The sequence below is a fragment of the Streptomyces guryensis genome, from assembly GCF_021261325.1.
Classification (GTDB): Bacteria; Actinomycetota; Actinomycetes; order Streptomycetales; family Streptomycetaceae; genus Streptomyces; species Streptomyces guryensis.
The window spans coordinates 1-57,671 of sequence record NZ_JAJSBI010000026.1; the positions used below are offsets into that span (position 1 = coordinate 1).

Sequence of the window (57,671 nt, forward strand, 5' to 3'; positions counted from 1 at the left end):
TCTCGGGCTTTCCTCCGGGCAGTTTCCCTTCGGTCTTGCGTTTCCGACTCTATCAGACCGTTTCCCGATCCGATTTCCTCGGCGCTTTCCAGGTTCCCGCTTTCGCGTTTCCCTTTCCGGCGGTTCCGACTCTATCAGATCCTTTCGGGCCTGACTCCCAGTCAGAGGGGCTGTCCTCCCGGCCGTTGGGCCGTTCCGACGTCTCAAACCTTAGCGGATCCCGTCGGCAGTTCCTAATCGAGCTACCGGGTCCAAATCGAATTGAATTCGGGCACGCCGAAATCAATCCCATTGGGAGATCGTTCTGATGGTTTGAGGTGCCGCTCATGCGGCTGAGGTGCTGCCGCAGAACCGTTACGGCCCCGTGGCAACCCGAAGAACTTTACGGATCCGCGAGAGGGATGTCAAGCACCCTCTGTCAAGATCTTTTACGTCGGCCTCAGTCCAGGTCGGTGAGGCGTCCGCCCGCGTCCGGCTGGGCGTGTTCCACCCTGCGCAGGAGGCGGGTGAGGACCTCGCCGAGGGCGGTGCGCTCGTCCGGGGACAGGTCCTGGAGGAGATCCTCCTCGAAGACCGTCGCGAGCCGCATCGCCTCAAGCCACTTCTCGCGGCCCTCGGCGGTCAGCTCCACGATCACCCGGACCCGGTTGGACTCGTCGCGCTCCCGGGTCACCAGGCCCTCGGCGACCATGCGGTCGATCCGGTGGGTCATCGCGGCCGGCGTCAGTCCGAGGCGCTTGGCGAGGTCGCTCGGGCCCAGGCGGTAGGGGGCGCCGGAGAGCACCAGGGCCTTGAGGACCTCCCACTCGGCGTTGCTGATCCCGAGGGCGGAGGTCTGGCGGCCGTAGGCGACGTTCATACGGCGGTTCAGACGGGACAGGGCCGAGACGATCTTCTCGACCTGTGGGTCCAGGTCCCGGAACTCGCGCTGGTAGGCGGCGATCTGCTCTTCGAGTGTCGGTTCGCCGAGGCTGCCGGGGGTGTCGCCCATGGGCGAAGTATGGCACGGGCGTGCTTGGCGTTGAAGTTCTTCTGGGTGTACTGTTTAGCTTCGAACTTTAGGTTCTAAGTCTTCACTCCTAACTACTGAGAGAGGTGAACGTGACCAGGGCGATGGGCGCAGCGATGCGCCGGATCCATGTGGGTAACGCACTCAGCGCGTTCGGGCTCGGCTTCACCGTCCCCTACCTGTACGTCTACGTGGCGCAGGTGCGGGGGCTGGGGGCCATGACGGCGGGGCTCGTGCTCGCTGTCTTTGCTGTGGCCGCGCTGATCGTGCTGCCGTTCGCCGGACGGGCCATCGTCCGGCGCGGTCCCCGGCCGGTCCTTCTCGCCGCCTTGGTCACTGCCGCCGTGGGGGCGCTGAGCCTGGGGCTGGCGAGCAACAGCACTGCCGTGCTGCTGGCGGCGGCCGCGCTCGGCGCCGGGCAGGCCGTGATGCAGCCGGCGCTCGCGACGATGATCGTGGACTGCTCCACGGCGGACACCCGCTCCCGTGCGTTTGCCATGCAGTTCTTCCTGCAGAACCTGGGGCTCGGTGTCGGCGGGCTCATCGGCGGCCACCTTGTCGACTCTACGCGCGTCGACTCCTTCACCTTGCTGTTCTCGATCGAGGCCGCGGTGTTCCTGCTGCTGGCGGTCGTCATGGCCACCGTGCGGATGCCGCACTCCCCGCGCATCGAGGACGCGCCCGCGCAGTCGGCGAAGGGCAGCTGGAAGCGGCTGCTGGGCAATCGGGCCATGGTGCAGCTGTGCGTACTGGGCTTCGTACTGTTCTTCGCCTGCTACGGGCAGTTCGAGTCGGGGCTGAGTGCGTACGGGGTCGAGGCCGCGGGCATCTCGACGTCCGCGCTGGGGACGGCGCTGGCCGCCAACACCCTGATGATCGTCGTCGCGCAGTTCGCCGTGCTGAGGTTCGTCGAGCGTCGGCGCCGTTCCCGGGTGATCGCCGGTGTCGGGCTGATCTGGGCCGTGGCGTGGGTCATGGCCGGGTACGCCGGGCTCGGGCACGGCAGCCAGGAGATGGCCACGGCTGCCTTCGTATCGACGTACGCCTTGTTCGGGCTGGGTGAGGCGATGCTGTCGCCGACCGTCGCCCCCTTGGTCGCCGATCTTGCGCCGACGGGGATGGCGGGGCAGTACAACTCCGCCTTCGCCCTGGTGAAGCAGCTTGCGCTGGCCGTCGGGCCGGCGGTGGGCGGGCCGCTGGGGGCCTCGCTGCACGCCCCGTACATCGTGACGTTCCTGCTGTTCTCGCTGGGGATCACCTTCCTCGCGCTGCGGCTGGGGCGGCGGCTCACCGCCGTACAGGATCAGCCGTGGCTCGGGCGGAGTCGAGTGGTGGCCCGGGGTGGGGCCGCTGCGGAGCCGGTGGTCGCGGAGGCCTGAGCGGGGTCAGGTGGAGGCCTTGGGGAGGACGAACTCGCACCAGACCGCCTTGCCGCCGCCCGGTGTGCGTCGTGAGCCCCAGTTCGACGCGATCGTCGCGACGATGGCGATGCCCCGGCCCGACTCGTCGCCGGGTTCCGCTCGGCGGCGGCGGGGGAGGTGGTCGTCGCCGTCGGTGACCTCGATGATCAGTCGGCGGTCGGTGCGGCGCAGGCGCAGGCGCATGGGTGGTGTGCCGTGCTGGAGGGAGTTGGCGACCAGTTCGCTCGCCGCCAGGACCCCGAGGTCGTGGAGTTCGGTCGGGAAGCGCCAGCTCGTCAGGACGCCGGAGGCGAAGGCACGCGCGCGTGGGGCCGCTTCGATGCCGCCGAGGAGTTCCAGGGCCGCGTTGCGGAAGAGGTCGCTGTCCGGGCCGGTGCGGGCCGGGTGCTGGAGGACCAGGACGGCGACGTCGTCGTCGTGGTCCGCCGTCACGCCCGCCGAGCGTACGAGGCGGTCGCAGACGACCTGGGGGGTGCCCGTCGCGCCGGACAGGGCGCGCTCAAGGGCTGCGATGCCCTCGTCGAGGTCCTCGTTCCTGCGTTCCACCAGGCCGTCCGTGTAGAGGACGGCTGTGGAGCCGGGGCCCAGGGGGATCGAGCCCGAGGCGTGCATCCAGCCGCCCGTGCCGAGCGGGGGGCCGGTCGGTTCGTCGGCGCGCAGGACGACTCCGCTCTCGTCGCGGACGAGGATCGGGAGGTGGCCGGCGGAGGCGTACACCAGACGGCCCTCGTTCGGGTCATGGATGGCGTAGGCGCAGGTGGCGATCTGGTTGGCGTCGATCTCGGCGGCCAGGCCGTCGAGGAGCTGCAGGACCTCGTGCGGGGGGAGGTCGAGGCGGGCGTATGCGCGGACGGCCGTGCGGAGTTGGCCCATGACCGCCGCCGCTCGTACGCCTCGGCCCATCACGTCGCCGATGACCAGGGCCGTGCGGCCGCCGCCGAGGGTGATGACGTCGTACCAGTCGCCGCCGACCGCCGCCTCCGTGCCGCCGGGCTGGTAGGTGGCCGCGACGCGCAGGTCGTCGGGTTCTTCGAGTTCCTGGGGCAGCAGCGAGTGCTGGAGGGTGACGGCTGTCTCGCGCTGCCGGCGTTCGCTGGCGCGGAGGCGTTCGGCGGCCTCGGCGTGGTCGGTGACGTCGGTGGCGAAGACCAGTACGCCCGCGTTCTCGCCCTCCGTCACCGGGGTGCAGGTGAAAGTGTAGGAGCGGCCGTCGGGGGCCTTGCGGGACTTGAGCGTGCGGGGCTTGCGGCTGCGCAGGACCTGGTCGAGGAGCGGGAGCAGGCCCAGTTCGTCGAGTTCGGGGAGGGATTCGCGGGTGGGCTCGCCGAGCGGGCGTACGCCGAAGGCCGCCACATAGGCGTCGTTGATGTAGGCGACGCGGTGGTCGGGGCCGTGGACGAGGGCGACGAGAGCCGGGACGCGGTCGAGGACCTCGCGGACGGGGAGTTCGTCGACGGCCGGTACGGGTGCGTGCTCGTCGCCGGTGAGTTGTTCGGCGCGGGCCGCGGGCACGGCGCCCGGGGTCTCGGCCTGCCGGTCGGGGGCGACCGTGTGATCGGTCCGCGCTGCGGCGCGGCGCTGCGTTCCGGGGAGCCGGGCGCTCCAGCGCGTGAAGTTCACGAATCCTTGCCTCGTGTCGTCGTCTTCGGCCGGCTCCGGACCCGTCCGGAGGGCTGGGGGGTGACACCCCCGGGGTGCAGCACGGTGGAGAGAGCCTCTTGGGTTCGAAGGGCGAGCAGGTGCACGCCCTGGGGACGGGGATCAGTCTGGCAGTGTGGCCTACCGGGGCAACATCCGTGTGACGCCCGGTCGGTCGGTGGAGTTCCTCGGTCCGGTCAGGACGACCCCTTCGGGTCGTTCATCGGGTCGATAGGAGGCTTTCCACCAGCCGCGAGTTCGAACTCCGCTCGGGGATGTTCGAGCGAACCCAGGGAGACGATCTCCCGCTTGAAGAGGCCCGAAAGGGTCCATTCGGCCAGGACACGGGCCTTGCGGTTGAAGGTGGGCACCCTGCTGAGGTGGTAGACGCGGTGCATGAACCACGCAGGGTAGCCCTTCAGCTTGCGCCCGTAGACGTGCGCGACGCCCTTGTGGAGGCCCAGGGAGGCGACCGAGCCGACGTACCTGTGGGAGTACGTCTCAAGGGGTTCGCCGCGCAGGGAGTGCGCGATGTTGTCGCCGAGGAGCTTGGCCTGGCGGACCGCGTGCTGGGCGTTGGGTGCGGTCTCCGTGCCGGGTTCGGCGGCGGTGACGTCGGGGACGGCGGCGGCGTCGCCTGCTGCCCACGCGTGCGTGGCGCCGTCGATCGTCAGCTGGGGGGTGCATTTCAGCCGACCGCGTTCGGTGCGGGGGAGGTCGGTGGCGGCGAGGAGCGGGCTGGGCTTCACGCCGGCCGTCCAGACGACCGTACGGGTCGGGAAACGGGCACCGTCGCTGAGGACGGCCACGCGGTCCGCGCAGGACTCCAGGCGGGTCCGCAGGCGTACGTCGATGTTGCGGCGGCGCAGTTCGGTGACCGTGTAGCGGCCCATCTCCTCGCCGACCTCGGGGAGGATGCGGTCCGAGGCCTCCACGAGGATCCACTTCATGTCCTCGGGCCGGATGTTGTGGTAGTAGCGGGCGGCGTAGCGGGCCATGTCCTCCAGCTCGCCGAGTGCCTCGACCCCCGCGAAGCCGCCGCCGACGAAGACGAAGGTGAGCGCCGCGTCACGGATCGCGGGGTCGCGGGTCGAGGAGGCGATGTCCATCTGCTCGATGACGTGGTTGCGCAGGCCGATGGCCTCCTCGACCGACTTGAAACCGATGCCGTGGTCGGCGAGGCCGGGGATGGGAAGCGTGCGCGAGATCGAACCGGGTGCGAGGACGAGTTCGTCGTACGTCATCTGCTCGGGGCCGGCGCCCTCCTCCTCCGTGGCGAGGGTGGTGAGGGTGGCGGTGCGCTTGGCGTGGTCGATGGACTGGACCTCGCCGACGACGACATGGCACCGATACAGGACCCGGCGCAGCAGTACGACCACATGCCGGGGCGAAATGGCACCGGCGGCCGCTTCGGGAAGGAATGGCTGATAGGTCATGTAAGGGTCGGGAGTGACCACTGTGATCTCGACCTCGCCCCGCCTGAGTTCCCGTTTCAGCTTCTGCTGGAGGCGCAGGGCCGTGTACATCCCGACGTAGCCGCCGCCGACAACGAGAATGCGCGCACGTTCCTTCACCATCCCATGACGCACCCAGCGCTTGAGTTTGTCCACAGCCCCGACAATTTGTGTGACGCGGGGCCGGGGACGCCCAGGGTTGGCCGAATTGCCCGGCTGCCCAGAAGCATTGCAGGTCAGCGGGTGTGCGCCGGATGACCTTGGGGGGCGCAATCGGGACGTATACGACCCGTACTCCGATCGGGGGGCGCACTGTGCGGAACCTGCCCCTTCTGAATTGACCCCCTCTCAACTATGTTCGTGTCTCGACGGGGTGTAGGGGGATGCACTCATCGGTCGTCGAGTCCGCGACGGGCGGGCCGGCGAACCGGGCTTGTTCCCACGCTCCGGCAACCAATGAATGGCGGGGAGAGTCTCCGGGGGGAGACGTCATTACCGGGGGAACGCTTATGCATGTTCAGGACTCTCATTGGTCGTCCGCGTCAGCACTGACATCGGGCGGCATCGTGAGCGCGGCGACAGGTAACGGACGCGCCGATGGCGCGCGTACGACACCGCTGCGCGTGGATGCACAGCGCAATCTGGAGCACGTACTGCGCGCGGCGCGCGAGGTCTTCGGCGAGCTGGGGTACGGCGCGCCGATGGAGGACGTGGCGCGGCGGGCGCGGGTGGGTGTGGGGACCGTGTACCGGCGGTTCCCGAGCAAGGACGTCCTGGTGCGGCGGATAGCCGAGGAGGAGACCTCCCGGCTGACCGACCAGGCCCGGGCGGCGCTCGGACAGGAGGACGATCCGTGGGCGGCGCTCTCGCGCTTCCTGCGGACGTCGGTGGCCTCGGGTGCCGGGCGGCTGCTGCCGCCGCGGGTGCTGCGGGTCTCGGTCGCCGACGAGGGGTCCGAGCGGGCCGAAGGCACGGTCTTCGACGAGGCCCGGGTGCCGCAGCAGCGGACCCAGCCGGGTTCCGGGGAGCTGCGGCTCGTCTCCGAAGGGGCCCCGAGTGTCTCGGCGGAGGACGACACGGGAGCGGCGGCGCTGCTCGAGGTGGTGGGCCGGCTCGTGGAGCGGGCGCGCGCGGCGGGTGAGCTGCGGGCCGACGTGTCGGTGTCGGACGTACTGCTGGTCATCGCGACGGCGGCACCCTCGCTGCCGGACGCGGCCCAGCAGGCGGCCGCTTCGGCACGGCTGCTCGACATCCTGCTGGAGGGGCTGCGGTCGCGGCCGGCCTGAGAGCCTGTGCCGCGCCCCCGGCCGGATCGGCGCGCGGCGTCCGCGAGTGCTGCGCTCGCGCGAAGCCGGGAGTGGGACGCGTGCGAACCACGGTGCCGGAGCGCCCTCGTAGAGATACCAGGGCGTTCCGGCGACGCCGCCGGGCACCCCACGCCTTGAGGCAGTGGAGGAGTGGGGCCGGGCGTCGCGCGCCCGGCCGGGGATGCGGCAAGGCTGGGCGGCGGTCCGCGGGGCGGGGTGTGTCAGCGTCTCCGGTGGCCCGTAGCTCGAACGGCCCGTAACTCGAAGGGGTGACGGTATGGCGGGGGCGCTGCGCAGCCCGCGCGCCCCGTATGAGCCGGGACCGAGCGGGATATTTCCGGCATGCCACTCAACTGCCGCTCAACTTCCGCCTGTCGGGCGTCAATTGAGCCTTCCCCGAATGGGCGATGGCTAGTACTACAGCACGACAAGTCCCCACGGACGGGTGGATGGCCCTGCCTGAGGGGTCCTGAACAAAAGCCAATATGGCACTCTGACCCGGTGTTCGGGACTGGTTGGGCAGGCGTCGGGGGCTTTCCGCGATGAGCGTTGACGGGCGGGACGAGCCACTGGGTGACGGTGACGCGGAGGCCGGTGGTTCGCCGCAGGTGCCGAGTCAGGGCGGGCCGGGCGGACGGGCGGGTGTCCCGCGGGGCGGTGGCCGCCCGGAGACCGTCATCCCGCCGCAGGGCGGCGAGCCGGTCGAGCCCGTCGAGGGCAGTGTCCCGGCGCAGCGCGACCGGCGGGAGGACGGCGTCCTGCCGCCCCCCAGGGACCTGCCGCCCTCCGACGCCGACCTGATCGGGCGGATGCGCTCGGGCGACGACACCGCGTACGAGGAGCTCTACCGGCGGCACGCGGACGCCGTGCGCCGCTACGCCCGCACCTGCTGCCGCGACGCCCACACCGCGGACGACCTCACCGCTGAGGTCTTCGCCCGCATGCTCCAGGCGGTACGCGGCGGCCACGGCCCCGAGCACGCCGTACGCGCGTATCTGCTCACCACCGTCCGGCGGGTGGCCGCGAGCTGGACGAAGTCCGCGAAGCGGGAGCAACTGGTCGACGACTTCGCGGTGTTCGCGGCGCAGGCAGCGCGCTCCTCCGAGGTGTCCGACGACCCTGCGTCCATCGGCTCCTTCGGAGCGGGCCTGGAGCTGGGCGCCGACGTGCGCGCGATGCACGAGGCCGAGCAGTCCATGGCCATGCAGGCCTTCCGGTCGCTGCCGGAGCGCTGGCAGGCCGTGCTGTGGCACACCGAGGTCGAGGACGAGTCGCCGAGCGAGGTCGCCACGCTCTTCGGGCTGGACGCCAACGGCACGCGCGTGCTCGCCAGCCGCGCCCGTGAGGGCCTCAAGCAGGCCTACCTCCAGGCCCACGTCAGCGCCGCGCTCGCCGGCGACGAGGGGTGCGCCCGCTACGCCGACCGGCTCGGCGCCTACGCCCGTGGCGGCCTGCGCACGCGGGCCGAGCGGGGGCTGCGCAAGCACCTGGAGGAGTGCGCCAAGTGCCGGCTGGCAGCAGGCCAGATCAAGGAAGTCGCCAGCGGAATCCCGGGGGTCGTACCGGTCGCGGTCATCGGCTGGTTCGGAGCCGCCGGGTACGCCAAGGTGGCCGCGCTCATCGCGGGCGGCACCGGAGCCGGTGCGGCGGGCGTCGCGGGTGCGGCCGCCGCTGCGGGCGGAGGCTCTTCCAGCGGGGCGGGCGCCGGTGGCGCGGCGGCCTCCGAAGGGCTCGGCGCGCCCGCGAAGATCGGCATCGCCGCCGGTGTCCTCGCCGTGGCGGGGGTGGCGGTGGCCCTCGCCCTGTCCGGGAGCGACACCCCGGTCAGGAAGCCGGACGCGAAGCCACCCGCGTCCGCTCCGGCCGTGCGGCCGGAATCGCCCCAGCCGACGCCTTCGACGAAGCAGCCCACGCCGAACCCGCGGGTGGTCGTGCCCGCGGCGGCTCCCCTGCCGACTCCGACCCCGACCCCGACTCCCCGGCCGAAGCCCACCCCGACCCCGACCCCTACGCCGAAGCCGACCCCGAAGCCCAGGCCCACCCCCACTCCCCCGCCGGCTCCGGCCGTCTACGAGTGGAGCGGGCTCTCGTACGACTTGGGCGGCGACGGCACCAAGCCCGAGATGCGGATCGGCCAGAGCAGCTGGGTGTGGCAGCGGTACGGCATGTCGATCGCCGGCAAGCAGTACCCCCACGGCGTGACCGTGCACGGCGCGTCCTCCGTCACCGTCGACCTCAACCGCTCCTGCTCCGCCTACGACGCCGTGGTCGGCGTGGACGACATGACCCTCGGGCTCGGCAAGGTCTACTTCTCCGTCTACGCCGACGGCGTCCGGCTCTGGCAGTCGCGGATGATCCAGGCCGGCTACCCGGCGGTCCCGCTCCATGTGAACCTCGCCGGGCACCGGACCGTACAGCTGGTCGTCCAGCCGCAGAGCGGCTTCGACTCCCTGACGCTCGCGGACTGGGCCGAGTCGAAGTTCACCTGCTCGTAGCGCCGCACGGGCTTCACGGCCGCGGTTCGGCTACGGGAGCTGCTCGGCAGGGTGTCTGCGCAGGGCCTCGCCGAGTTCGGCGAGGAGGCCGTCGGCGGTGAGGGCGGCACCTCGGGTGTACTCCGCCTCGTACTCCTCGGCGCACAGCGCGGCGCGGGCGGCGGTCTCGACCCGCTCGGCCTCGGCGCGCTCCGGCATGGGGCGCGGTGCGCCGTCCCGCAGATGCTCGGCGGCGGCTAGCAGGCGGACCGTGCGCGGATGGTCTCCCAGATCGGACAGCAGGACGGCCGAGCTGTCCACGAGGGTCGCCGTGACGACATCGGCGCAGCGCCGCTCCACCGCCTCACGGACGGTGTCGGCCAGCTTCGGCAGTCCGTGCGCCGGGCCGGACTCGGCGACCGTCACCAGGCCGTCGATCGCGTTCAGCATCACCATGAACTGGGGCGGTGGCGTGCCGCGTCCGATCTCCGTGCGCGCCGCCTCGTGCAGGGCGCGGGCGCGGGCGGTGTCCTTCTCGTCCAGCGCGAGCTGGGCGCGCATCAGCAGCACGAACGCCCTTGAGTCGGGTACGCCGTAGTGGTCGGCGGCGGCGGTCGCCTCGTCCAGCCCGCTGAGCGCGGCCGCGCGGTCGCCCCCTCGGTAGGCGATCTCGGCGAGCCGGGCCATGAGGAACGGTGTCTCGGCGTACGCGCCCACCTCGTAGGCGAGCCGCAGCGCCTCCTCGTACTCATCCTTGGCCTCCCCCAGGCGGCTGCGGGCCATCGCCGCCTCGCCGGCCGCGCTGCACACCTGGGCCCGCATCCAGCGGTCGCCGACGCGCCGGCTCAGCGCCCGGAGTTCCGCGAGGTCCTCGTCCACGCCCTTCATGCCGCCCGGTGAGTCGACGGCCAGGTGCGTACGGAACATGAGGGCGACGCCGACCGCCCAGTCGTCGCCGTGGGCACGGCAGTTGGCGACGGAGAGGTCCATGGCGGCGCGGACGTCCTGCGCGCTGTCCAGGATGAACGTGGTGAACGGCCAGACGAGTCCGGGCATTCGGGCCGCCTCCGGACCGCCCCGCTCGAAGAAGTTCCGCAGCCGGCCGACGTACTGACGCAGCCGGTCGTCCAGCAGCGCGTCCATCGGTTGGGTGTCCGACTTCATGAAGAGGTGGAGCATCCGGAGGTTCATGCGGAGGGTGTGGTGGGGGTGGTGTTCTTCGGCGTGAGGGGCGGAGAGGAAGGTGTCTATGAGGTCTATGGCATCGATGGGACCTGTGGCACCTATGGGACCTGTGGCACCTATGACATCCGTGGCACCTGTGGGATTCATGGCGTTGAGGGGGGCGATGCCGGCGGGGTTGTCCAGAGTGGCGCCCAGGCGGAGGACCTGGTCCAGCCAGGACTCGGCCTCATGGCGGTAGTTGCGCAGCCACCAGAACCAGCCCATGGACAGGGCGAGGGCGGCGGCCTCCGGCTCGGTGCCCGAGGTGAGGGCGCGGTGGAGGGCGGCGCGGATGTTGTCCAGCTCGGTCTCCAGGCGGGAGATCCACGGGAGTTGGGCGGCCGAGCGCAGGACGGGGTCGGCCTCCTCCACGAGCGCGCGCACCCACGCGCTGTGCCTGCGCTCGGCCGCGGCGCGCAGTTCGGGGGCCTCGGCGGCGCGCTCCGCCGCGTACTCGTGGATGGTCTCCAGCATGCGGTACCGCATACCGCCGGAGCCGGTCCGGTCGTACGGCGTCTCGCCCGGAGTGGCCACGATCAGGGACTTGTCGACGAGGGCCCCGACGAGATCGGTCGCGGGGCCGGTGCACACGGCATCCGCCGCCGCGAGGTCCCAGCCGCCGGCGAACACGGACACCTCGCGCAGCACCGTGCGCTCCCGCTCGTCGAGGAGCTCCCAGGACCAGTCGACGACCGCGCGCAGGGTCTGCTGGCGGGGCAGGACCGTACGGCTTCCGGAGGTGAGGAGGCGAAAGCGGTCGTCGAGGCGGTCGGCGATCTGGCGTGGTGTGAGCAGCCGTAGCCGGGCCGCGGCCAGTTCGATGGCGAGCGGCAGGCCGTCCAGGCGGCGGCAGATCTCGTCCACCGCCTCCCGGTCGCGGAGCACGACGGCCGCGTCGGGGCGGACGGCGGACGCGCGCTCCTCGAAGAGGCGGTGCGCCTGGTCGAGGACGAGGGGTTCGACCGGGCGCACGGACTCGCCGGGGACGCCCAGGGGTTCACGGCTGGTGGCGAGGATCGTGAGCCAGGGGCAGCGGGTGAGCAGCGTCTCGGCGAGGGCTGCCGCTGCTTCGATGACATGTTCGCAGTTGTCAAGGATCAGGAGTTGGCTGCGAGGGGCGCAGTACTCGACGAGCAGGGCGAGGGGGTCGTCCTGCGGGGCCGTCAGCTCGGTGGTCATCAGCACGGTCTCGCGCAGACCGAGCGCGCTGACCACCGCGCCGGGCACCGCCTCCGGGCGGTCCAGCGGTGCCAGTTCGACCAGCCACGCCTGGGGGAGCCCGGCGGCGGCCTCCTCGGCGAGGCGGGTCTTTCCGGAGCCGCCCGGACCGGTGAGGGTGACGAGCCTTGCCCTGTGCAATTCGGAACGGATGGCGTCGAGTTCTGGTTCCCGGCCCACGAAAGAGGTAAGGCGGGGACGGAGGTTGCCGGTTCGGCTGGAGGGTTCGGGTGGGGCGGGGGTGGGGGTGGGGAGCGGTGTTGTGGCCGTCGTGGTCGCCGGGGTGAGCAGTTCCGTGTGCAGGGCGCGTAGTTGGGGGCCCGGGTCGGTGCCCAGGCCTTCGGCCAGGGCTCGGCGGGCCATCTCGTATGCGGCGAGGGCGTCAGCCGTGCGGCCCGTGTCGCGCAGGGCGCGGATGAGGAGGGCGTGCAGCGGTTCGTCGTACGGGTGCGCCGCGGTCAGTTCCCTCAGGTGCGGTACGGCTGCGTGGGCGCGGCCCAGGCGCAGGTCCGCGTCGATACGGGCCCTGGTCGCCTCGCGGTGCAGTGCGTCGGGGCGGGTGGCGGCGAGGCGGTCCGGTAGGTCGGCGAGGGCGGGGCCGCGGTACAGGGCGAGGGCCTCGGTCAGGGTGTGTGCGGCGGTGTGCGGGTCGCCGTGGGCGAGGGCTGCTGTGCCCTGGCGTACCAGGCGCTCGAAGACGTACAGGTCTATGTCCTCCTGGGTCGCCTCGAGGCGGTAGCCGCCGGGGACGGAGGTGATGCTTTGTCTGCCCAGGGTGCGGCGGAGGCGGGCGATGAGGGCCTGGAGGGCGGCGGGGGCGTCCTGGGGCGGGGTGTCCGACCAGACCTCGTCGATCAGGGTGTCGGGGGTGGTGACCCGGCCTGGGCGCAGGGCCAGGGCGGTGAGGAGGGTGCGGAGGCGTTGGCCGGGGATGGGTATGACGGTGCCGTGGCCGTCCGCTGCCTGGGTGACGCCCAGGATTCTGTACCGCACCGGGTCATTGTCGCTGGGGGGTGGGGGTGGGGCACGTGTTTTGTGGGGGTGGGGGTCGGGGGGCGGGCTGCCCGGGTGGTGGACGCCAGGGTGTTTTTCGCCCCCGCCGCCCCTGCCCGTCCCGTCCCCAGGGGGCTGCGCCCCTTCGACCCCGCCAGGGGCTACGCCCCTGTACCCCCGGGGACTACGGTCCCCGGACCCCGATTCCGGGGCAGGACTCCGGACCCCGCCGGGGCTCTGCCGCGGGCCCCGTTCGGTCTGAACGGCCTCGTCCTCGAACGCCGGACGGGCTGGGAGATGCGTACCGGCGGCCATGATGGGCCGAAGAGGTACAGGCCGGCCTCTGGACGCCGAAGGCCGGCGGAAGGCTCCGTCCTCACGCGACGCCCGCTCGTCCCCCAAGGCCGGCGGAGAGCGCCCTCTCACGCAACGCCCCCTCCTCCCCCAGCGGCCAGTGCGCCTCTTCTTGGGGTGATTCCTGCCGGCACTGCTCTCTGGCGGGCCGGTGTGCCTGTCCAGCAGGTCCCTCGGCGGGAGAGTAGGCGGCGCAGCCAGAGTTCCAGGGAGACCAGGTCTGCCAGGCCGTCGAGGGGGAGGGGTTCGCCCGCTGCCGCCGCGCGGAGGGCCTTGCGGACCACTCGGGCCTCCACCAGGCCCGCCTCCGCCAGCAAGGGGGTGCCGAACAGGGACATCAGGGAGTCGGCGGCCACCCTCAGGCCCGTACGGGCCGCCACCGCTGCCGGGGCGTGGGAGGGGGCGCCCCAGCCGGGTGGGAGGTCGCTCACGCCGGCGCCCTCCAGGACCGTGCGGAGGATCGCGGCACGCGCGCCCGGCTGGACGCGCAACGCCTCGGGGAGCACGCGGCAGGCGCGGACCACCTGGTTGTCGAGGAAGGGTGCGTGCAGGCGTTGGGAGCGGATCTCCGCTGCTTGTTCCAGGATGCGTAGGTCTGCGGCGTGGCGGGCCAGGGCCGCACGCGCGCGGTAGTCGCCGGGGCGTTGGGCCGGGCCCACGGCCGAGCGGCTCGTCGACGCCTGCAGGCGAACCGATACTTCAGCCAGGGCCTCACCGGTCAGCCAGCGTGCCGCCGGGCCCGGTCTGGCCCAGGTGAGGGCGGCGAGGGACGCGCCGACGGCGCCGCCCGGCTCGTCGAAGCGGCGTTGCAGGAGGCGTTCGGCGAGGAGTTCCAGGCCCGCCCGGTACGGGGTCCGCGACAGCTTCCGGGCCGCGCCGTACACGCGCGCGGGGACCATCACCGAGCCGTCGGCCTTCGCGAGTGCCGCGACGGGGCGGACCAGGTGGCGGCGTTTGCGGTCCATCAGGAGGTCGGCCAGCCTGGCCGGGTGCGCGTCCAGGACCTGGCGGGCGCCGTAGCCCGTGAAGTGGTCCGCGCTGCCCGCCGCCAGGCGTGCTCGGTGCCGCGCCGCCGTCACCAGGGACGGGCCCGGCTCGTCCGTCAGCGGGCCGTCGAGTTCGGCGTACGGGAGGGTCTCCTCGCCCCCGGTCACCACTACGTGGTGCAGGCGTGGGTTGGCGGCGAGGGTTCCGGCGCGTTCCAGTTCCGCCTCGCGGCCGCCGACCGCCAGGTCGTTGAAGGTGACCGCCAGCAGGCGTTCGCCCGCGCCCGTGCCGTGGCCCAGGACCGTGCCCGGCATGCCGGGGAGGCCGGCCGCCAGCAGCGCGAGCGTCCCGGACGCCGGGCCGCCGGAGAGGTCCGCGCCGATGCCCGCCACCGGCATCCCGCGCGCGGCGCGGCGCTCCGCCGGGCCCATGCCGGGGACGGGGCCCGGGTCTATGTCGGCTCCCGGGACGTGCCTGGGCGCCGACAAGCGCGTGCGTACCGCCTCCACCAGCGCGTCGCGCACCGCGTCGACCGCACTGTCGGGGTCCGCCGAGGGCGCCGCCACCGCGAGGGACGCGACGGGCTCGTAGCCGGCGATCTCACGCGCCCCCGCGCGCAGGATCAGCGCATGCCCGGGCGGAATGCGCCGTACGCCGTCGTAGGGCGTGGAGTCGTGCAGTGCGGCCGGTACGTCGGGGGCGGCGAGGAGCGCGGCGAGGTGGCCGAAGTCGAGGTTGGCCTCGATGAGGTCGGCGAGCGGGAGCGCGGCGGTGGCGTAGGCGGTGCCGCCCGCCCACGGGGTGTAGAAGACGGGTCGGGCGCCCGCCAGATCGCCGCAGACGGTGACCCGGCGGCCGACCTGGACGATCGCCGTGTAGCTGCCCGGCCAAGCCGTCAGGTGGCGGAGTGCGCCTCCGCGCGCGGCGAACAGACCGACCCGCAGCTCCTCGTCGGACGCCCCGCACGTCCCCAGGACCGCGATCCGGGTCTGGGCGTCCGCCTTCACCACCCGCACCTCGTCGGGGCGCCAGTCGCCGACCGCCCAGAGCGGATCGGGGTCGCCCCACAGGAGTTGGGAGCCCACCGGGTGCACGGTCTCGCCGTCCTGTCCGGTGGCCCCCGCGGAACCGGTCCGCAATGCCCCCGCGGCGGTGCTGCTCCACCCCACCAACCACCGCATGGACGCCTCCACAGGCTGTGGACAACCAGTGCACCGTACGAACTGGTTCACCATGCTGCCATGAAGGGCGCACGCCGGAGGCGTGGTGGAGCCGCTTACGATCCCTGGAAGGCACCTCGGCGCTCAACTGCCCGAGGGGACGGACACCCGTACCCGGCAAGGCTTCTGCGACGCGAATGCGCCCCCGGAATGCCCCCCGAAAACGCCCTTCGCGCCCTCAAGTTCCGTGGTGGGAGCGGCAATTACCCGGGGAGAGCAGGGGCGATTTTCAGCCAAATCGGCGAAGGCGGGACGGGTTTGGACACGCTCCGTACAGGCTCTGAGCATCGCATCACCCGCGCGCAGCCCGGGAGACGGAGTTCGCCCCCCGGGCCCGTCCGCCGCCCGCGGGGATGTAGGCGGCGGTGTCCCCCAGCCCACTGGATCCAGTACAGCGGGCCGACCCACGCAGCATCCATGGAAGCGCTCCCCCGGTGGCCGGAGAAGAGCGCACGGGCGGGCGCACGGCCACACAACGGGAGCACGACGCAACTGCGCGTATCGGACCCGTACTTCAGTACGGACCACAATCCCGCCATCCGGAACAATGCCCCTTAACGCTTGGGATGCGGCGAACTACGCTGGGTTTACGAATGCCGGGTGGTTATGCCAGCGCGGCAGCCGTCTGTGTCGAGGGGTGGCGCATGTCCAGGGAGCAACGCGGGCCGAACGAAAAACTCGGCACCGTTCTCGCCCTCGCGGGAATCAGCAACGCAGGACTCGCGCGTCGCGTCAACGATCTTGGCGCTCAACGCGGGTTGACTCTTCGCTACGACAAGACCTCGGTGGCGCGCTGGGTGTCGAAGGGCATGGTGCCGCAGGGTGCCGCCCCGCACCTCATCGCCGCCGCGATAGGCCAGAAGCTCGGCCGCCCGGTGCCGCTCCACGAGATCGGCCTGGCGGACGCGGATCCCGCCCCCGAAGTGGGCCTCGCCTTCCCCAGGGACGTAGGACAGGCCGTGCGGTCGGCGACGGAGCTCTACCGTCTCGACCTCGCCGGGCGCCGGGCCGGCTCCGGCGGCATCTGGCAGTCGCTGGCCGGATCGTTCGCAGTAAGCGCATACGCAACGCCCGCCTCACGGTGGCTGATAACACCGGCCGACAGTTCGGTCGCGCGCGAGGCGAACTCCGCCGACGGCTCGGGCGCACCGCTCAAAGTCGGCCACAGCGATGTGCAGAAGCTGCGGGAGGCCGCCGAGGACGCCCGGCGCTGGGACTCCAAGTACGGCGGAGGCGACTGGCGTTCGTCGATGGTGCCCGAGTGCTTGCGGGTGGAGGCGGCTCCGCTGCTGCTCGGCGCGTACTCGGACGAGGTCGGGCGCGCCCTGTTCGGGGCGAGCGCCGAACTGACCCGGCTCGCGGGCTGGATGGCCTTCGACACCGGGCAGCAGGAGGCCGCGCAGCGGTACTACATCCAGGCCCTGCGGCTGGCCCGGGCCGCCGCGGACGTTCCCCTCGGGGGGTACGTGCTGGCGTCCATGTCGCTTCAGGCGACCTATCGCGGCTTCGGCGACGAGGGCGTCGATCTCGCGCAGGCCGCACTGGAGCGCAACCGGGGGCTGGCGACCGCCCGCACCATGAGTTTCTTCCGGCTCGTCGAGGCACGTGCGCACGCGCGCGCGAGTGACGCGCAGGCGGCGGGCGCGGCGCTGCGGGCCGCCGAGGGGTGGCTGGAGCGGGCCCGCGACGGGGACAATGACCCGTCCTGGCTCGGTTTCTACTCTTACGACCGTTTCGCGGCCGACGCGGCGGAGTGCTACCGCGATCTGAAGGCACCGCGTCAGGTGCGGCGGTTCACCGAGCAGGCGCTGTCGCAGCCGACGGAGGAGTTCGTGCGGTCGCACGGGCTGCGGCTGGTCGTCTCGGCGGTGGCCGAGCTGGAGTCGGGCAATCTCGATGCGGCGTGCGAGCAGGGGGTGCGGGCGGTGGAGGTTGCGGGGCGGATCTCGTCCGCGCGGACCACGGAGTACGTGAAGGATCTTCTGCATCGGCTGGAGCCGTACGGGGACGAGCCCCGTGTGGTGGAGTTGCGGGAGCGGGCGCGGCCGTTGTTGATGGCCCCGGCGTGAGGGCTCCCACTCGTCTGCCTGGTTCCTGTGATCTCTGGGCCGCAGGTTGTCGTGGGTCGCTCGCGCAGTTCCCCGCGCCCCTGAAGGGGCACGTTTGAAGTGGCTGTCAGTGGCGCAGTGCACTATCTAGGCGGGAGGTGGTGCAGGTGCGGCCGGGGATCGCTTACGACTGTGATGTGCTGGTGGTGGGGGGTGGCATCGTCGGGCTGTCCACGGCGTTCGCGATCACGCGTATCGCGCCGGGGACGCGGGTGACCGTGCTGGAGAAGGAGCCGGGGCCGGCCAGGCACCAGACGGGGCGCAACAGCGGGGTGATCCACAGCGGGATCTACTACCGGCCGGGCTCCCTGAAGGCGCGGTACGCGGTGCGGGGCGCCGCCGAGATGGTGAAGTTCTGCGCGGAGTACGGGATCGCGCATGCCGTCACCGGCAAGCTGATCGTCGCGACGGAGAAGGACGAGCTGCCGCGCCTGCACGCGCTGGTACAGCGCGGGCGGGAGAACGGAATTCCGGTACGGGAGCTGGGCGCCGCCCAGATCGCGGAGTACGAGCCGCAGGTGCGCGGCCTCGCGGCCATACACGTCGGGACGACCGGGATATGCGACTTCGTGGGGGTCGCCCGGCAGCTGGCCGAGGCATCCGGGGCGGAGATCCGGTACGGGGCGCGGGTCGAGCGGATCGACCGGCGGCCGGAGCTCGGGGTGGCCGTGCGAACGGCGAGCGGTGAGGTCGTCCGTGCGCGCGTGCTGGTGAACTGTGCCGGGCTGTACTGCGACGAGGTGGCCTGGCTGACCGGGGACGACCCCGAGATGCGGATCGTGCCGTTCCGCGGCGAGTACTACGAGCTGGCCCGCCCCGACCTGGTGCACGGCCTGGTGTATCCGGTGCCGGATCCGGCGTTTCCGTTCCTCGGCGTGCACCTCACGCGCGGGATCGACGGCGGAGTGCACATCGGGCCGAACGCGGTGCCGGCGCTGGCGCGGGAAGGGTACGGCTGGGGCGTCGTACGGCCGCGGGAGGTGGCGCGGACACTGGCCTGGCCGGGAGCGTGGCGGATGGCCGGGCGGCACTGGCGGTACGGGGCCGGTGAGCTGGCGCGGTCGGTGTCCAAGGGGGCGTTCACCAAGGCCGTACGACGGCTGCTGCCGGCGGTGACTGCGGACGACCTGGTGCCGACGGCGGCGGGGGTTCGGGCGCAGGCGGTGCTGCGGGACGGGTCGCTGGTGGACGACTTTCTGATCAAGGAGGGGGCGCGGGCTGTGCATGTGCTGAATGCGCCCTCTCCTGCGGCGACGGCTTCGCTGCCGATCGGGCGGGAGGTGGCTGGGCGGGCGTTGGCCATGCTGGGCTCGGTGTGAGGCTTGCCCGGCGGCGGGCGGGCCCGCGGCGGAGCCGCTCATGGATGCAGCTCGCCCCCGCCGCCCCTCCCCGTCCCGTCCCTGGGGGCTGCCGCCCCCAGACCCCCGTTTTCGGCCTGAACGGCCTCGTCCTCAAACGCCGGACGGGCTCTAAGGCCGTGACCGGCGCTCAGGGATGCCACCCGGGCTGAGAGGTGGCTGCACCCCGTAAAATCGACCCCACTGTGTCTGACTCCCTCAATACCCCCGAAGCCCCCCGCCCCGCCCGCTCGGTCCCCGGTGGGTCGATCCGGCATAGCCGGGCCAAGGGTGAGCCCCGGTTTCCGGACGGGCCGAAGGCCGATCCTGCCGGGTCGCACTTCGAGCGGCGGATCCGGAGTTTCCAGCCGCGGCGGAGCCGGGTGACCGCGGGGCAGGCGGATGCGCTGCAGCGGCTGTGGCCCAAGTGGGGGCTGGACATCGACGGACAGCAGACCATCGATCTCGGGGACCTGTTCGGGAACGGCAACCCCGTCGTGCTCGAGATCGGGTTCGGGATGGGGGAGGCCACCGCACAGATGGCCGCCGCGGCCCCGGACACGAACATCCTCGCCGTCGACGTGCACACCCCGGGGCAGGGGAATCTGCTCAACCTCGCCGACCACGACGGGCTGTCCAACGTCCGGGTGGCCAACGGGGACGCGATCATCCTGCTGCGCGAGATGCTCACCGCGGATTCGCTGGACGGGCTGCGGGTCTATTTCCCTGATCCGTGGCCGAAGAAGCGGCATCACAAGCGGCGGCTGATCCAGCCGGAGTTCCTCGACCTCGCCGCGGCCCGGATCAGGCCCGGCGGCATCGTGCACTGCGCGACCGACTGGGAGCCGTACGCCGAACAGATGCTCGAAGTGCTGACGGCGCATCCCGAGTTCGAGAACACGCAGCCAGAGGGCGGTTTTGCGCCCCGTCCCGACTTCCGGCCGCTGACCCGTTTCGAGGGCCAGGGACTGGACAAGGGACATGTCGTGAACGACCTGCTCTTCCGTCGCGTACAGCACCACAACCAGCCCCCCACCGGCGCCTGAAGCCCCACGGCCCTGCGGGCAATCCGAAGTACCGTCGCGGGCGGCGCCCTCCCTCGTTAGGGTCAATGCCGTGGCCACCTTTCCCCCGTACCCGACGCATCCGCCACACCCCGGCAGCCCGGCCGGCGGTGCGCTCGGGCACGCTCACTGGTGGCAGCGCAGATCAGTGCGGTACGGCGCGCTCTGCACGCTGCTCGCCCTCTCCGGCCTCGTCATCCTGGCCATGGTGCGCGAACAGACCGGCACCGAAGGGTTCCTGGTGGGGCTCGGGCTGGCCGTTCTGCCCGTGCCGCTGCTCCTGGCGGCCTTCCGCTGGCTCGACCGCGTCGCGCCCGGCCCCTGGCGCAACCTGCTGTTCGCGTTCGCCTGGGGGGCCTGCGCGGCGGCGCTGATAGCGATCGTCGCCAACAGCTTCGCCACGAAGTGGATAGCGACGGCCACCGCCGACCCGTCCAGCGCGGACACCCTCGGCGCGACCGTCATAGCGCCCATAGTCGAGGAGTCCTCGAAGGCGGCCGCCGTGCTGCTCGTCTTCCTGTTCCGCAGACGGGACTTCACCGGGATCGTCGACGGCGTCGTCATAGCCGGTGTCACCGCCACCGGCTTCGCGTTCACCGAGAACATCCTCTACCTGGGCACCGCCTTCGGCACCGACCAGCTCACCGGCGACCGCGGCATCGCCTCCGTCACCGCGGCGACGTTCTTCGTGCGCATCATCATGTCCCCGTTCGCGCACCCGCTGTTCACCGTCCTCACCGGCATCGGCTTCGGCATCGCCGCGCTCTCCGCGGAACGCCAGCACCTGCGGCGCGTCCTCGTCCCGCTCTGCGGACTGCTGCTCGCGATGAGCATGCACGCGATCTGGAACGGCTCCTCGAACTTCGGCGAGTACGGCTTCTTCGCGGTGTACGCCGCCTTCATGGTCCCCGCGTTCGGCCTGCTGACCTGGCTGGTCATCTGGACCCGCCAGCGCGAACTGCGCACCGTGCGCGAGGAGCTGCCCGCCTACGCCGTCGCCGGCTGGCTCACCCCCGCCGAGCCCTACGCCCTCGGCTCGATGCGGGCGCGCCGGCTCGCCCGCGAACACGCCGCCCACCACCTCGGCAAGCCCGCCGCCCGGGCGGTCGCACAGTACGAGGCGTACGCGACCTCCCTGGCCTTCCTGCGGCACCGGGGCCGGCGTGGCCGCGCCGGCGCCGACTTCGTCGTCAGGGAACGGGAGTTGCTGCACGAGCTGTGGCGGCGCCGTGAGGTGGCGCGCCCGGCGCTGGACCACGCGGCGCGGATGACGGCGCCCCCGACGCCGGTGACGGCACCGCCCTGGCCGGTGTACGGGGCGTACGGGTACCCGGCGGTGCCGAATCCCGCGTACAACCCGTACCGGTCGTAGGACATCAGGCGGCGACGGTCAGGCAGACGCTTCCGTCAGGCGCGTGACCTCGGCCTCGGTGAGCGTCAGCTCGCCCACCGCCAGCAGTGCCGGCAGCTGCTCCACCGTCCGCGCGGACGCGATCGGGGCGGCGACCGTCGGCCGGGCCGCGAGCCAGGCCAGGGCGACCGTGGCGACCGGGGCGTCGTGGGACCGGGCGATCCCGTCCAGGGCGGTCAGGACCCGCTGCCCGCGCTCGGACTCCAGGTGCTTGGCCGCGCCGCCCGCCCGTGGGCTGTCGACCTTCGTGCCGGGCCGGTACTTGCCGGTGAGGAAGCCGGAGGCGAGGGCGTAGTAGGGGACGGCGGCCAGGCCGTAGCGCGCGGCCAGGTCCTGCAGCTCGCCCTCGTAGGTGTCGCGCGAGACCAGGTTGTAGTGGGGCTGCAGGGCCACGTACTTGGCCAGGCCCTCGCGGTCGGAGAACTCCAGGGAGGCGCGGAGCCGGTCGGGTGTGATGTTGGAGGCGGCGATGTGCCGCACCTTGCCCGCCCGCACCAGCTCGTCGAGCGCGCCGATGATCTCCTCGACCGGCACCTCGGGCTTGTCGAAGTGGGTGTAGTAGAGGTCGATGTGGTCGGTGCCGAGACGGCGCAGGGAGGCGTCGGCCGCGGCCTTGATGTTGGCGGCGGACAGGCCCTGGAACTCGGGGTGCTGGCTGACCTTGGTCGCGATCACCACGTCCTCGCGGTTGCCGCGCGCCTTCACCCACTTGCCGATGATCGTCTCGGACTCGCCGCCCTTGTTGCCTTCGGCCCACGCCGAGTAGGCGTCGGCGGTGTCGACGAAGTTGCCGCCGGCGGCCGCATAGGCGTCGAGCACGGCGAAGGAGGCGGCCTCGTCGGCGGTCCAGCCGAAGACGTTGCCGCCCAGGGAGAGCGGGAAGACCTCCAGGCCGGAGGAGCCGAGCTTGCGCAGAGAAGGGGAAGTCATGGTCTACGTCAACGCCCGCCCCGGAGGCCGGTCTTCCGCAACGGGCGCAAAGATCCCGTAAACAAGCGGATTACGGCACTCCGGGTACGGACGGAGAACGTACGGGTGTCAGGGGTTGAGGCCCTTGCTGCGCAGCCACGGCATCGGGTCGATGCCGGTGGCCTGGCCGCCGGGGTGGACCTCGAGGTGGCAGTGCGGGCCGGTCACGTTGCCGGTGGCGCCGACGCGGCCGATGACGTCACCCGTGCTGACCTTCTGGCCGACGCTGACGCTGATCGACGACTGGTGGCAGAACCAGAGCTCCGTACCGTCGTCGAGGGTGAGGATCGTGCGGTAGCCGTACGCGCCCGCCCAGCCGGCCTGTGTGATGGTGCCGGAGTGGATGGCCTTGATGAGCGTTCCCGTGGGGGCGGCGAAGTCGAGGCCCGTGTGGTAGCCGGAGGACCACATGGAACCGGCCTGACCGAAGGTGCCGGTGATCGTGTACGACACGACCGGCAGCGTGTACTGCTTGGCCAGCTCGGCGAGTTTCACGGCCTCGGCCGCCTTCTTGGCCGCCGCCTCCGCCTTTTCCTTGGCGGCCTGGGCCTTGGTGGCCGCGTCCTTCTCCGCCTTGGCGGCGGCGTCGTCGATCTGCTTGGCGAGGGCCGCCTCGGTGGCCGCCTGGCTCTTGCTGTCGATCTGGACCTGCTGCGACTCGGCCTGCGCCATGATCCGGTCGCGCAGCGCCTCACCGGCGCCCTTGGCGCCCTGCGCGGTGCCCGTGGAGGCCGTACGGACGTCGCTGAGCGCGGTCGCGGAGCCCTTGGGGGCGTCGGAGCCACCGCCGAACACATGGCCGACGGAGGCGAGATCGGGCATGGAGATCGACACCGGCGGCTTGCCGGTGTTGGCGCTGGCCATGCCGCCCGCGCCGACGGCGGCTATGACACCGACACCCAGAACCGTGGAGCTGCGGGCGAGTCCCCCGCCGCGCTGCTTGGCGACACGGTGCCGGCCGCGGACCGGGGCGATGGAATCCTCGGTGGGATTCCACTCCTCCCACGGGCCCTCGTCGGTGCGGCGGACGGCGAAGCCGAAGGGCTCGGTGCTCGGCACGAACGGGGCTGCCGGGGCAGGCGGGTTGGACGCCACGTGGGCGTGCTCCTTTCCTTCCTTCTCGCCTACCGGGTTAGCTGACGGGTTCGGAGCAGGAAGGTCTCCTACGCGCGTATACCTGCCGTGCTGCCACGACGGCATCCGTGCGATTCACCCCAGGGTGGTGGTTCCCCGGTTCCCTTGCGGGATTCGGCGCGTGCGCACGGAGCCGCCTCTTGTGACGGCTGGGACGACCGCGCTGCGTTATCGAACGTTAATAGACCCGGGGTGCCGATTCCAAGGTCTTCCGCTTGATCATTAACCTTTCCGACCTGGACAGACAGCGCATGAACGGCGAAAAACGGGCGAGTTGACCCCGCCTCAGGAATCCCAAGGCATTGACGGTATGTCAGTTGTTATGCGGAGGGGGTTCACCCGATCACACCCGGTCACTTCCAGGAGGGAATGGTGAAGAGGAACGGTGAAGACGGTCAGGGCCGTCGTACGGCGAGCAGCGCCATGTCGTCCGTCGTGGCTTCCCCGGCGTGCCGGTGCACCTCCCGCGCGAGGGTGGCGAGCAGCGCGGCGGGGTCCTGGAAGAGCCGGCCGGAGAGCCGGTCGGCGGGTTCGAAGAACCGCCCGCGCTCGTCCCGCGCCTCGGACAGCCCGTCGGTGTACAGCAGCAGCGTGGCCCCGCTGCGGAACGCCGTCTCCTCCGCGCGGTCGGGCCAACTCCCGAAGTCGCCCATGCCGAGCGGCAGGGCGGGCTCACCGGCGTGCAGGGTGTGCACGATGCCGTCCGGGCACAGCAGCAGCGGGGGCGGGTGGCCGCGGGTGACGATGCGTACGACGCCCTCGCCGTGCGGGAGTTCGGCGAGGACGGCGGTGGTGAACCCCTCGAACAACTCGATGCCCTCGCGCCGCGCCGCCTCGCGCGCCAGCGCCCGGTCCAGCCTCTGCGCGACCGCCTCCAGGGTCGCCTCCTGCTCGGCGGCCTCCCGGAACGCCCCGATGACGACGGCCACGGCGGCCACCGCCCCCATCCCCTTCCCCCGTACGTCGCCCACGACCAGCCGTACGCCGTGCGGGCTGTCCTGCACCGCGTACAGGTCGCCGCCGATGAAGGCGCCCGCCTGCGCGGCCTCGTAGCGTGCCGCGATCGCGAGCCCTCCGATCCGCTCGGCCGGCTCGGGCAGCACGGCGCGCTGTGCGGCCTCGGCGATCTCGCGCTGCGAGGCGAGCTCCTCACGGCCGCGGCGGACGAGGAGGTTGATGAGAACGGCCAGGACGGCGACCGTCGCCACGGTGACCAGCTCCGTGACCGCCTCGACCTGGAAGAGGATGCCCATCCCGGCGTGGATCGCGGTCACGACGAGGACGGTCGCGATGCCGGTGAGGACAGTGCCCCGGCGCGCGTAGAGGGGAGCCGCGACCAGGGGCGCGGCGGTGACGAGGGGGCCCGCCGTGAACCGCGACGGGGTGAGGTAGTCGTAAAAGGTCCCGCCGACGATCAGCAGCGCCGGGAGCAGCCGCACGAAGGTGCGCGCGTATGAGATCGGCCCCTCCTGCTCCACCTCTCCAGGTTTCCCTGGACGGGCGCGCGGGGCGAGCCGGATGGCCCGACCGGGGGAAACACTCAGGGCCGGAGTCCAGTGACTGGACTCCGGCCCTGAGCCTTGAGTAGCGGGGACAGGATTTGAACCTGCGACCTCTGGGTTATGAGCCCAGCGAGCTACCGAGCTGCTCCACCCCGCGTCGTTGTGTAACCAGCATACGCCATCCGCGGGGCTGTCTGCGCCAGGGTTTGTCTCCGCCTCCGTTCACCTGCGTTTTCCGGGTCCGGAGGGCCTGCGTCAGTCGGCCGGGTTGTCCGCGTGGGTGAGGGTCTCCCAGGAGACGAAGAGGTCGTCGGTGCCGGCCGGGCGGGTCTGCTCGACCAGCTTGTGAGCGGCCGGGACGGGGGTGCCGAGCCGGTTCTCCAGGTGGTTGAGGGCGACCTCCAGGTCGGGGCCCATGTTCCCGACGACCCTGCCGCCGCACAGCCACTGCGGAGGCTTCGCCCCCATCTCGTAGCGGGCGTGGAAGTCCAGGGCCGCCTTCAGCCGGTCCTTGACGTCGCCGTACAGGTCGACGCCCTGGTGCCAGGCGGTCTCGGCGATGTGCGCGGTGGCGGCCAGGGAGTAGCCGACGTGCTTGAAGTTGCGGCAGGTCTCCTGCGCGATCCCGTCCTCGAACTTCGTCTCCTTGAACCAGTACGTCTCCAGCTTCTGCACGGTGTTGGCGTCGGAGCCGGCCGGGGTGAGCGGGATCTTGCCGTCCTTGCGCAGATAGAAGTAGTCGGGCACCAGTCCGCGGAAGCGTTTGACGGCCGTGTCGAAGGTCTTGTGGTCGTCGGTGAAGACGGCGATCCCGATGGCGGCGTCGGTCATCGCGAGGTCCCAGTTGCCGTTGTAGTCGGGCAGATCCCTGGTGACCTCGGGAAGGTAGGCGGTGCGCAGCATGGCCGCGAACCGCCGCACACGGTCGGCGGGCCAGCCGGCGCCCGGGGCGTACCGCACGATCTCCGCGGCCCGCGCCCAGGTCGACCCGGCCCACGAGGACTGCAACTGGGCGTCCTGCGCGGTGTGCCGCTTCAGCTTCGCCGACCAGGCGTCCATGATCTCCCGGGCCTTGAGGGCGTGCTGGTGCTCGCCGGTGACGCTGTACAGGAGGGCCTGCGTGTAGGCGGCGATGGCGTCCTGCCGCTCCTCCAGACAGCCCTTCGCGCCCTTGCCGCCCCAGGGGCAGTTGACGATCGCGGTCGGCTGAGCCGCGTACTTGTACGAGCCGTACTTGCTGTCCCGCATGTCGAGGAAGGCCTGCAGCCAGGGCTGCTTGCCCGCGATGACGTTCTTGCGTACGACGTCCAGCTGGGCCTTGCTGACGAGGACACCGGGGTGGGTGAACGGGGCGCCCGGGGGCAGCGCCCTCGCCATGGTGCGGGTGCCCGGATCGGTGCCGCAGGAGGCCACGAGCGCCGTCAGCAGGAGGACGAGGAGAGCTGCCGCCGCACGTCTGGGAACTGTCCTCACTGGCACTACCTCCGCGATCGCCTCCGGCCGGTCACGGTCAGCGTCGCCCTTCGGGGAGTCGGCCGCAGGATCTGTTGGGCCGATCGGCCGGTGGGGGGTTGTCGTGGGCGTTGCTCGGGCTGCCGCCCCCAGGCCCCCGCTGCCGGCCTGAGCGGCCTCGTCCTCACACGCCGGACGGGCTGAAATGCCGCGACCGGCGCTGAAAAGGCACGCCCCCCGCCGCGCTGAAACACCTACGCCAAGTGCCGGTTCGGCGCCTTTGCCCGCTCCTCGTACTCCTCCAGCACCACCACCTCGACCCCCCGCCCAGCCAGCAGTCCGCTCCCGTCCGCCCCCGCCACGAACGTGTCCGGTTCCCGCCATGCCGTGACCACGCGTCGTACCCCCGCGTCGAGGATCAGCCGCGCGCACGGCTTGGGGCGGGAGGCTCGGTGGGCGCAGGGTTCCAGGCTGCTGTAGACGGTCGCCGACGCCAGCCGGGGGTCGGCCGGGTCCAGTTTGGCCAGGGCCGCCTCCTCGGCGTGCACGACCGGGTCGTCGCCCTCACGGGAGTGGCCGCGGGCGAGCTCCGTGCCGTCGGCGGCGACGATCACCGCGCCCACGCTGAAGGCCGTGCGGGAGGGCGGGCACTGCGCCGCGAGGTCGCAGGCGAGGGCCAGCCAGTGGTGGTCGGCGGCGGTGGCGAGCGGGCCGGTGCCGGGAGCCGTGGGCTCGTAGCGCATGAGGACGACGTCCTCGATCCGGCGGGTTTCCGTCAGGCGCAGTCGGCCGGGCTGGTAGGCGCCGGGGCCGAAGAGACGGGGGGCGTCCGGGTCACCGACGAAGAGGGGGGCGAGAACGAGCTGGAGTTCGTCGGCAAGACCCTCCTGGAGAAGCTGCGTGTGGATCGTGCCGCCGCCCTCGACCATCAGACGCCGTACTCCGCGTACGTCGTGCAGGTGCTCCAGGACGCGGCGCCAGTCGAGGTCGGGGCCGAGCGGGACGAGGTCGGCGGCGAGGCCGGCCACGCGGGCCTGCTCGGCTCCCTTGTCGGTCGTGTAGACGATCTTCTCGCCGCCCGTGTGCCAGAACTTCGCGTCCGGGTCCAGGTCGCCGGAGCCGCTGACGGTGACCTTGAGGGGGTACTCCGGCTCTCCGGCGGCGACGCGGGCGGCGCGGCGGGCGGGCGAGTTCACGAGCAGGCGCGGGTTGTCGGCGCGGATCGTGCCGGCGCCGACGAGGATCGCGTCGACGGAGGCACGGACCTCGTCCACCCTGTCGAAGTCCGCCGGGCTGGAGAGCAGGAGGCGCTCGGGGCCGGTGTCGTCGAGGTAGCCGTCGAGGGAGACGGCGGCGGACAGCAGGACGTACGGGTACGGCATCGGACGCGCTCACTCTCGGCGGCGGAGCTGGGACGACGGGCTGCGAACTGGACGCTTGGTTAAAGTTTGAAACAAACCTACACTGGTCGCATGACGACTCGCTGGCTCTCGGAGAAGGAGCAGCGCGCCTGGCGCGCGTACATCGCGGCGACGCACCTCCTGGAGGACGCGATCGACCGGCAGCTCCAGCAGGACGCCGGCATGCCGCATCTGTACTACTCCATCCTGGCCAACCTCTCCGAGGCACCGGAGGGCAGGCTGCGCATGACCGATCTCGCCGAGCGGGCGAAGATCACGCGCAGCCGGCTGACGTATGCCGTGACCCGGCTGGAGAAGGACGGTCTGATCCGGCGCGAGGACTGCCAGTGGGACAAGCGCAGCAGCTTCGCCATGCTGACCGACGAGGGGATGGCCGTGCTGGAGCGGACGGCGCCGGGGCATGTGGAGACCGTGCGTTCACTGCTCTTCGACCAGCTGACCCCGGAGCAGGTGGAGCAGCTGGAGGAGATCTTCTCGGGACTCGCGCAGACCCTGGAGCGGGACGAGGAGCGCCCCACCCCGGAGGACGTCCCCTGGCGCCGCCGCTCCTCCGGGCCGTGCTCCTGAGGGGGCCGCGCCGCGGCCCGGAAACCTGAAGTATCCCGAAAAGCCGTTGCTTCAAATTTAAAGCATGGGGTAGGGTTCCCGACCATGGACCTGCTTCAAAACTGAAGCAGATATGGACGACCCCGGAGACCCGCATGCCCGACTTCCCCGCCGCCACCCCGCGCTCCCGCGTCCGGGTCCCGCTGCGCTTCCAGGACGGCTACAGCGTCGACGCCGAACTGGTCACCTTCCACGGCCTGACCGACGGCCAGGAGCACGTCGCCGTCGTCCTGGGCGACCCGGCCCCCGGCACGACGCCCCTGGTCCGCCTGCATTCCGAGTGCCTGACCGGCGACGTCTTCGGCTCGGCCCGCTGCGACTGCGGACCCCAGCTGCGGGAGGCGGTCGAGCGGATCGCGGACCGCGGCGGCGTGCTGCTCTACCTCCGTCAGGAGGGCCGCGGCATCGGCCTCTACAACAAGCTGGACGCGTACGCCCTCCAGGACCAGGGCCTCGACACGTACGAGGCGAACGCGGCCCTGGGCCTGCCCGAGGACGACCGCGACTACACGGCGGCCGCGCAGATGCTGGGGGCGCTGGGCATCGACAGCCTGGACCTGCTCTCCAACAACCCCGACAAGGCCGGTCAGCTCCGTGACCTGGGCATCGACGTCCACGACCGCGTCCCGACGGGGGTCTTCACCACCGCCCACAACGTCCGCTACCTGCGCGCGAAGGTCCTCCAGACCCAGCACACGCTGCCGCTGGCGGAGCTCAGCGCCGGCTGACCCGAGGGTTGCCCGGGCCGGCGGCGCTCACCACACGCACGGCAGCAGTACGTCGATCACCGCCGGCCCGCCGGCCGGGCTGGACAGCTCCACCGTCCCGTCCAGCGCGGCGACCCGCCGCCGCATGCCGAGCAGTCCCGAGCCGCTCGTCTCGTCGGCGCCGCCGGGTCCCTCGTCGGTCACCCGCACCCGCAGCCCGCGCCTGAGCCGCTCCAGCCGGACCGAGGCCCGCGGTGAGTCGCTGTACTTGGCGGCGTTGGTCAGTGCCTCCGCCACCACGAAGTACGCGGCTGCCTCGACCGCGGCGGGTGCCCGCAGCCCGTCGTCCTCCAACCGGTCCACCTCGACGGTCACCTGCAGCCCTCCCCCACTCTCGGCTTCCCTTGAGCGGGGGGACCCCCAGCTCGCGGCCAGCGCCCGTACGGCGCCGGCCAGGCCGCGGTCGGTGAGGATCGGCGGGTGGATGCCGCGGACCACGTTGCGCAGATCGGCCAGCGCCTGCTCGGCCTGCGCCTGCGCTTCGTCCAGCAGCCTGCGGGCGGACTCCGGGTCCCGGTCGTAGGCGCGCCTGGCGAGCCCGATCCGCAGGGACAGGGCGACCAGGTCGGCCTGCGCGCCGTCGTGCAGATCGCGTTCGATACGGCGCAGTTCGGCGCCGTGGGCGGCGATCGCGTCGGCGCGTGTGGCCGCCAACTCATCGACCCGTGCGGCCAGTTGAGCCTTCGGGGGCGGCTTGAGCAGGGCGGTCGACCAGTTCGCCTCCAGGTCCGCGAGGCGCACGATCAGCGGCAGGACGAGGGGAGTGCGCCGCAGCAGTCCGCTCCACACCCCGTCGACGACCAGGCCGACCGGCCACAGCGGCAGCGCGAGGACGAGCAGGGCGCCGTAGAAGTGGTCGGCGGCCATCCAGCGCAGGTCGGCGAAGGTGCCGGGGTCACGCAGGGCCGTACGGATCCGTTCGCGGAGCGTCCCGGTGAGGGGCCGGTACGCCTCGGGGATCCGCTGCCCCGTCCATCCGGCCGTCATGCTCCGCTTGGCGCCCGCGATCCGCCGGATGATCAGCACCGTCTCGGGCAGCATCCACGCCGACCACCGCCAGCGTGGCGATCACGGTGATGATCAGCACCGTGATGAAGAGCCACAGGCAGAACGCCGTCGCCGCGGCCAGAACGAGATGGACCGTGGCCCGCCACGCCTGCCGCACCGTTTTCCCCATGCCGCCACGCCAAGCGACCCGCCCTCCGCGGCGCGGTGTAGCGGGCTGCACCTTCTGCGCCGGTCAGCCGCGGGGAAGGCGACTCCGTCGCCGTCCTCGGGTGGGGCCCTTCCAGGCCTGCCGACGGCAGGGCATGGATACCGGGTCCGGTACGGCGGCGCCCCGAACTGTGGCGTGACCACGCCGCGAGGGCGCCACCGCGCACCCGCTCATTGACGCGCGACAGCGCACAGGTGTCACAGGCCGGGCCGCCCGGTGAGCGCGAGCCGCGCAGGAGCCGCGGACAGCGCCGCCCGCACGCCGCCCACCTCGCCAGGCTCCGGGAGTGCCGCCGTCGCCCACCGAGCCTGCGGGCAGTCGTGCCGCTTGGGGCCGCACGGGCGGGCGCAGGCGGCTCCCCGCAACGTCGGGCCGCGCTCGTACCTCAGGCGGGCCCGGCCGCCCGGGCCGCCAACAGCCGCAGCACCTCGGTGACTTGGCGGCGCACCTCCGGATCGGCGACAGCCCCGTCCGCACCGACCGCCTGCCGCCCCACCGTGATCCTCACGCAGGCCGGCTCCACGATGTCGGCGCCGGTGTAGCCGAGCACCGTCCGCAGCGTGGCCTCCGCACCCTGCCCGCGCCCCGGAGCGGCCGCGTTCACCCAGGCCACCGGCTTGTCGCAGATCTCGGTGCCGCCGACCGTCCAGTCGAGCAGGTTCTTGAACGCCCCCGGCAGGGTCCCCGCGTACTCCGGCGTGCAGACCAGCACCCCGGCCGCCCCCTCGATCGCCGCCCGCAGCGCGGCCACCGCCTCCGGCAACGGCTCCGCGTCGTCATCGGGGTTGAAGTGCGGAAGGCCCGCCAGACCGTCGTACAGCACGGTCTCCAGCGCCACCGACGGCGCCACGGCCCGCGCGGTGCGCAGCACGGCCTCGTTGGTGGAGCCGACCCGCAAACTCCCGGACAGCAGAAGGATCACCGGCAACGTGGTCATCGGCCCAACTTACTGCGGACCGGCCCCTCTTCCGGCGCGCCACCACTGGCTCCCCGCCCTCGCACCCTTATCTTCAACCCCAACATGTTGTGGCCGACGGCGAGTTGAAACCCACAGATTGTGTACAAGGGTGCGCCCTGCCGGAATTGGACCACGAATGTCCGGGAAGCCGCAGATCGACGACGAGTGAGGGCGTTCATGACTGAGCGATTCGGGGACGGCACGACACGGACGGCCGACGAGACGCGGGCGGCGGCCCGGCCTGCCGTACCGCGCCCCGCGAGGCGGATGCGGTCGACGACCCGGTCGTTCAGCGTCGGCGAGGGCAAGGGATACCTCACCGTCGCGCACACCCCTGACGGCCGCGTCGCCGAGGTGATGGTCCGCATGGCCAAGCAGGGCTCCACCCTCGCGGGCATGATGGACGCCTTCTCCTCGACCGTCACCCGGGGCCTCCAGCACGGCGTCCCGCTCGACATCCTCGTGGCGGACTACGTCGGAACCCGCTTCGAACCCTCCGGTCTCACCAACGACCCGGACATCAGGCAGGCCGGCTCCGTCATGGACTACGTCGGCCGCCGCCTCGCCCTGGACCACCTGCCCTATGAGATCCGGGCCGGCCTCGGCGTCCTCACCGCCGAGGAACGCGCGGCGAAACAGACCCTCGACGGGGTCGGCGAGGCCGTATGGACCGATCTCGTGGGCCTGTCCATGTCCGCACCGGTCGTCGGGCGACCGCGCCGCGGCTGAGGGTCGTACGAAAAAACGACACGGCGCGCGAACAACCCCAAGATCCCAAATGACTACTATCTGTGCATATATTGTCACAATACGTAGTCAGCCAGGGCGTCGCGCCCGGGTAAGAAAGGGTCTAACCATGCGTAAGTTCCAGCGCGTTGCCGTCGTAGCCGCAGCGATCGCGGGCCTGTCCGCCTTCGGCGCCGGCGTCAGCTTCGCCCACGACCACGGCCACGACGACGAGGGCGTGACCGCGGTGGCCAACTCGCAGTCCAACGCCGTGGCCTACGACGACGACAGCCGCAGCGGGCGCCACGGCAGCCCGGACGCGGCTCCCGCCTTCACGACAGGGAGCGACTTCAACCTCGGGAACGTCACTCCGCCGGCGGCCAAGTAACCAAGCCCCGCCCAGCAGGCCACGGTGATGGCCACGGCCTGCTGGGCGGACCGCCCAGCAGGCCGCTCATCCGGCGGCAGCAGCCGCCTTCGACCTACTTGCCGACGCCGTTGTTGCAGCCCATGTCCGAACCCATGGGGGTGCTCTGTCCACCCGGGTTGCCCTCGCCGTTGAGCGCGTTGCCCAACAGCCCGTCGATGAGCCCGACCTGACCGAGGACGGTGATGTTCAGGTCGTGCGACCTGCAGGTGGTGCTCTGCTGGACACCGGTGCCACCGTCGGCGTGTGCGCCGCCGGCACTCAGAAGCCCGACACTCCCGAGGGCGGCGACCAGGACGGCAGCCTTGCGAAGCTTGTGCATGTCATCTCCGTGGAGCGAAGTGGATGCGACCTGTGACAGATCAACTCCTTGCTGCAACGGGAGATTAGTGCGAAATACCCCAAAACGGACGGCAGCGCGCCAGGTTTCCTGATCTCGCACGCGATCTCACACCGAAAACACCGCGGTGCCCGACCCGAACTGGGCGCCGGACGGGGCGACAGAGGCAGGGACGATCCCGGCGCCTACCGCGACCTGGCGGTAGGCGCCGGGTTTCTTGGGAGCAGGGCTGCCGCGGTGAGGCCGAGGAGTGCGACGGCCGCGAGGACGATCATTGCGGCGGCGTAGGCGTGTTTGGTGAGGTTGGCGACGAGGATGGTGCCGGCGACGGCCGTGCCGAGCGAGGATCCGAGGTTGGAGACGCTGCGGGACAGGCCGGAGATCTCGCCCTGCTGCTGTTCGGGGAAGCTGGACTGGACGATGTTGACGGATGGGGTCAGCATCACGCCGAGTCCCAGTCCGATCAGAAGGAGTCCGGGGGCGAAGGCCCAGGCGCTCGGGGAGCCGGCAACCAGGGCGAGCAGGACGCCGATACCGACGGTGGTGAGGCTGAAGCCCGCCATGACGAGGGTGCGTTGTGCGTATCGCTCGGCCAGGCGCTCTGCCGCCAGGGACGAGGCGAGCAGACCGAGGGTGGCGGCGGTGAAGATGACTCCGGTCTGGATCGCGTCGTAGTGGCGTACGACCTGGAGATAGGCCGCCACCACGAAGGATGTGCCCATGAGCACGAGCCACTGGACGTTCTGGGTGATCAGGCCGAGGTTGGACGTGTGGTTGCGGAACAGGGACGGTGACAGCAGCGGCTCCTGACCTGCCCGTTCCTTGGCGCGTACCGACTGGAGGAACCAGGCCAGGACGAGCACGCCGGCCAGGAGGAGACCGGTCATCAGCCACAGGTTGTTGTCGGCGGCCAGGATGCCCAAGACGACGAGGATGAGGCCGACGGCGGACAGTACCGCGCCCTGGATGTCGAAGGGGCGGTCGGGGGCCGGGGGCAGAGGGTCGTTGACGCGGCGGCTCAGCAGGATGATGGCGACGATCACCAGGGCCTGGAAGACGAAGGCGGCCCGCCAGCTCAGACCGGAGGTGATGAGGCCGCCGATCAGGGGGCCGGCGGCGGCGCCTATGCCGCCGAGGGCCATGATGGCGCCGAACGCGCGGGCACGTGAGGTCATGTCGGTGAACAGAAGCGTGGTGAGGATGTAGACGGGCGGGATGAGCAGGGCCGTGCCGACCCCTTCGAGGATGGAATTGCCGAGGATGAGGACGCCCAGGCCCGGGGAGAGTGCGCTGAGCAGAGCACCGACGCCGTAGACGACGAGCCCGGCGAGGAAACAGCGTTTGCGGCCGTAGCGGTCGGTCGCTTTGCCGCCGGGGATCATCAGGGCCGCCATGACCAGCAGGAAGATCGTGATCGCGACCTGGACGCCCTGCACGGTGGTATCGAGATCCTCGCTGATGTCGTTGATCATCACGTTCATGTTCGAGCCGGCGAAGCTGCAGATGAACTGGGCGAGGGCGAGCGGGAGGAGCACTCCTCGCTGCGTGCCGAGGCGAGGCGCGGGATTCATACACCTGTCCTGGGAGGCCCGGGGACCGGCTGTGCCGCGGCTTGGTCGAGTTGTTCGTCCAGTGCCATGGCGGCGGTGACCAGGGCGAGGTGGGTGAACGCCTGGGGGAAGTTGCCCAGTTGTTCACCGGAGGGGCCGATCTCTTCGGCGAAGAGGCCGACGTGGTTGGCGTAGGTGAGCATCTTGTCGAACGCGTAGCGGGCCTGGGTCAGCCGTCCGGACCTGGCGAGGGCCTCGACGTAGAGGAAGCTGCACAGGTTGAACGTGCCCTCGAAGCCGCGCAGTCCGTCCGGGGAGGCTTCGGGGTTGTAGCGGTAGACGAGGCTGTCACTGACCAGCTCCCGGTCCATGGCCTCCAGAGTGCTCGCCCAGGCCGGGTCGTGCGGGGAGAGGAAGCCGACCCGGGGCATGAGCAGGAGCGACGCGTCCAGTACCTCGGAGTCGTAGTGCTGCACGAACGCTTCACGCTTCGGGCTCCAGCCGCGTTCGATGATCTGCTCGAAGACGCTGTCGCGGGCCTGCGCCCACCGGGCGGTGTCGGCCGGCCTGGCGTGCTCGGTGGCGATCCGGATGCCCCGGTCGAAGGCGACCCAGGTCATGAGTCGGCTGTAGGTGAAGTCCTTGCGGCCTCCGCGAGTCTCCCAGATGCCCTCGTCGGGCCGGTCCCAGGAGTCGGCGAGCCAGTCCAGCATGGCCGCGAAGGCGCGCCATCCTGCCAGGCCCCCGAAGTCACCTGCCGGAGCCAGGGCGTCGGCGGCTTCACCGTAGATGTCCAACTGGATCTGGTCGGCTGCCCCGTTGCCGATCCGCACCGGTGCCGAGCCCCGGTAGCCCTCCAGGTGATCGAGGCTCTCCTCGGAGATCCTGGGATCCCCGTCGACCCGGTACATGATCTGCAGACGCTCACCCGAAGCCGTTTCACCGGTCTCGATACGGCTGCGCAGCCAACGGCGGAATGCCAGCGCCTCCTCGGTGAAGCCGAGATCGATCAACGTGCGGACGGACAGCGAGGCGTCACGGATCCAGGTGTAGCGGTAGTCCCAGTTGCGCTCACCGCCGATCTGCTCCGGCAGGCCCGCGGTGGCAGCCGCGATGGGTGCCCCGGTCGGAGCGTAGGTGAGCAGCTTGAGAGTGATCGCCGCGCGGTTGACCATGTCCCGCCAGCGGCCCCGGTAGGTGGAGGAGCGGAGCCAGCCCAGCCAGAAGGCCCGGCAGGAGTCGAATTCGCCGCGGATCAGGTCCCGGGACAGCGGGGGTGGAGCGGCTCCACCGTGCGATGCACTGGTGAGCACGACGGCGGCGGTCTCGCCGGCCTCCAGGGTGAAGCGGGCCGTGATGTCGCCGGCGTCGTCGTCGAGCACGATCGGGGGGCTTGCCTGGAGATGCAGATCAAGGTCGGGACCGTGGAAGACGGCCGAGCTTCTGTCGCCGCGCTCCAGGGTGTGTGAGGCGCGGCCGTAGTCGAACCGGGGCCGGCAGACCAGCGTGAAGGGCAGCCTGCCCCGCACCACCCGCACCACCCTCACGAGGCGGTGCCGGTCGGTGGGGGCGGAGGCGGGAAGCGGCTCCATGAAGTCGGCCACCTCGCCCACCCCGTCGGGGGCCATGAACCGGGTGACCAGGACGGCGGTGTCCGACAGATACAACTGCCGGACCGTGGCTTCGGCCTCGTCCGCATGGTCCGCCGCGAGCCGACAGTAGCCTCCCCGCTCGCTGTCGAGCAGGGAGGCGAAGACGCTGGGTGCGTCGAAGCGCGGTGTGCACCACCAGTCGATCGTTCCCTCGGAGGACACCAGCGCGGCGGTCTGAAGATCACCGACCATGCCGTGGTCGGCTATCGGCGGGTAACGGTTCACCGGTACGCCTCCTTCGCCAGGGCCCGGCGCCCGGGTCACCCGCGCATCCCATCCGTACCTGGCGGGATCCTCCCCCTGCTGTGGCACGACCCGCAGGGCTCCCCCTCCAAGACTGCGCCCGGTCGTCCTGCCCCGCACCCCGGCTTCGACGCCGCGGCAGCGCCACGGGCTGCGTGGCCGACACAGAGATCTCGCGGGGCGCGGACACACCGGCGCCGGGGGCGGCGACGTGTGGATACGCCGAGCCTGCCACCGCTGCCGGGCTCAGGCCGACGGTGCCGGAATGCCGAGCTCGGCCAGCAGGCCCCGTACTCGCCGCTCGATCTCATCCCGGATCGGCCGCACCGCGGCCGCCCCCTGACCGGCCGGATCTTCGAGTGGCCAGTCCAGGTACCGCTTGCCCGGGAAGACCGGGCAGGTGTCACCGCAGCCCATAGTGATCACGACGTCCGAGGACCGTACGGCCTCGGTGGTGAGGATCTTCGGCGTCTCGGCGGAGACGTCGATCCCCACCTCCTCCATGGCCTCGACCACAGCAGGGTTGACCTCGTCGGCGGGAGCGGAGCCTGCCGAACGGACCTCAACCCCGTCACCGGCAAGGTGAGTGAGGAAGGCTGCGCCCATCTGGGAGCGGCCGGCGTTGTGGACGCAGACGAACAGCACGGACGGACGCGGGGCGGCAGTGCTCATGGCAGGTGTCCTTACGGGTGGAGGCGCGGTCAGGAGGAGGCGAGTTCGGGCTCGCCATGCGGGACGACGACGTCTGCCGTGCGAACCCGGCGTCCGTACACGACTGCCACCGCGCCGAGCCCGAGTACTGCGCCGAGCAGTTGCGCGGCGATGAACGGAGCGACCGAGGCAGGGGCGATCCCCGCGAAGGTGTCGGTGAAGGCACGGCCGATCGTGACGGCGGGATTCGCGAAGGAGGTGGAGGAGGTGAACCAGTAGGCGGCCCCGATGTAGGAGGCCACCGCTGTCGGAGCCAGCGAGGCGCGGCCGACGCGCTCCAGGCCGAAGATGAGCAGAATCAGCCCACCCGTGGCGATGACCTCGCCCAGCCACAGGTGGCCGGCAGAACGGTCGTGGGTGGAGAACTTCACCAGCGGCTCGGCGAACATGGCGTCGGCCAGCACTGCGCCGCCGATCGCCCCGGCAACCTGCGCGGGCACGTAGGCGGCGACCTCCCGCAGGCTCGGCCCGGCGCCGGTGCGGCGGCCGGTGAACCAGGCGGCCATGGTGACGGCGGGGTTGAAGTGCGCGCCGGAGACCGGCCCGAGCAGCAGGACGAGCACGCCCAGCCCGAAGACGGTGGCCAGCGAGTTGGCCAGCAGCTGCACGCCGACATCCTGCGACAGCTCGGTCGCCTGGATCCCGGAGCCCACGACCACGGCCACCAGCAACCCGGTCCCGACCGCCTCGGCGGCGACACGGCGCCCCAGGGAGGCCGTCACGCAGCCGCTCCGGCGGTCTGCGGCGCGGTCAGAAATCCGGCGAGCTTGTCCAGAGCGCCGGGCAGCACCCAGTAGTGGACCCAGGTGCCACGCCGCTCACAGTCGATGAGCCCGGCCTGGCGCAGCAGCTTGAGGTGGTGGGAGATCGTCGGTTGGGAAAGGTCGAAGGCCGGGGTCATCTCACAGACGCAGGTCTCACCGCCCTCCCCGCGCGAGGCGATCATCGACAGCAGGCGCAGCCGGACCGGGTCACCCAGGGCCTTGAAGACCTTGGCCAGCTCCGCCGCCCGCTCCTCATCGAGCGGCGCCTCGGACACTCCTGAGCAGCAGTCGGCGTCCTGGCCGGGCACCTCAAGCTCTTGTTTCGACATGCCTCTATGTTGACGTCTTTCGATACAAGGCGCAAGGTTGCATCAATGAACGTCAATACAAGCCGTTCCGGGGCGTCTCCATGCCCCATCTCTCCCAGGAGTGACGCCATGAGCGAGCAGTCCACCGAACTGCGCGAAACCGTCCGTCGGCGCTACGCCGCCGCAGCCGTGAAGGTCACCGAGGGCGGCACCGGCTGTTGCGGACCCGAGCCGGTCGAAGTCGGCGAGCACTTCGGCTCCACCCTCTACGCCGCCGAGGAGCGCGACGCCCTGCCCGCCGAGGCCGTCGCCGCCTCCCTCGGCTGCGGCAACCCCACGGCCGTGGCCGAACTCCGGGAGGGCGAACGCGTCCTGGACCTCGGCTCCGGCGGCGGCATCGACGTACTGCTCTCCGCCCGCCGCGTCGGCCCGACCGGCAGGGCGTACGGACTGGACATGACCGAGGAGATGCTCGCCCTCGCGCTCGCCAACGCCGAGAAGGCGGGGGCGACCAACGTCGAGTTCCTCAAGGGCACCATCGAGGCGATTCCGCTCCCCGCGGGCACGATCGACGTCGTCATCTCCAACTGCGTGATCAACCTGTCCGTCGACAAGCCCGCCGTCTTCGCCGAGACCTTCCGCGTCCTGAAGCCCGGCGGCCGCATCGGCGTCTCCGATGTCATCGCCGAGGACGCGCTCACTCCCGAACAGCGCGCGGAACGCGGCGACTACGTCGGCTGCATCGCCGGCGCCCTGTCCCTCACCGAGTACCGCACCGGTCTGGAAGCCGCCGGATTCACCGACGTCGAGTTCACCCCGACGCACTCCGTCGCGGACGGCATGCACTCCGCGATCGTCCGGGCCACCAAGCCCGCGGCCTCCGACACGACCTCGCAGGCGAGCAGTTCGGACAGTGCGTGCTGCACAGTCAACGCCTGTTGCACCGCATCCGAGACCTCGGCCGACCCCGCCCTGACCGTCACCGAAGCCAAGAACGCGTCGGGGTGCGGCTGCCAGAGCTGAGCACATCCGCTCACGCATCACTCACGAACGGGCCCGAAAACGAAGCAGCGCCCGATCCGACCGAAGCCGGCTCAGGCGCTGCATAGCAGGTCAGAGGTCATATCCCCCGACCACCACCGGTAGGCCCTGTGGGACTCGAACCCACAACCAATGGATTAAAAGTCCACTGCTCTGCCAATTGAGCTAAGGGCCCCTGGCGATGTTGCCTCCCCGAGCATAGCCGGACACGGCCGTGTCTCCGATCGGGTATCGGGACACGGCCGCGCCGGAGGCGGAAGATCCAGCCGGAGTGTCAGGGATCGACCTTTTCGGGAGCGCCCCCGGGAGCGTCCCCGGGGACCGCCGAGCGTGCCGCCTCCCTGGCGCGCGTGCGTTCGTGGGACGGGTTGAGGAACCAGTGCCGGGCCGAGGCCCCCCACCACGCCGCGGCGAAGCCGAGGACGACCAGGACGGCGACCGGGGCGTAGTTGAAGCTCTCCGCGGTGACCGGCGAGACCTGGGGCAGCATGAAGAGGACCGTGATGACACCCACCCACGCCACCGAGACGATGCCGATCGGACGTGACCACCGGCCCAGGTGCCACGGCCCCCGCGCGAAGTCGTCGCCCTTGCGCACCCGCAGCAGCGTCGGGATGACGTACGCGATGTAGAGGCCGATGACGGCGATCGACGTCACCGCCGCGTACGCCGTCACATTGATCAGATACGGCAGCCCCAGCACCAGCGCCCCGGCCGCCGCCAGCCACACCGCCGCCACGGGCGTCCGGGTCCGCGGGCTCACCGTGTGCCACACACGCGAGAAGGGCAGCGCGCCGTCGCGTGAAAAGGCGTAGATCATGCGGCTGTTGGCCGTCACCGAGGCCATCCCGCAGAACAGCTGCGCGCCGATGACGACCAGGAGCAGCAGCTTGCCCGCCGTGGCTCCCAGCGCGTCCAGCAGGATCTGGGCCGGCGGCGCCCCCGTGGGCGAGGCGAGCTCCTGGTCGTAGGACTGGATGGCGAACGTGAAGCCCAGCAGCAGTACGAAGCCCGCTATCCACGAGGTCCAGATGGACTGGACGATGCCCTTCGGGCCGGCCGTCGACGCGTCGTGCGTCTCCTCCGTCATATGGGCCGAGGCGTCGTAGCCGGTGAAGGTGTACTGCGCCATCAGCAGGCCCAGGAGCACGACGTACACACCGCTGCCCCAGCCCGTGTTGTTCACGAACTTCGTGAACACGAAGGACGCGGACTGGTGGTGGTCCGGCACGAAGGCCAGCGCGCCGACGATGACCCCGACGCCCAGCACGTGCCACCACACGCTGATGTCGTTGAGAAGAGCGACGATCTTCACGCCGAAGGTGTTCAGGAGGCCGTGCAGCACCAGGATCCCGGCGAAGAGGAGGACCGTCCGCCCTGGCGTCACCTTGAAGTCGAACTGCAGGTTCAGATACGCGCCCAGGAAGGACGCCGCGCCGAAGTCGATGCCCGCTGTCACCGCCACCTGGCCCAGCACGTTGAACCAGCCCGTGAACCACGCCCAGGCGGCTGCCGTACGCGGGGGTGCCAGGCGGTGCGCCCAGAAGTACAGCCCCGCCGACGTGGGATAGGCCGAACAGATCTCGGCCATCGACAGGCCGACGAACAGCGTCATCAGGCCGACGGCCACCCAGCCCCAGGTGATCACGGCGGGACCGCCCGTGTTCATCCCGAAGAGGTAGAGGGTCAGGCAGCCCGACAGGACGGAGATGATCGTGAAGGAGACGGCGTAGTTGGAGAACGCCGACATACGACGGGCGAGGACCTGGGTGTAACCGAGCTGGGCAAGCCGTTCCTCGTCCGACAGCCCACCCTCTATCGCGTCATCTGTCATGCCCCCAGCGATTCCCACCCCGGGGGCGTGACACACCTCACAACTTGGCTAGAAAATACCCTTGTAGCCCTGCCAGCCGGAGGCGATCTTCACCCTGCCCCCGAACGACCCCTTCCCGTCACCGGAGTTGCGGTACCCGTTCCCCGCCGTGTCCCGCTCCACCAGGTCCGCCTTGCCGTCACCGGTGATGTCGCCGACGCCGACGACCGCGTTGTACGAGCCGCCCCAGTTCGAGAACAGCTTCGCCCGGGCACCGAACGTGCCGTCGCCCCTGCCGTAGTAGCGGTACAGGGTGTTCGCCTTGTCCTGCGCCAGCAGGTCGCCGATCCCGTCGCCGTTCAGGTCGCCGGCCCCGACGACCTTCCTGTAGCCGCGCCAGTCGCCGTACAGCTTCACCCGCGCCGACAGCTGCCCCGTGCTCGTGCCCTTGTACAGGTACACCGTGCCGGTGGAGGCGTTGCGGGCGATGAGGTCGGGACGGCCGTCCCTGGTCACGTCGCCGGGCGAGGTGAGGACGTCGTACTGGTTCCAGCCGGAGGTGCCCAGCGAGGTGTACGGCGTCGTCGTCTCCAACGCCCCGCCGCAGTCCGGACGGTAGGCCCGCAGGGCGCCGCTGCTCAGCCGGACCAGGACGTCGTTGCAGCGGTCTCCGTTCAGGTCGCCGAACGGCACCGGCCTGATCGTCGTCGGCCAGCCGACCCCGGTCACCGTCCCGGAGAAGGTGCCCTTGCCCGTGCCCTGCTGGAAGGCCAGCCCGCCGGAGGAGCTGAGGGTCAGCAGGTCACCTATGCCGTCCGGCAGGCCCCAGACGCCGCCCACCTGGTCGCGGTGGACGGCCGCGCCCCTGCGTACCTGCACGGAGCCCTTCACCTGCAGCGGGGCGCCCACGCCGTCCGCCGGGTCGACGCTCAGCGCCCAGTCGTAACCGCCGTTCGGCAGGCGGACGTTCTCGGTCGTCCTGCCGTACCACTCGACCTTCAGCTCACCGCGCGTCTCACCGCCGCCGCGGGTGTCGACCACCTTGCCGGTCGCCTTGCTGCGCACCGTCAGCTGCCAGCCCGCGGCCGGCTTCGACAGCAGCACCCGGGTGAGCGGATTGAGCTCGGGGTACTCGGTGTCGGTGGTGACCATGTCCTGGCTGACCGGCGGGTCCAGCAGCCGCAGCGGCTGCTGCGGGACACCGGACGGGACGAGGTGGACCCGCTCCTGGTCGTCGACGTAGGCGGCGTTCGCCCCCGACTCGTCCACCGTCCAGCGCACATCGCGCTGCGAGACGCCGGTGTCGGGCAGTTCGCCGATCACCCGGCTCTGCGGGGTGCCGTCAGCGACCGTAGTCAGGGTCAGCTTCCCCGACTCCCGGTCGTGCGTGACGACGAACCCGTCACCGAGCTCCGCCTCACCGGCCGGCACCGGCACGGACTTCTTCGCCGTACGGTCGTACACGCCCGCCCGGCCGTCGCACGTCCAGTACAACCAGCGCCCCAGCGCACGGAGTTCGCCGGGGGTGCAGCCGGCGTCGGTGGTCAGCGTCTCGGTGGTGCGCTTCGCCGCCACGTCGTACGCGGTGAGCGTGCCCGGCGCCGTGCCCGGGGTCCACAGGATGTTTCCGGACAGGGCGGCGGCACCCATCGGGACGGGGAGGGACGAGGTCGTGTAGTCGTCGATGCCGTAGACGAACTGCTGGGTGGCGGTCCGGTAGATCAGGTAGCGGCCGGAGACGTCGGTGATCCGCCCGCCCTCGGGCAGCCCGGTCCGCTCCCAGAAGTCGCCGGGGCCCGGCCCGTCGGCCCTGACCCGGTAGCCCGTCGAGTCGTGCACGAGCCACGCGACCCGGCCGTCGGCGACACCCTGAATCGCGCTGCACGAGGCGTCGGTCGCCGCGCAGGAACCCACCTGCACCTCGTTACCGGTGAAGTCGTCGCGATCGCCGAACGTGGGGGTGCCGGACGCGGCGACGGTCCGGCCGCGGGCGTCGCGCGGAACGCCGCCCGCCTGGTCCGCGACGACGAGCCTGCCCTGGTCCAGCGAGATGCCCTGGATCGTCAACGGGGGCTTGGCCAGCGATTTGACCAGGGTGACGAGCGGGCTGCCGTCGGGACCCGGCTGGATGCGCTGCACGCCCCAGTCGTCGGTGGCGGCGCCGGTACGGCCGACGGCGACAGCCGTACCGTCGGAGACGGCCGAGACTCCGGAGTTCGACGCGGCCAGCAGCGTCACCTCGGGACCGCCCGCGATCGCCTTGGCGTACACCTTCGTGCCCCCGCTGGGCCGGTGCACCAGCCAGTCGCCCACGACGGCCAGGTCCTGCTCCGGGTTGACGCCGCCGCCCGCGAGCGTGACCTCGGCGGGGGCCGCGGAGAGATCGGCGCGGTCGTAGACCAGGACGGTCGTCTCGTTGGGGTTGAACAGCACGACGTGGTCGGTGGTGACCTGGGCCTTGAGGTAGACCTTGGTGCGCAGCGGGGTCATGTCCCGCACCTGGCCGGTGTGCCGGTCGACCATCACCGCCAGGTACTGGCCGTCCTTGGCGCCCTGGAACAGCAGCCCGTCCGCGTCCCCGCCGACCGGCTGCCCGAGGTTCACCCCCGCCGGGACACCGGTCACCGGCACGTCCCGGGTGCCGCCGTCGGCGTCCGGGAGCAGCAGGTGCATCTCGCGCCAGGTGGTCCCGTTCTCGTCCGTGACGCTGCGGTAGGCGACCGCCAGGTCCTGGTAGCCGGTGAGCACGCTCAGCCCCTCGGGGGCCTGCAGCGTCCGGGTGCTGCCGTCGACCGCGTTCCACAGGTCGACCCTGCCGCCCGGGTAGCGGCTGACCATGACGTCACCACCGCCGCCGCTCACCGTGCTCCCGCTCGGCCGGGTCACGGGCACGGACGTGCCGTCGGCGTACCGCGTCCAGACCAGCCCGGCGTCCTCCAGGCTGTGGAAGACGCCCTGCGTCCCGGCCGCGTCGTGACCGCTGTACGTGGACGCGCTCCACAGCGCGCCCGAGGTGTACGTGGGGCGCAGGGTCGCCGGCACCACCGTCTCCTGCGCGGTGTCGGCGGCGGCCGGTGACGACGGAAGCAGCGGGCTCAGGCCTGCGGCCAGCACCGCCGAGGCGGCGACCAGACGCAGACGTACGAAGCCATGACGGGCCAAGAAGTCCCTCCCCGAAGAACGAGGCGTCGCGCACGCACCCGATGTCCGGTGCCCAGGCCCCCCGGCCGTCACATTCGCCTCAGAAGTCAGCTGATCGTACAGGGAGTTCACGGCCCGGTAAAAGGTTTTCCAACTGGCTTCCAAGCCACCCGGGACAGCGGAAACGCCGTGGCCCCCCGTCCGGTGGGACGGGGGGCCACGGCGTTCACCGCTGAATCAGATCAGCTGAAGCAGGTCAGCCGTTGCGCTTCCAGCGCGGCTTGTCGTCGCGACGGCCGAAGGAGGAGCCGCCGGTGCCGGTGCCGGTGCCGCGGTGGTCGTCACGGCGGCCGTAGGGACGCTCGTGGCCGCCGGAGCGGAAGCCCGGGCGGTCGCCCTGGCGGTCCCGGTTGAAGGGACGGTCGCTGCCGCGGTGCCCACCGCGCTCGTCACGACGCTCGAAGGAACGGCCGGCGGGACGGTCGGACGGACGGTCGTCGCGACGGAAGCCGCCACGGTCGTTGTCACGACGCTCGAACGAACGGCCACCACGGTCGTCACGACGCTCGAAGGAACGGCCGGCGGGACGGTCGGACGGACGGTCGTCACGGCGGAAGCCGCCACGGTCGTTGTCACGACGCTCGAACGAACGGCCACCACGGTCGTCACGACGCTCGAAGGAACGGCCACCACGGTCATCGCGACGGTCATCGCGGCGGAACCCGCCACGGTCGTTGTCACGACGCTCGAAACCACGGTCGCGGTCGCGGTCGCGGTTGAAGCCACCCCGGTCGCCCCGGTCGTTGTCCCGACGCTCGAAGGAACGGCCACCGCGGTCGTCCCGACGGTCATCGCGGCGGAACCCGCCACGGTCGTTGTCACGACGCTCGCGACGCTCGTACGACGACGGAGCCTGCGCCCGCTCGACGTCCTGCGCGACGGGCTGCTCGGGCACCGACGCCGAGGCAGCCTCGACGGCCTCGGCGACCACGGCCTGCGCCTCGGCGACCGCGGCCTCCGGGTCCTCGCCGCGCTCGCGCGCGGCCCGGGCGACGAGGCGGTCGGCCTCCTCGCGCAGCTCGGTCGCGCGCCGCTGCGCCCGCTCCAGCTGCTTGGTGAGGTGGGCGACCTCGCGCTCGGCCTGCTGAGCCGCGTTGCCCGCGGACTCGGACTGGACCTCGGTCATCGAACGAGCACCGGTGATCTCGGCGACCTCGGGCTCGAAGGCCGTACCGGAGTTGATGATGTGACGCCCGGCGTCGACGCCCGCGTCCTCCATCAGCCGGAAGATCTGGCGGCGCTGGTGCGGCAGGGAGAGGGAGACGACCGTTCCCGTACGACCGGCACGGGCCGTGCGGCCCGCACGGTGCAGGTAGTCCTTGTGGTCGCCGGCCGGGTCCACGTTCAGCACGAGGTCGATGCCGTCGACGTGGATACCGCGGGCGGCGACGTCGGTGGCGACGAGGGCGTTGACGTAACCGTCCTTGAAGTCGGCCAGCGTGCGCGTCCGCGCGCCCTGCGTCATGCCGCCGTGCAGCGCGTCGGCCTTCACGCCGGACTCGCGCAGCTGCTCGGCGATGCGGTCGGCGCCCAGCTGCGTGCGGACGAAGATGATGGTGCGGCCCTTGCGGGAGGCGATGGCGGCGGTGACCGGCGCCTTGTCCTTGGGCTTCACGATCAGGATGTGGTGCGACATGGTCGTGACGTTGCCCTGGGCGCTGTCGACCTCGTGCGAGACCGGGTCGACCAGGTAGCGCTTGACCAGCGTGGAGATCTCGTTCTCCATCGTGGCCGAGAACAGCATCCGCTGACCGCCGGCCGGGATCTGGTCGAGCAGCTCGGTGACCTCGGGCAGGAAGCCCAGGTCGGACATCTGGTCGGCCTCGTCCAGGACGGCGACCTCGACGTTCTCCAGGGAGCAGGCGCCGCGGTTGATGATGTCGCGCAGTCGGCCCGGGGTGGCGACGAGGATGTCGACGCCGCGCTCAAGGGCGTAGATCTGGTTGCCCATCGACGTACCGCCGCAGACGACCTTCATCTTGAGGCCGACGACGTCGCCGTAGGGCTGGAGGGCGTCCGCGACCTGCATCGCGAGCTCACGGGTCGGGGTGAGGATGACGGCGCGCGGCTTGTGCTTCTCGGTGCGGCTGCCGGCGAGACGCGCCAGGACCGGCAGACCGAAGGAGAGGGTCTTGCCGGAGCCGGTGCGGCCACGGCCGAGGATGTCCTTGCCGGCCAGGGCGTCCGGGATGGTCGCGGCCTGGATCGGGAAGGGGGTGGTCACGCCGTTCTGGGCGAGCTTGCGCACCACGCCCTCGGGGAGACCGAGGTCCGCGAAGGTGACTTCGGGAGTGGCCTCGGTGACGTCCTCGGTGCCCTCGTTCTCGGGCACGACGACGTGATCAGTACTGGAAATGGACATGCGTAAGCGAAACCTTCCGGAGTCTCGTCGGCACGCGCCCGTCAACTCCGTGATTTCGCAATACGACCGCCTCTATGCGGTCAGCCACGGCAAGGGAGAGAACGCGCCACGCGGCGCTCTCTGCAATGGCGCCGGGCAATGGGATCAAACGATCTACCACCATACGCACCCTGTACCCCCCGAGGCAAACCGAGCCCCCGAGACGCTCGTCACGTCCCTACGCGGGTGACCCCGCCGTCGGAGCCGGCTCCCGCTCGGTCATCTGCGGCGACTCCTCGTGCGCCGAGGACGACGGCTCGGCGACCGTCGGCTCCGGCGAGGCGGGGGTCGGCTGCTCGGTGGGCGTCGGCTGGGGGTCGGCCGTGTGCGTCGGGGTCGGCGACGCGACGGTCGGCGCGGGAACCCCGGGCTGCTCGCTCTTCCCGTTCCCGGGCTTGCCCGCCGGAGGAGCGGACTTGCCGTCCCCCGCGGACGGCGAGGCCGACGGGGACGCCGACTTCCCGTCCTTGCCCTTCTCCCGCTTGCCGCCCTTGTGCTTGCCGTCGGCGGTGACACCGGACCCGACGCCCCTGCCGGACAGCCCCGCCGCCCCGTCCGGCCCCTCGCCGCCCCGCTGCCCCGCGGAGTGCGACGGCTTCGCGCCCCCGCCTCCCCCGTCCTCGCCCACACTCATGCAGCCGGCTGCAGCGGCGACGGCCATGACCGTGGCGGCCAGACGGACGGGTACGTACAAGCGGCGCACGGGAAGCCACCTCCGAGGCGAGGGAAGGAGTCAACCTGCCCAACTCCCGCCGCCCACAAGAGGACACGCGCCCCGGTCACCCGTATCCCAGGGCGTGCAGCCGCGCGTCGTCGATCCCGAAGTGGTGCGCGATCTCGTGCACCACGGTGACCTCGGTCTCCGCGACGACGTCCTCCCGCGACGCGCACATCCTGAGCGTCGGCCCCCGGTAGATCGTGATGCGGTCCGGCAGCACCCCGGCGTACCACTCACCCCGGTCCGTCAGCGGAGTGCCCTCGTACAGCCCGAGCAGCTCGGGATCGTCCGCCGGCGGCTCGTCCTCGACGAACACCGCGACGTTGTCCATCAGCCGCGTCAACTCCGGCGGGATCCGGTCGAGCGCCTCGGCGACCAGTTCCTCGAACTCCTCGCGCGTCATCTCCAGCACAGGCCCATTGTCGGCCACGACGCGTCCGTACGAGAGTCATGGACCCACCCGCATATCCGCCCCCGCACTTGGGCATACGGGACCAATGGCCCGCGTCCCCGCCATCGCCGCCACCGTCCTGAGCCGCATACGCAAGTCCCCGCGCACCCTCGCCCGCCACTACCGCGCACGCCGCCCCCAACCGGCCGTTGAGCTGGTCCGGCAGCCGCACCCCTGGCCCCGCGCCCTGGGGCTGGCCGCCGTGGTCCTGCTCGGCGCCTGGCTGGGGCTGCTGGTCGTCGGCAACGTTCGGGTCCCGGTCGGCCCCATGAACACGACCATGACCCTGCGTCCGTCCGTCAGCGGCGGCACGAAGATCAACATCTCGCCGCTCGGCGCGCTGCAGCTGAACAGCCACCAGGCGCCGCTCCGCCTGGACGTGAACGTCGACCAGCTCGACCCGGTCCGCGCCCAGGCCCTGGTCGACCACCCCGAACGCCTCTCCGGCCTCCAGGACGAGGTCGTCCACGACGTCGAGCACGGCACCCTCGACGTGGCCCTGCGCTCCTGCGTCGCCGTCGTGTCGGGCGCCACGGTCCTGGGCCTCGCGGTCTACCGCCGCCCCCGCCGCGCCCTCGCCGCCGGCGGCACCGCCCTGGCCCTCCTCATGGCCTGCGGAGCCTCGGTGTACGCGACCTGGAACCCCGAATCCGTCCTCGAACCGAAGTACTCGGGCCTGCTCTCCTCCGCGCCCTCCCTGGTCGGCAACGCCCGCAACATCGTCACCGAATTCGACGTCTACCAGAAGGAGTTGGCCCGCCTGGTGACCAACGTGACGAAGCTCTACGACGTCACGTCCACCCTCCCGGCCTACCAGCCGGACCCGACCACCGTCCGCGTCCTGCACGTCTCGGACATCCACCTCAACCCCGCGAGCTGGAAGATCATCGCCTCGCTGGTGGACCAGTACAAGGTGAACGTGATCGTCGACACGGGCGACACGATGGACCACGGCTCGGCGGCGGAGAACGGCTTCCTCGACCCGATCGCGGACCTGGGAGCGCCGTACGTCTGGGTCCGCGGCAACCACGACTCGAATATCACCCAGCGCTATCTGCAGCGCATGAAGAACGTGCACGTCCTGGACGACGGCCGGGCGGAGACCATCGCGGGCCTGCGGTTCGCGGGCATCGGCGACCCGCAGTTCACCCCCGACCGCTCGAAGGTGCTGGGAGCCGCCCAGTCGGAGGAACTGGCCGGCGCCCGCCTGGCCGCGGCCCTGAATGACCATAAGAACGCGGGCACCCCGGTCGACGTGGCCATGGCCCACGAGCCCTCGGCGGCCCGCAGGGTGGACGGCGAGGTGCCGCTGGTCCTGTGCGGGCACCTGCACCACGAGGGCGACGAGATCCTGCCGCACGGCACCCGGCTGCGCATGGAGGGCTCGACGGGCGGCAGCGGCCTGCGCGCCCTGGAGCACAGGTACCCGGCCCCCATCGAGGCCTCGATCCTCTACTTCGACCGCGACACCCGCCGCCTCCAGGCCTGGGACGCGATCAAACTGGGCGGCCTGGGCCTGACGACGGCCGAGGTCAGCCGCCACCTCCCGAAGGAGAACCAGCCCTGAGCCCCCCTTTCTATCTGGTTTGGTCCGCGTCCAGGCCACGTAGTACAGTCTGTTCGTGCCCAAGGGCGCCGGTCAGGGCTTGACCGTCCCGAGCTTCTGTCGAAGCGAAGGAGAAGCGGAACCCCTCGGGGGAAAGCGGAGTCACATGCTTCTCACGTCCCCTTCGGGAACGCGAAGACGAAGCAGAGCGGTACTGGCTGTTCGCCCTCATCGTCTAGCGGCCTAGGACGCCGCCCTTTCAAGGCGGTAGCACGGGTTCGAATCCCGTTGGGGGCACGCAACACCGTGTGCGACACTGTCGTACGCAACAGCTTGGTCCTGTGGAGCAGTTTGGAGTGCTCGCCACCCTGTCAAGGTGGAGGCCGCGGGTTCAAATCCCGTCAGGACCGCTGAGGTTTCCTCGGAAGCCTCGTGGCTGGGTAGCTCAGTTGGTACGAGCGATCGCCTGAAAAGCGATAGGTCGCCGGTTCGACCCCGGCCCCAGCCACAATCCCAGAGCCTCCGTCCATCCGGACGGGGGCTCTGCCCGTTCCACCTGCACCGTTCCAGGCCCCACTCACACCAACCACCCGCCACCCTGCCAAGGTGGGGGCCGCGGGCGATAGGTCGCCGGTTCGACCCCGTCCCCGGCCACACCGTACGGACACGGGTTGTACATACGTTGAGTGGAGGGCACTGGTGACAGACGGCAGCCAGGATTTCCGGGGCTTCGACATCGTGCGGAGGGGCTATGACCGCTCCCAGGTCGACGAGTACCTCCGGCTCCTCACGGCGGGCACCGCCCCCACCGCACCACCCGCCTTCGACATCGCCCGCCGCGGCTACGACCGGAAGCAGGTCGACGCGCGGATCGCCGAGCTGCGCCCCCGCTGAGGTTGTCGGTCAGGCCGCTTGGCAGCGCTGCGGTGCGGCGCTACGTTCTGGCTGGTCGGCGTAGGGCCAAGGGGGGCGCGGGACGATGAGCCGGGACGAGGCCAGGGCCATTCGGGATGTCGAGCTGGAGAAGGACCGGGCCCGGTACGGGCTGCTGGCCGTGGTGATCAGCAATCTCGCGATCGCGGGGGTGGCGGTCTTCGGGGTGTGGCGACTCGACGGGGACAAGTCGGTGATCGTGGGGGTGCTCACGGCCGCGTTCACCGCGGTGAGCAGCATGACCACGGCCTATCTCGGGATCAAGGCGGTCTCCAACACCGCCAGGTCCATCGCGCTGGGGGACGGCGGCCTGCGGCAGCAGCCGCCCGCGCCCACGGCACCTCCGGGGCAGCGGACCGGCTGAGCGCACCGGCTGAACCGCCCCTGCCCGGCCCCCGGGCACAAATCGTTCGCCACGGATTTCTCCGGGATGAGATCCTGGATCGCGTATGTCTACGCACCCTGCCCCCGCCACCCCGGCCCTCGGCACCCTCGCCCCCCGCCTGACCGAGCTGTCCCTGCGCGACGCGCACCGGCTCGGGCGCAGGCTCGAAGGCGCGCGCAAGATCCGTAAGCCCGAGGCCCAGGCCGCCGTCCTCGCCGAGATCGAGGCGGAGATCGCGAAGGCCGAGGAGCGCATGGGCGAGCGGCGCGGCCGGGTCCCCGCCGTCTCCTATCCCGAGCAGCTGCCGGTCAGCCAGAAGAAGGACGTCATCGCGGAGGCCATCCGCGATCACCAGGTCGTCATCGTCGCCGGTGAGACCGGGTCCGGAAAGACCACCCAGATCCCCAAGATCTGTCTCGAGCTCGGGCGGGGGGTGCGCGGCATGATCGGGCACACCCAGCCCCGTCGTATCGCCGCCCGTACCGTCGCCGAGCGCGTGGCCGAGGAGATGGACACCCCGCTCGGCGAGGCCGTCGGCTGGAAGGTGCGCTTCACCGACCAGGTGAACCAGGACTCGACCTTCATCAAGCTGATGACGGACGGCATCCTGCTCGCCGAGATCCAGACCGACCGCGAGCTGCGCGCCTACGACACGATCATCATCGACGAGGCCCACGAGCGGTCCCTCAACATCGACTTCCTGCTCGGTTACCTCGCGCAGCTGCTGCCGAAGCGGCCCGATCTCAAGGTCGTCATCACCTCCGCGACCATCGACCCCGAGCGCTTCTCCCGGCACTTCGGCGAGGCACCGGTCATCGAGGTCAGCGGGCGGACGTATCCGGTCGAGGTCCGCTACCGCCCCCTCCTCGAAGAGGCGGTATCCGATTCCGGGGGCGACGACTCCGACCGCGACCAGATCACCGCGATCTGCGACGCGGTCGAGGAGCTCCAGGGCGAGGGCAAGGGCGACATCCTCGTCTTCCTCTCCGGCGAACGGGAGATCCGCGACACGGCGGACGCGCTGGTGAAGAAGAACTACCCCCGCGCCGGAGGCGCTGATGGGCAGGGCACTGAGGTCCTGCCCCTCTACGCCCGCCTCTCGCACGCCGAGCAGCACCGCGTGTTCCAGCAGCACACCGGGCGCAGGATCGTTCTGGCCACGAACGTCGCCGAGACGTCCCTCACCGTCCCGGGCATCAAGTACGTCATCGACCCGGGCTTCGCCCGTATCTCCCGCTACAGCCACCGCACCAAGGTCCAGCGACTGCCGATCGAGCCGATCTCCCAGGCCAGCGCCAACCAGCGCAAGGGCCGCTGCGGCCGTACGTCCGACGGCATCTGCATCCGCCTCTACTCCGAGGACGACTTCCTCGCCCGTCCGGAGTTCACGGACGCGGAGATCCTCCGTACGAACCTGGCCTCGGTCATCCTGCAGATGACCGCGGCCGGCCTCGGCGACATCGAGAAGTTCCCCTTCATCGACCCGCCGGACCACCGCAACATCCGCGACGGCGTGCAGCTGCTCCAGGAGCTGCACGCGCTGGACCCGGCGGAGAAGGACGTACGCAAGCGGCTCACCCAGACCGGGCGCAAGCTCGCCCAGCTGCCCGTAGACCCCCGTCTGGCCCGCATGGTCCTGGAGGCCGACAAGAACGGCTGTGTCCGCGAGGTCATGGTCATAGCGGCCGCGCTCTCCATCCAGGACCCGCGCGAGCGCCCCGCCGACAAGCAGGCCCAGGCGGACCAGCAGCACGCCCGCTTCAAGGACGAGACGAGCGACTTCCTCGCCTACCTCAACCTGTGGCGCTACGTCCGCGAGCAGCAGAAGGAGCGCGGCTCCAGCTCCTTCCGGCGGATGTGCAAGCAGGAGTACCTCAATTTCCTGCGCATTCGCGAATGGCAGGACATCTACACGCAGTTGAGAACCGTCGCCAAGCAGATGGGCATCCACCTCAACGAGGAGGACGCCCCCGGCGACCGCGTGCACGTCTCCCTCCTCGCCGGACTCCTGTCCCACATCGGCATGAAGGACGTGAAGGACGGCGCGAAGAACGAGTATCTGGGCGCCCGGAACGCCAAGTTCGCGGTCTTCCCGGGCTCGGCCCTCTTCAAGAAGCCGCCACGGTTCGTCATGTCCGCGGAACTCGTCGAGACCTCCCGTCTCTGGGCCCGCGTCAACGCGAAGATCGAGCCGGAGTGGGTCGAGCCGCTCGCCGAGCACCTCCTGAAGCGGACGTACAGCGAACCGCACTGGGAGAAGGACCAGGCGGCCGTGATGGCGTACGAGAAGGTCACGCTGTACGGCGTGCCGATCGTGGCCCAGCGGAAGGTGAACTACGGCCGTATCGACGCGGAGGTCAGCCGCGAGCTGTTCATCCGGAACGCGCTCGTCGAGGGCGACTGGCGCACGCACCACAAGTTCTTCGCCGACAACCGCCGCCTCCTCAGCGAGGTCGAGGAGCTGGAGCACCGCGCCCGGCGCCGGGACATCGTGGTCGACGACGACACGCTCTTCGACTTCTACGACCAGAAGGTGCCCGAACACGTCGTCTCCGGCGCCCACTTCGACTCCTGGTGGAAGCGGAAGCGGCAGGAGCAGCCGGAGTACCTGGACTTCGAGCGCGAGATGCTCATCCGGGAGTCGGCGGAGGCGGTCACCAAGGCCGACTACCCGGACTCGTGGCGGCAGGGACCGCTGAAGTTCCGGGTGACGTACCAGTTCGAGCCGGGCGCGGACGCGGACGGTGTGACGGTCCATGTCCCGCTCCAGGTCCTCAACCAGGTCACCGACGAGGGCTTCGACTGGCAGATCCCGGGCCTTCGGGAGGAACTCGTCACCGAGCTGATCCGCTCGCTCCCGAAGCCGATCCGCCGCAACTACGTGCCGGCACCGAACTTCGCGAAGCGGTTCCTGGACACGGCCGTCCCCCTCCAGGAGCCCCTGACCGTGACCATGGCGCGCGAGCTGAAGCGCATGGTCAAAGTCCCCTTCGAGGCGGACGACTTCGACTGGTCGAAGGTGCCGGACCATCTGCGCATCACCTTCCGCATCGTCGACGAGCGGCGGCGCAAGCTCGCCGAGGACAAGGACCTGGAGGCGCTGCGGCTCCAGCTGAAGCCGAAGGCCCGCAAGGCCCTGTCCCAGGCCGCCGCGGCCACCGCCGAGCGCACCGGTAGCGAGTCCCTGGAGCGCACGGGTCTGACGGACTGGACGATCGGCTCCCTCACCCGCGTCTTCGAGACGCGCAGGGCGGGCCAGCCGGTGAAGGCCTATCCGGCGCTGGTCGACGACGGCGACACGGTCTCGGTCCGCCTCTTCGACACGGAGGCGGAGCAGGCGGAGGCGATGTGGAGGGGCACCCGCAGGCTGATCCTGCGCAACATCCCCGTCAATCCCGCGAAGTTCGCGTCCGAGAAGCTGACGAACGCCCAGAAGCTCGCCCTGTCCGCGAACCCGCACGGCTCGATCCAGGCCCTCTTCGACGACTGCGCGATGGCGGCGGCGGACAGGCTGATCGGGGACTTCGGTGGCCCGGCGTGGGACGAGGAGTCGTACCGGAAGCTGTACGACAAGGTGCGCGCGGAGATCGTGGACACGACGGTCCGTACGGTGGGCCAGGTCCAGCAGGTCCTGGCGGCCTGGCAGGCCTGTGAGCGCCGTCTGAAGGCCGTACGCAGCCCCGCGCTGCTCCCGAACCTCCAGGACGTCCGTAAGCAGCTGGACGCCCTCGTGAAGCCGGGTTTCGTGACGGAGGCGGGTCTGCGCCGCCTGCCCGACCTGATGCGCTACCTGGTGGCCGCGGACCGCCGGCTCCAGCAGATGCCGACGGGCGTCCAGCGGGACACGACGCGCATGGAGAAGGTCCACGAGATGCAGGACGAGTACGCGTGGCTGCTGGAGCAGATGCCCCAGGGCCGCCCGGTCCCCTCCACGGTCCTGGACATCCGCTGGATGATCGAGGAGCTCCGGGTCAGCTATTTCGCCCACGCGCTGGGGACGGCGTACCCGGTCTCCGACAAGCGGATCGTGAAGGCGATCGACGCCGCCGCACCGTAACCACCCGCACACCCTGGGTGAGTTCGACCAGCGGGCTCACCCTCCTGTACAGTCTCTTCTCGCAGCGCAACGCACTAATAGCGCCGCGAAACCTGGTCCTGTGGAGCAGTTTGGAGTGCTCGCCACCCTGTCAAGGTGGAGGCCGCGGGTTCAAATCCCGTCAGGACCGCAGTGAGAACGAGAACGATCAGGGCCCGCACCCGACAAGGTGCGGGCCCTCTTCATGCCCCCGCACGCCATCTCGGCCCGGCCGCAGCATCTCAGCCCTCCTCAGCCCGGCCGCAGCATCTCCGCCCGTCCGGCGTTTGAGGAAGAGGCCGTTCAGGCCGAAGCGGGGGGCCGGGGCGCAGCCCCCAGGGGGCGGTCACTGCAGCGTGCGGCTCCGCACGGGCCTCCGGGACGGCGACACCGGCGCCCGGCGGAGCCCCACGCCTTCTTGACGCCGTCAATTTCCATCGGTACCCAGAAGACAGGGCCGTTCCCCGTTCGGCCCCGTGGAGGTGGCGTATGGCGGCGTCGGTCAGGCACGAGACACGGGCCCTGCTCCGTGCGCATCTGTCGGCCGCTTCGTCGTACGGCCATCTGACCCGCCACTGCCCGATCTGCCACCACCTGCTGCGGCTGGCGCTGGACGCGCCGAGGGTCGCCGAGATCCCGGACGAGGGCGTCGAGGACGAAGCCGCCGCCGGCGCCTGACCGTCGGCCACCGCCAACGCCCGCCAACCCCCGCTCCGCCATGGGAATCTGGACCGCGTGCCTCCTTTAGCGCACGTATGCCGAGGCCAACAAGGACCGCGCCATGTGACGGGTGTCACCGCATGAGTTTCTGAAACCGCGGTACTTACACCCCACCTACAAGTGGTCAATTTTATATGTGCAATTGCACCACTCGGGGACCCCTCCGGGAGGCTCCCGCCCGGCGCCCCCAGCGGACCCCCACAGGAGATCCGACACCCCTCCCCAGACTCCGACAAGGCCACTCACAGAGTCCCGGTCCGGGTTCACCGCGCGAACAAAAAAGATCGCGCTGGACCCGGCGGAGTCCAGCGCGATCGACGACGCACCCTGTTGCTTGTTCGGAAAGCTCTGAAGAGCGTGGGCGTGGAGCCTGTTGGGGCAGACCCCGCGTCGCTTGGAGCTAGGGTCCGGGCGCTGCGGCAAGTTGGGGGAACTGCCGGTTTGCCCGGTTATGCAGTTGTTCAGGCCTCGCTGCGCTGCTGCGGGATGCCCGCGAGCAGCGCACGGACCTCCGCCTCGCGGTAGCGGCGGTGCCCGCCGAGCGTTCGAATCGAAGTGAGCTTTCCGGCCTTCGCCCACCGCGTGACCGTCTTGGGGTCGACGCGGAACATCGTGGCGACCTCAGCCGGGGTCAGCAGCGGCTCGGCATCAGGGGTGCGAGCGGTCATGAGCGGCCTCCTCGGGAGAACCGAACCTTCTCGGTTCTTTCCTCTAAATTCTGCACCTTGACCCGCGTTGCCCGAAATGGTGGACGCGGGTCGAGTCGGTTATAGGACGAACGGCTTGTCCTCGGCACTACAACTACACCATCTGTCCAGCCGCGTCGGCCAAACCGATGGAATTGCCCCTCCAGTTGTTCATCAGCGACGGAAGCCGATGGACCATGCCATAGCGGACAGTCACGTCACTGTGACGATCAGTCACAGGACAATCAGGAGCCACGAGACCCCCCAAAGCGTGCAATGCTGAGATTCCGCCCACAGTGGTACGCACCGGGACGGACGGAGCCCTCCCCGGACTCCTTGTCCTATTTTGGCACGAGGAGGGGCAAGGGACGCAAGGGCCGCGTAAGTGCGGTCCGTCACGCTTGGCACAGCTTGAGATGAACGCCCGGATCGGGACCTACGTCCCATGTTGACGAAACCTCAGGAAACACAGAGCACACTTCGGTGCGAGGACGAAACCCCAAAACGGGCGATTCGTCAAACGTCAGTTCGTTACCTGAAGCCGGTCTCAGTTGGCCGAGCGCCGGTCCCGGACCGCCCGCCAGCGCTCCACCAGCCGCGCGTACGCCGCCCCCGCGGCCACCCCGTCACCCTGCCGCAGCGCCTCGATGCCCTCGGCGACGTCCGCCGCGGAGTGGTCGTCCTCCAGCTCACCGGCCGGCAGCGTGTGCACCAGGCCGCCGTAGTCCAGCTCCACCAGCGAGCGCGGGTGGAACTCCTCCAGCCAGCGCCCCACGTCCACCAGGCCGTCGATCAGCGGCCCCTCGTCGATGCCGTCCCTCAGGGCCCGAAGAGCCCGCGCCACCCGCCGCCGCGCCTGCACCATCGGCGTCTGGTAGCGCAGCATCGGAGGGATCTCGCCGGAGCCCTTGTCGAAGCGCCGCTCGGCGTCCGACACCAGCACGAACCAGTGCAGCGGCACCTGCCAGGTCGCCGTGCGGATCCAGGGGCGGGCGTCCGGGTTGCGGACCAGCCAGCGCTCGTAGTCCTGCGTCGCCTGGCGTCGTACGACCTCCGGGAGCACCGCGTCCAGAACCGGCTTCGGCAGCTCCTCGGGCAGCTCCTGGAGCGCCTGCCAGCCGCGCAGCCGGGTGCGCCAGGGGCACACGCACAGCACCCCGTCGGCCTCCAGCACGAAGGCCTCGCCGCTCTCGTGCACCGGCACCGGGATCGGCGGGGTGGGCACCAAGTCGGCCAGGGAGCGCCGCAGTTCGTCCTGGTACGACGGCCGGTCGGCGCGCCGGGCGTAGCGCGCCCAGTGGCTGCGCTCCGGCTCGGGGAAGGCGGCCAGTGGCTCGTACACGCGCAGGTACGTCGCGTACGGGACGATCACCGAGGACACCTTGGGCACGCCTGCTCCCTCCCCCGCCCACCACCGGGAAAACCTGCGGAACCCGCTCACAAACGCGCGGGAAATCTATGCAAATCGTCGCACGGCCGTACTCCGCGAGTGGGTGATCCTGAGCACTGCGCGGTGGCCGGGGCGCCCAGGCTCTAATCTCATGCTCACAGCACCCGCCACCCGCACGGGAGCTGGTCTCCAACCGCCGCTAGCTACTCAGGAGTCACCACAGTGACCGACGTAACCGGCGCACCTGCTGATGTACTGCACACCCTGTTCCACTCGGACCAGGGCGGACATGAGCAAGTCGTGCTCTGCCAGGACCGCGCCAGCGGCCTCAAGGCCGTCATCGCCA

General features: G+C 70.9%; 42 protein-coding genes, 6 tRNA genes, 1 pseudogene and 1 riboswitch (1 of these 50 running past the window's edge). Of the genes and pseudogenes, 22 read left to right on the top strand and 27 right to left on the bottom strand.

Features of this window, described 5'->3' with window-relative positions; genetic code table 11:
- Positions 1 to 439: 439 nt before the first annotated feature.
- Positions 440 to 991, bottom strand: coding sequence for a MarR family winged helix-turn-helix transcriptional regulator (locus LJ657_RS36835; RefSeq protein ID WP_232653286.1), 552 nt, complete (start codon positions 989 to 991; stop codon positions 440 to 442).
- Positions 992 to 1,101: 110 nt separating this feature from the next.
- Here LJ657_RS36835 and LJ657_RS36840 point away from each other — a divergent pair, with 110 nt between their 5' ends.
- Complete coding sequence (locus tag LJ657_RS36840; RefSeq protein WP_232653287.1) at positions 1,102 to 2,388, top strand: MFS transporter; 1,287 nt, start codon at positions 1,102 to 1,104, stop codon at positions 2,386 to 2,388.
- A 6-nt stretch (positions 2,389 to 2,394) separates the two neighbouring features.
- Here the strand turns inward: LJ657_RS36840 and LJ657_RS36845 are convergent, their stop codons facing one another.
- Both LJ657_RS36845 and LJ657_RS36850 read right to left on the bottom strand, forming a co-directional pair.
- Entirely contained in the window at positions 2,395 to 4,050 is a 1,656-nt protein-coding gene (locus tag LJ657_RS36845; protein ID WP_232653288.1) for an ATP-binding SpoIIE family protein phosphatase, read from the bottom strand.
- A gap of 215 nt (positions 4,051 to 4,265) precedes the next feature.
- On the bottom strand, positions 4,266 to 5,645 hold the full coding sequence (locus LJ657_RS36850) for an NAD(P)/FAD-dependent oxidoreductase (protein WP_232653289.1): 1,380 nt from the start codon (positions 5,643 to 5,645) through the stop codon (positions 4,266 to 4,268).
- Positions 5,646 to 6,031: 386 nt separating this feature from the next.
- Between LJ657_RS36850 and LJ657_RS36855 the strand changes: the two genes are divergently transcribed.
- A complete protein-coding gene (locus LJ657_RS36855; RefSeq protein WP_232653290.1) occupies positions 6,032 to 6,808 on the top strand; it encodes a TetR/AcrR family transcriptional regulator in 777 nt (258 codons plus the stop codon).
- 563 nt (positions 6,809 to 7,371) lie between these two features.
- The gene (locus LJ657_RS36860) at positions 7,372 to 9,324 is read left to right on the top strand and encodes a sigma-70 family RNA polymerase sigma factor (protein WP_232653291.1); all 1,953 of its coding nucleotides are present in this window, start codon (positions 7,372 to 7,374) and stop codon (positions 9,322 to 9,324) included.
- A gap of 30 nt (positions 9,325 to 9,354) precedes the next feature.
- On the opposite strand, the gene LJ657_RS36865 is transcribed toward LJ657_RS36860, so the two are convergent.
- Together LJ657_RS36865 and LJ657_RS36870 are read right to left on the bottom strand one after the other, a co-directional pair.
- Positions 9,355 to 12,738, bottom strand: coding sequence for an AfsR/SARP family transcriptional regulator (locus LJ657_RS36865; protein WP_232653292.1), 3,384 nt, complete (start codon positions 12,736 to 12,738; stop codon positions 9,355 to 9,357).
- A gap of 422 nt (positions 12,739 to 13,160) precedes the next feature.
- Positions 13,161 to 15,260 carry an asparagine synthase-related protein gene (locus LJ657_RS36870; protein ID WP_232653293.1) on the bottom strand — a complete coding sequence of 700 codons (2,100 nt, stop codon included), beginning with the start codon at positions 15,258 to 15,260 and terminating at the stop codon, positions 13,161 to 13,163.
- 683 nt (positions 15,261 to 15,943) lie between these two features.
- Between LJ657_RS36870 and LJ657_RS36875 the strand changes: the two genes are divergently transcribed.
- From LJ657_RS36875 to LJ657_RS36890, 4 genes are all read left to right on the top strand, one after another.
- A complete protein-coding gene (locus tag LJ657_RS36875; RefSeq protein ID WP_232653294.1) occupies positions 15,944 to 17,368 on the top strand; it encodes an NsdA family TPR-like regulatory protein in 1,425 nt (474 codons plus the stop codon).
- A gap of 137 nt (positions 17,369 to 17,505) precedes the next feature.
- The gene (lhgD, locus tag LJ657_RS36880) at positions 17,506 to 18,726 is read left to right on the top strand and encodes an L-2-hydroxyglutarate dehydrogenase (protein WP_232653295.1); all 1,221 of its coding nucleotides are present in this window, start codon (positions 17,506 to 17,508) and stop codon (positions 18,724 to 18,726) included.
- 224 nt (positions 18,727 to 18,950) lie between these two features.
- Positions 18,951 to 19,790, top strand: coding sequence for a tRNA (guanosine(46)-N7)-methyltransferase TrmB (trmB, locus tag LJ657_RS36885; RefSeq protein ID WP_232653296.1), 840 nt, complete (start codon positions 18,951 to 18,953; stop codon positions 19,788 to 19,790).
- 70 nt (positions 19,791 to 19,860) lie between these two features.
- Positions 19,861 to 21,180, top strand: coding sequence for a PrsW family intramembrane metalloprotease (locus LJ657_RS36890; RefSeq protein ID WP_232653297.1), 1,320 nt, complete (start codon positions 19,861 to 19,863; stop codon positions 21,178 to 21,180).
- A gap of 18 nt (positions 21,181 to 21,198) precedes the next feature.
- On the opposite strand, the gene LJ657_RS36895 is transcribed toward LJ657_RS36890, so the two are convergent.
- The 6 genes from LJ657_RS36895 to LJ657_RS36920 form a co-directional block, all read right to left on the bottom strand.
- Entirely contained in the window at positions 21,199 to 22,149 is a 951-nt protein-coding gene (locus LJ657_RS36895; protein WP_232653298.1) for an aldo/keto reductase, read from the bottom strand.
- A gap of 108 nt (positions 22,150 to 22,257) precedes the next feature.
- The gene (locus tag LJ657_RS36900; protein ID WP_232653299.1) at positions 22,258 to 23,283 is read right to left on the bottom strand and encodes a M23 family metallopeptidase; all 1,026 of its coding nucleotides are present in this window, start codon (positions 23,281 to 23,283) and stop codon (positions 22,258 to 22,260) included.
- 11 nt (positions 23,284 to 23,294) lie between these two features.
- Positions 23,295 to 23,452, bottom strand: a riboswitch (cyclic di-AMP (ydaO/yuaA leader).
- A 265-nt stretch (positions 23,453 to 23,717) separates the two neighbouring features.
- Entirely contained in the window at positions 23,718 to 24,800 is a 1,083-nt protein-coding gene (locus LJ657_RS36905) for a PP2C family protein-serine/threonine phosphatase (RefSeq protein ID WP_232653300.1), read from the bottom strand.
- Positions 24,801 to 24,907: 107 nt separating this feature from the next.
- A tRNA-Met gene (locus LJ657_RS36910) sits at positions 24,908 to 24,981 on the bottom strand.
- Between the two features lie 98 nt (positions 24,982 to 25,079).
- Positions 25,080 to 26,303, bottom strand: a complete 1,224-nt coding sequence (locus LJ657_RS36915; RefSeq protein WP_372488023.1) for an alginate lyase family protein — start codon at positions 26,301 to 26,303, stop codon at positions 25,080 to 25,082.
- A 227-nt stretch (positions 26,304 to 26,530) separates the two neighbouring features.
- Positions 26,531 to 27,658: a dihydrofolate reductase family protein gene (locus tag LJ657_RS36920; RefSeq protein WP_232653302.1), complete on the bottom strand. Its 1,128-nt coding sequence runs from the start codon at positions 27,656 to 27,658 to the stop codon at positions 26,531 to 26,533.
- 90 nt (positions 27,659 to 27,748) lie between these two features.
- Here LJ657_RS36920 and LJ657_RS36925 point away from each other — a divergent pair, with 90 nt between their 5' ends.
- Both LJ657_RS36925 and LJ657_RS36930 read left to right on the top strand, forming a co-directional pair.
- Positions 27,749 to 28,264: a MarR family winged helix-turn-helix transcriptional regulator gene (locus tag LJ657_RS36925; RefSeq protein WP_232653303.1), complete on the top strand. Its 516-nt coding sequence runs from the start codon at positions 27,749 to 27,751 to the stop codon at positions 28,262 to 28,264.
- Positions 28,265 to 28,398: 134 nt separating this feature from the next.
- Entirely contained in the window at positions 28,399 to 29,031 is a 633-nt protein-coding gene (locus LJ657_RS36930) for a GTP cyclohydrolase II (protein ID WP_099929894.1), read from the top strand.
- A 27-nt stretch (positions 29,032 to 29,058) separates the two neighbouring features.
- Here LJ657_RS36930 and LJ657_RS36935 read toward each other — a convergent pair.
- Both LJ657_RS36935 and LJ657_RS36940 read right to left on the bottom strand, forming a co-directional pair.
- Positions 29,059 to 30,247, bottom strand: a pseudogene (locus LJ657_RS36935) (sensor histidine kinase).
- Positions 30,248 to 30,671: 424 nt separating this feature from the next.
- The gene (locus tag LJ657_RS36940) at positions 30,672 to 31,223 is read right to left on the bottom strand and encodes an NADPH-dependent FMN reductase (RefSeq protein ID WP_232653305.1); all 552 of its coding nucleotides are present in this window, start codon (positions 31,221 to 31,223) and stop codon (positions 30,672 to 30,674) included.
- 198 nt (positions 31,224 to 31,421) lie between these two features.
- Between LJ657_RS36940 and LJ657_RS36945 the strand changes: the two genes are divergently transcribed.
- Together LJ657_RS36945 and LJ657_RS36950 are read left to right on the top strand one after the other, a co-directional pair.
- Entirely contained in the window at positions 31,422 to 31,973 is a 552-nt protein-coding gene (locus LJ657_RS36945; protein ID WP_232653307.1) for a TSCPD domain-containing protein, read from the top strand.
- Between the two features lie 127 nt (positions 31,974 to 32,100).
- Entirely contained in the window at positions 32,101 to 32,358 is a 258-nt protein-coding gene (locus LJ657_RS36950; RefSeq protein WP_232653309.1) for a hypothetical protein, read from the top strand.
- A gap of 94 nt (positions 32,359 to 32,452) precedes the next feature.
- Here LJ657_RS36950 and LJ657_RS36955 read toward each other — a convergent pair whose 3' ends face one another.
- The 6 genes from LJ657_RS36955 to LJ657_RS36980 form a co-directional block, all read right to left on the bottom strand.
- Positions 32,453 to 32,719 carry a hypothetical protein gene (locus LJ657_RS36955; protein ID WP_232653311.1) on the bottom strand — a complete coding sequence of 89 codons (267 nt, stop codon included), beginning with the start codon at positions 32,717 to 32,719 and terminating at the stop codon, positions 32,453 to 32,455.
- Positions 32,720 to 32,922: 203 nt separating this feature from the next.
- On the bottom strand, positions 32,923 to 34,308 hold the full coding sequence (locus LJ657_RS36960) for an MFS transporter (RefSeq protein WP_232653312.1): 1,386 nt from the start codon (positions 34,306 to 34,308) through the stop codon (positions 32,923 to 32,925).
- Positions 34,305 to 36,164 carry a glycoside hydrolase family 15 protein gene (locus LJ657_RS36965; protein ID WP_232653313.1) on the bottom strand — a complete coding sequence of 620 codons (1,860 nt, stop codon included), beginning with the start codon at positions 36,162 to 36,164 and terminating at the stop codon, positions 34,305 to 34,307. The genes LJ657_RS36960 and LJ657_RS36965 overlap by 4 nt, the downstream gene beginning before the upstream one ends.
- 264 nt (positions 36,165 to 36,428) lie before the next feature.
- Positions 36,429 to 36,854, bottom strand: a complete 426-nt coding sequence (locus tag LJ657_RS36970; protein WP_232653314.1) for an arsenate reductase ArsC — start codon at positions 36,852 to 36,854, stop codon at positions 36,429 to 36,431.
- 29 nt (positions 36,855 to 36,883) lie between these two features.
- Positions 36,884 to 37,615 carry an aquaporin gene (locus tag LJ657_RS36975; RefSeq protein WP_232653316.1) on the bottom strand — a complete coding sequence of 244 codons (732 nt, stop codon included), beginning with the start codon at positions 37,613 to 37,615 and terminating at the stop codon, positions 36,884 to 36,886.
- On the bottom strand, positions 37,612 to 37,986 hold the full coding sequence (locus LJ657_RS36980) for an ArsR/SmtB family transcription factor (protein WP_232653317.1): 375 nt from the start codon (positions 37,984 to 37,986) through the stop codon (positions 37,612 to 37,614). Before LJ657_RS36980 ends, LJ657_RS36975 begins: the two co-directional genes overlap by 4 nt.
- Before the next feature lie 108 nt (positions 37,987 to 38,094).
- Here LJ657_RS36980 and arsM point away from each other — a divergent pair, with 108 nt between their 5' ends.
- Complete coding sequence (arsM, locus tag LJ657_RS36985) at positions 38,095 to 38,988, top strand: arsenite methyltransferase (RefSeq protein ID WP_232653318.1); 894 nt, start codon at positions 38,095 to 38,097, stop codon at positions 38,986 to 38,988.
- Positions 38,989 to 39,108: 120 nt separating this feature from the next.
- On the opposite strand, the gene LJ657_RS36990 is transcribed toward arsM, so the two are convergent.
- The 6 genes from LJ657_RS36990 to LJ657_RS37015 form a co-directional block, all read right to left on the bottom strand.
- Positions 39,109 to 39,181 (bottom strand) — tRNA-Lys (locus LJ657_RS36990).
- A 99-nt stretch (positions 39,182 to 39,280) separates the two neighbouring features.
- Complete coding sequence (locus tag LJ657_RS36995; protein ID WP_232653319.1) at positions 39,281 to 40,840, bottom strand: amino acid permease; 1,560 nt, start codon at positions 40,838 to 40,840, stop codon at positions 39,281 to 39,283.
- A 48-nt stretch (positions 40,841 to 40,888) separates the two neighbouring features.
- Entirely contained in the window at positions 40,889 to 43,981 is a 3,093-nt protein-coding gene (locus tag LJ657_RS37000) for an FG-GAP repeat domain-containing protein (protein ID WP_232653320.1), read from the bottom strand.
- A gap of 235 nt (positions 43,982 to 44,216) precedes the next feature.
- Positions 44,217 to 46,382 carry a DEAD/DEAH box helicase gene (locus LJ657_RS37005; protein ID WP_232653321.1) on the bottom strand — a complete coding sequence of 722 codons (2,166 nt, stop codon included), beginning with the start codon at positions 46,380 to 46,382 and terminating at the stop codon, positions 44,217 to 44,219.
- Between the two features lie 217 nt (positions 46,383 to 46,599).
- Entirely contained in the window at positions 46,600 to 47,124 is a 525-nt protein-coding gene (locus LJ657_RS37010) for a hypothetical protein (RefSeq protein WP_232653322.1), read from the bottom strand.
- Positions 47,125 to 47,200: 76 nt separating this feature from the next.
- Positions 47,201 to 47,551, bottom strand: coding sequence for a metallopeptidase family protein (locus LJ657_RS37015; RefSeq protein ID WP_013002436.1), 351 nt, complete (start codon positions 47,549 to 47,551; stop codon positions 47,201 to 47,203).
- A gap of 85 nt (positions 47,552 to 47,636) precedes the next feature.
- On the opposite strand from LJ657_RS37015, the gene LJ657_RS37020 reads away from it, so the two are divergent.
- The 9 genes from LJ657_RS37020 (at position 47,637) to LJ657_RS37060 (ending at position 55,207) form a co-directional block, all read left to right on the top strand.
- Positions 47,637 to 49,157 (top strand): metallophosphoesterase family protein, encoded by a 1,521-nt coding sequence (locus LJ657_RS37020; protein ID WP_232653323.1) that lies wholly within the window; start codon positions 47,637 to 47,639, stop codon positions 49,155 to 49,157.
- A 203-nt stretch (positions 49,158 to 49,360) separates the two neighbouring features.
- Positions 49,361 to 49,433 (top strand) — tRNA-Glu (locus LJ657_RS37025).
- Between the two features lie 38 nt (positions 49,434 to 49,471).
- Positions 49,472 to 49,546: transfer RNA gene (locus LJ657_RS37030), tRNA-Asp, on the top strand.
- Between the two features lie 24 nt (positions 49,547 to 49,570).
- A tRNA-Phe gene (locus LJ657_RS37035) sits at positions 49,571 to 49,644 on the top strand.
- A gap of 191 nt (positions 49,645 to 49,835) precedes the next feature.
- Positions 49,836 to 50,030 carry a DivIVA domain-containing protein gene (locus tag LJ657_RS37040; protein ID WP_232653324.1) on the top strand — a complete coding sequence of 65 codons (195 nt, stop codon included), beginning with the start codon at positions 49,836 to 49,838 and terminating at the stop codon, positions 50,028 to 50,030.
- An 85-nt stretch (positions 50,031 to 50,115) separates the two neighbouring features.
- Positions 50,116 to 50,433 carry a hypothetical protein gene (locus tag LJ657_RS37045; protein WP_232653325.1) on the top strand — a complete coding sequence of 106 codons (318 nt, stop codon included), beginning with the start codon at positions 50,116 to 50,118 and terminating at the stop codon, positions 50,431 to 50,433.
- An 85-nt stretch (positions 50,434 to 50,518) separates the two neighbouring features.
- Positions 50,519 to 54,511 (top strand): ATP-dependent RNA helicase HrpA, encoded by a 3,993-nt coding sequence (hrpA, locus tag LJ657_RS37050; RefSeq protein WP_232653326.1) that lies wholly within the window; start codon positions 50,519 to 50,521, stop codon positions 54,509 to 54,511.
- Between the two features lie 94 nt (positions 54,512 to 54,605).
- A tRNA-Asp gene (locus tag LJ657_RS37055) sits at positions 54,606 to 54,680 on the top strand.
- A gap of 338 nt (positions 54,681 to 55,018) precedes the next feature.
- Complete coding sequence (locus LJ657_RS37060; RefSeq protein WP_232653335.1) at positions 55,019 to 55,207, top strand: DUF6274 family protein; 189 nt, start codon at positions 55,019 to 55,021, stop codon at positions 55,205 to 55,207.
- 503 nt (positions 55,208 to 55,710) lie between these two features.
- Here the strand turns inward: LJ657_RS37060 and bldC are convergent.
- Positions 55,711 to 55,917 carry a developmental transcriptional regulator BldC gene (gene bldC, locus LJ657_RS37065; RefSeq protein ID WP_003949541.1) on the bottom strand — a complete coding sequence of 69 codons (207 nt, stop codon included), beginning with the start codon at positions 55,915 to 55,917 and terminating at the stop codon, positions 55,711 to 55,713.
- 565 nt (positions 55,918 to 56,482) lie between these two features.
- The gene (locus tag LJ657_RS37070) at positions 56,483 to 57,325 is read right to left on the bottom strand and encodes a DUF8083 family protein (RefSeq protein ID WP_232653336.1); all 843 of its coding nucleotides are present in this window, start codon (positions 57,323 to 57,325) and stop codon (positions 56,483 to 56,485) included.
- Positions 57,326 to 57,547: 222 nt separating this feature from the next.
- Between LJ657_RS37070 and LJ657_RS37075 the strand changes: the two genes are divergently transcribed.
- A protein-coding gene (locus LJ657_RS37075; protein ID WP_232653338.1) for a Leu/Phe/Val dehydrogenase crosses the window boundary here: on the top strand, positions 57,548 to 57,671 show its 5' end (the start). 980 nt of this gene lie beyond the right edge of the window; 124 of the gene's 1,104 nt are visible here — the first part of the coding sequence; it begins with the start codon at positions 57,548 to 57,550; its stop codon lies off the right edge, out of view.

Bases quoted from the DNA above. Each gene is read 5' to 3' on its own strand.
- LJ657_RS36995 (WP_232653319.1), bottom strand. From the start codon at position 40,840: ATGACAGATGACGCGATAGAGGGTGGGCTGTCGGACGAGGAACGGCTT.
- LJ657_RS36960 (WP_232653312.1), bottom strand. From the start codon at position 34,308: ATGAATCCCGCGCCTCGCCTCGGCACGCAGCGAGGAGTGCTCCTCCCG.
- LJ657_RS36925 (WP_232653303.1), top strand. From the start codon at position 27,749: ATGACGACTCGCTGGCTCTCGGAGAAGGAGCAGCGCGCCTGGCGCGCG.
- LJ657_RS36970 (WP_232653314.1), bottom strand. From the start codon at position 36,854: ATGAGCACTGCCGCCCCGCGTCCGTCCGTGCTGTTCGTCTGCGTCCAC.
- bldC (WP_003949541.1), bottom strand. From the start codon at position 55,917: ATGACCGCTCGCACCCCTGATGCCGAGCCGCTGCTGACCCCGGCTGAG.
- LJ657_RS37060 (WP_232653335.1), top strand. From the start codon at position 55,019: ATGGCGGCGTCGGTCAGGCACGAGACACGGGCCCTGCTCCGTGCGCAT.
- LJ657_RS36980 (WP_232653317.1), bottom strand. From the start codon at position 37,986: ATGTCGAAACAAGAGCTTGAGGTGCCCGGCCAGGACGCCGACTGCTGC.
- arsM (WP_232653318.1), top strand. From the start codon at position 38,095: ATGAGCGAGCAGTCCACCGAACTGCGCGAAACCGTCCGTCGGCGCTAC.
- LJ657_RS36835 (WP_232653286.1), bottom strand. From the start codon at position 991: ATGGGCGACACCCCCGGCAGCCTCGGCGAACCGACACTCGAAGAGCAG.
- hrpA (WP_232653326.1), top strand. From the start codon at position 50,519: ATGTCTACGCACCCTGCCCCCGCCACCCCGGCCCTCGGCACCCTCGCC.
- LJ657_RS36860 (WP_232653291.1), top strand. From the start codon at position 7,372: ATGAGCGTTGACGGGCGGGACGAGCCACTGGGTGACGGTGACGCGGAG.
- LJ657_RS36850 (WP_232653289.1), bottom strand. From the start codon at position 5,645: ATGGTGAAGGAACGTGCGCGCATTCTCGTTGTCGGCGGCGGCTACGTC.
- LJ657_RS37005 (WP_232653321.1), bottom strand. From the start codon at position 46,382: ATGTCCATTTCCAGTACTGATCACGTCGTCGTGCCCGAGAACGAGGGC.
- LJ657_RS36930 (WP_099929894.1), top strand. From the start codon at position 28,399: ATGCCCGACTTCCCCGCCGCCACCCCGCGCTCCCGCGTCCGGGTCCCG.
- LJ657_RS36945 (WP_232653307.1), top strand. From the start codon at position 31,422: ATGACTGAGCGATTCGGGGACGGCACGACACGGACGGCCGACGAGACG.
- LJ657_RS36875 (WP_232653294.1), top strand. From the start codon at position 15,944: ATGTCCAGGGAGCAACGCGGGCCGAACGAAAAACTCGGCACCGTTCTC.
- LJ657_RS37020 (WP_232653323.1), top strand. From the start codon at position 47,637: ATGGCCCGCGTCCCCGCCATCGCCGCCACCGTCCTGAGCCGCATACGC.
- LJ657_RS37045 (WP_232653325.1), top strand. From the start codon at position 50,116: ATGAGCCGGGACGAGGCCAGGGCCATTCGGGATGTCGAGCTGGAGAAG.
- LJ657_RS36940 (WP_232653305.1), bottom strand. From the start codon at position 31,223: ATGACCACGTTGCCGGTGATCCTTCTGCTGTCCGGGAGTTTGCGGGTC.
- LJ657_RS36870 (WP_232653293.1), bottom strand. From the start codon at position 15,260: ATGCGGTGGTTGGTGGGGTGGAGCAGCACCGCCGCGGGGGCATTGCGG.
- LJ657_RS36895 (WP_232653298.1), bottom strand. From the start codon at position 22,149: ATGACTTCCCCTTCTCTGCGCAAGCTCGGCTCCTCCGGCCTGGAGGTC.
- LJ657_RS36920 (WP_232653302.1), bottom strand. From the start codon at position 27,658: ATGCCGTACCCGTACGTCCTGCTGTCCGCCGCCGTCTCCCTCGACGGC.
- LJ657_RS36950 (WP_232653309.1), top strand. From the start codon at position 32,101: ATGCGTAAGTTCCAGCGCGTTGCCGTCGTAGCCGCAGCGATCGCGGGC.
- LJ657_RS36955 (WP_232653311.1), bottom strand. From the start codon at position 32,719: ATGCACAAGCTTCGCAAGGCTGCCGTCCTGGTCGCCGCCCTCGGGAGT.
- LJ657_RS36855 (WP_232653290.1), top strand. From the start codon at position 6,032: ATGCATGTTCAGGACTCTCATTGGTCGTCCGCGTCAGCACTGACATCG.